The sequence below is a fragment of the Cognatundibacterium curvum genome (genome assembly GCF_014284235.1).
Classification (GTDB): domain Bacteria; phylum Pseudomonadota; class Gammaproteobacteria; order Burkholderiales; family Burkholderiaceae_D; genus Undibacterium; species Undibacterium curvum.
Genome location: NZ_JACOGD010000003.1, coordinates 403,701 through 461,371, shown reverse-complemented (window position 1 = coordinate 461,371; position 57,671 = coordinate 403,701). Strand labels below are relative to the sequence as shown.

Sequence of the window (57,671 nt, the reverse complement as noted above, 5' to 3'; positions counted from 1 at the left end):
ACGACGATGGCTTTGGAACCCGCTACTTTAGCCGCATATTCCAGGCTGCCAAGGATGTCTTCATTGACGATATTGCCCGCTACACGTGCAGTGAACATGTCGCCGATACCCTGATCAAATACCAATGCCGGATCAGAACGGGAATCGATGCAGGACACTACGCTCACGAAGGGATACTGGCCGTCTTTACCGCTGATTTTTGCCTGAGCCATCAAGTCGCGCTTCAACATACTGCCAGACACAAATCGTGCATTTCCATCCTTCAGACGCTGAATTGCGAGATCTGGCGTAACTTCACTTTGCGTGATTTTAGTCATAGGCACGGCTAGCTGCGCAGTGGTCACTGGCTGGGTAGCACAGGCAGACATCAACAAAGCTGCAGCTAATGCGCTCAGAAATTTCCCGTGTTTCTGTAAAGAGGAATGAATATGCACGTCGTACTCCTTAAAATAAGATGAATTGACACTGATGGTAAAACCGCAATCATTTTATTGCAAAAACATAAACAAAGTAGTGATATTTACAATTTATTTATATATCAGACTTCTCACACCTTCAGCCGTCCCCAGCAAGCAAACATCTGCACCCTGATGCGCAAACAAGCCAACGGTAACCACACCAACGATATTATTAATCGTATTTTCCAAGGCCAGCGGATCGGTAATCTGCAAGCCATGCACATCCAGGATGTAGTTACCATTATCGGTTACCAGGGGCTGACCATCCTTGAGGCGCAGCTTGGCATTCCCCCCCAGTGCATTCAACTGGCGACTAACCACTGCATGAGACATAGGAATGACTTCAACCGGTAAAGGAAAACGCCCCAGCGTGTCGACCAGTTTAGAGCCATCTGCAATACATACAAATTTTTCTGCAACGGAAGCCACAATTTTTTCGCGGGTCAAAGCAGCACCGCCACCTTTGATCATCGCACCTGAGGCATTAATCTCATCGGCACCATCGATATACACCGGCATATGCGTGACTTCATTCAAGTCCAGCACGGTAATGCCATGCGCACGCAGACGTTCTGCGGTTGCTTCTGATGAGGCGACCGCAGCTTTGATTTTGTCTTTCATCTTTGCCAGTTCATCGATGAAGAAATTCGCGGTGGAACCGGTTCCTACACCAACAATTTCACCTTCAACCACATAGGCAATGGCGGCCTGGGCGACCGCCAGTTTCAATTCGTCCTGAGTCATGTTGCAGCTCCGTAGATGTGCAGACCCGTGATCTGCAGATTAAAAAATTGGCGGCATTGTAGCCGATCAGCGTCGACTTGCCGACCGGTTTTTCAGAAATTCCAGAGTGGCGGCTCGTCCATCAGTGCGATTTGCTCACGTAATTCCAAAATACGATCTTGCCAATAACGCTGAGTATTAAACCAGGGGAAGGCCGCCTGGAAAGCCGCATCATCCCAACGCTGACCCAGCCAGGCCGAATAGTGGATCAAACGCAGTGTACGTAAAGCTTCGATCAGGTAAAGCTGGCGCGGATCAAAATCAAAAAAGTCTTCGTAACCAACCAGGATATCTGTCATCTGGCGCTGCATCTCAGCGCGTTCACCTGACAGTAGCATCCATAGATCCTGAATTGCAGGCCCCATGCGACTGTCATCGAAATCGACAAAGTGCGGTCCGGCCTGCGGTCCCTGATCCAGCCACAATACATTCCCCATATGGCAATCACCATGCAGCCTCAACACAGGCACAGACCCGGCACGCGCATAACACTGCTGCACAGCGTCCAACGCCTGTTGAGCAACTGACATATACACAGTCTGTAATTCAGGCGGGATCATGCCACTGCGGGCCAGCCAGTCCAGAGGCTGTGCACCAAAGGTATCCGGATTAATTTCAGGCCGATGCTGATAACTGCTGAGCGCACCGACCGCATGTATGCGCCCCAAAAAACGTCCCATCCATTCCAGCGTCGCCGCATCCTGCAACTCGGGTGCGCGCCCGCCCTGACGTGGGAATAAGGCAAAGCGATAGCCCTGATAATGATGCAGACTCTGGCCTGCACCCGAGCTCAAGGCAGTAACGACAGGGATCTCTTGCGCGGCCAGCTCCATGGTAAATGCGTGTTCTTCCAGGATCGCCGCATCAGTCCAGCGGCCAGGCCGGTAGAACTTGGCAATCACAGGCGGACCATCTTCCAGCGCGACCTGATACACCCGGTTTTCATAGCTATTCAAAGCCAGGATACGGCCATCGCAAAACCAGCCACAGCTTTCTACCGCGCCCAGCACCAGGTCAGGAGTCAGGTCCGCAAAAGCGGGTAAAGTATTTACTTGATTCGTTTGAGCATTCATAGCCGCGATTGTACGTCTGAATGCACACTGTTTCTGCGCTGAATGCATAGTTCAACGCGGAAAAAAGCGGAATTCTGCCCCACGAGGCGAGCGCAAAGCGCTACACTTCCGGTATTTTCACATTCAGCTCAGGTATGACCATGCATCTCGACGAACCACTCAGCGACAAAGAATTCAATGAACTCGACAAATTCCTCATGTCAGACCGGGTCGGTGACGATGGCATGACCATGGATGCCCTGCATGGCTATATGACCGCCATCGCGCTGGGCCCGGAAATGATACCGATGACAGAATGGCTGCCGCTGGTCTGGGGCCTGCCGGATCAGGGTCAGCCTAAATTTAAGAACGACAAGGAAATGCAGCGTATCACCAATCTGATTGCGCGCTTCATGAATGAAATCCAGATCACCTTTGAAGTCGCACCGCAGGAATATGAACCGCTGTTCTGCGTATTGGAACAGAATGGCAAAGAACTCATCGATGGTGAAACCTGGGCCTGGGGCTTCTGGGAAGGCATGCAGTTACGCGCTGAAGCCTGGGAAGCCGCCTGGGAATCGGAAGAAATCGGCCCGCTGTTGCAGCCTATCTATTTGTTAGGCGCAGAGGAAATCGAAGAAGAAGAGATGAAGTTTGTCGATACACCGGAAAAATGCCATACCCTGGCACTGGCGGTCGAACAATCCATCCCGGCCATACGCCGCTTCTGGGCACCATTGCGCAAATCAGGCGTCACCACCGTCAAGCGCGACAGCCCCAAAGTTGGCCGTAATGATCCTTGCCCTTGTGGCAGCGGTAAAAAATTCAAATCCTGCTGCGGCGCTGAGCCGACTGTGCATTAATTCTGTCTTTACCTGACATGGTTTGCGCTGGAGTAAATGCTCTAGCGCATTTCCCCACCAGTTGTAAGTCCCGTGCTATTTTCGCGTTTGCTAATTTTTTAAATCAATGATTAGTCTGATGCATCAATAACACGGAGAACCACATGAGCTTACAAGATCAATTCGCCCAGGCCCTGGCTGATTCCAAAAACCTGCCGGAACGCCCGGACAATATGACGCTGCTGAAAATTTACGCACTGTACAAACAAGGCAGCACTGGCGACGCGACTGGCGACCGTCCTGGCATGACAGACTTTGTTGGCCGCGCCAAGTTTGACGCCTGGGCAGGTCTCAAAGGCACGACCCAGGAAGCAGCGATGCAGCAATACATAGACCTGATCTCTTCCCTCAAAGCTTAAAGCTGCACAGGAAAACTGGTCAGCAGATTGGGCGGACGCTGTCCGCTCAAGCCTGCGATCAGATTATCTGCCGCACAGTTTGCCATCGCAAGCCGGGTTTTTTCTGAAGCACTGGCGATATGCGGTGTCAGCACCACATTGGTCAAACCCAGAAAATCCGGATGCAAAGCCGGTTCATTTTCAAACACATCCAGCCCTGCCGCCGCGATCGTTTTGTTACGCAAAGCATGTATCAAGGCCTGATCGTCGACGATGCCGCCGCGTGCAATATTGGTCAGCGTCGCAGTCGGTTTCATCAAGGCCAGCTCAGCGCCAGCAATGGTATGGTGGGTCGCAGCGGAATAAGGCAAGACTAATATCACGTGATCGGATTCGCGCAACAACTGCTCTTTGCTGACAAACTGTGCCTGATTAGCCGCCTGCTCCAGCTCAGGTGCCAGCCGTGAACGGTTATGGTAAAGCACCTGCATATTGAAGCCAGTCGAACGACGCGCTATCGCCTGACCGATGCGCCCCATGCCTATGATGCCCAATGTACTGCCGTGCAAATCAGGACCGATAAAGCTGTCATAGCGCCACTTAGTCCACTTCCCTGCGCGCAGCCAGTGCTCAGCTTCAGTGATGCGCCGCGCGGTTGCCATCATCAATGCCCAGCCAAAATCGGCCGTGGTCTCATTCAACACATCCGGCGTATTGCTGGCCAAAACCTGAAAGCGCTCACAGGCAGCGGTATCGATATTGTCGTAACCCACTGCCATATTGGCAACCATACGCAAACCAGGAACAGCAGCCAACACTTGCTCATTGATACGGGCGCTACCGGTAATCAGCGCGCCCTGCTTACCCTGCAGACGGCCTGTCAGTTGCTGCTGCGAGTAAATTTCATCCTCCTGATTACTTTCTACTTCAAAATGCTCAGCCAGCCGGGCTAAGACTTCAGGAAAAATTGCACGCGCTACTAAAATGTGGGGTTTCGTCATCATTTGCTCTTTCTGCCCTTGGTTTTCACGGCTGCCGGAACGATTGCCGTCATTATTTGCTGTGAATATTAATGGAAACAGCCACTGTCTTGCAGTAAAACCTTGGCATTGAAATAATTTTCATCGATTGCTGCACAGGCTATTGCGTGAGACAAATCAAAGCAAAATGGGTTTATCTCACCTAAAATGTAGCGATTTCATGCTTTACAGCAGCTTGCCGTTACGCAAACTGCCACTCAGGCTGCGCGCAAACAGCTTATTTGCTTATGCACAAACTATATAACGCTGATTTGTGGGAACTGTTAAATTGCCTTAAAATACAAGGCTTTGCAGCCCCAGAGCGCATTTAGTCTGCACTGGCTGTGCCAAACCCCGAATTTTTAAGATTGGACTGTTATGACCCACGTTGTGACCGAATCCTGCATCCGCTGCCGCTATACCGATTGCGTGGATGTCTGCCCTGTGGACTGCTTCCGCGTTGGCCCGAATTTCCTGGCCATTGATCCGGACGAATGCATAGACTGCGCCGTGTGCGTGGCAGAGTGCCCGGCCAATGCGATTTTTGCCGAAGAAGACGTGCCGTCTGACCAGCAAAACTTCATCAAAATTAATGCTGACCTGGCACGCAAATGGCCATCGATCACAAAAACCGTTGCTCCATTGGCCGATGCCGATGAATGGAAAGACGTCAAAGATAAATTGCAATTCCTGGAACGCTGATCCGGCACTCCAGGCCCGCTCACTCACTAAGGGTGAGCGCTAACATTTTTTGGTATCTCTGAAACTGACTCCGCGTATGGAAAATATACAAACTACTCAGGCAAATGGCGTGATTGATGCCGATGCCGTCATCATCGGCGCAGGCCCGGTTGGCCTGTTCCAGGTTTTCGAATTAGGCCTGCTGGAAATCAAAGCTCACGTTATCGACTCTTTGCCTGCAGTTGGCGGTCAGTGTATCGAGCTGTATCCGGACAAGCCGATTTACGATATTCCTGCCGTTCCGGTATGTACCGGCCAGGAACTGACGGACAATCTGCTCAAACAAATTGAACCGTTTGAACCGACTTTCCATCTGGGTCAGGAAGTGACACTGGTTGAACGCCGTGAAGATGGTCGCTTCGACGTTGAAACATCAACTGGCACGCGCTTCATCACTAAAACGATTTTCATCGCAGCCGGTGTTGGCTCCTTCCAGCCACGTACATTAAAAGTCGATGGCATTGAAGCCTACGAAGGCAAACAAGTATTCTATCGCGTCAAAGATCCTAGCCAGTTCCATGGCAAAAATCTGGTGATCTGCGGTGGTGGTGACTCTGCGCTGGACTGGGCATTAAACCTGGTTGGCAAAGCGGAATCCGTGGTGCTGCTGCACCGTCGCGATGACTTCCGTGCTGCGCCAGCTTCCGTCGCCAAGATGAAAGAACTGTGCGATAACTACGAAATGCAATTGCTGATCGGTCAGGTGACTGGCATAGAAAGCAAAGATGACACGCTGAGTGAAATCAAAGTAACCGGTGCCGATGGCGTAACCCGCCGTCTGCCACTGGACAACTTGCTGGTATTCTTCGGTCTGTCACCAAAACTGGGACCGATCGCAGAATGGGGCCTGGACATAGAGCGCAAGCAGTTAAAAGTCATGAACACTGAAAAGTTCGAGACCAATGTACCTGGCATTTTCGCGGTTGGTGACATAAATACCTACCCGGGCAAAAAGAAACTGATCCTGTCTGGCTTCCATGAAGCTGCGCTGGCCGCATTCGGTGCTGCACCGTATATTTTCCCTGAAAAGAAAATCCACATGCAATACACCACGACTTCACCTAAGCTGCACAAAATTCTGGGCGTGGAAACACCAGTATTTGACTAAGCCGCAGGCCTCAAGTAGTGAAAAAAAACGCAGCTGTTTTCAGCTGCGTTTTTTATTGTCATTCGAGTCTGCGATGACAATTACAAGGCCATCTGCATCTGTACCGGTGCTGCCTGCAGCGGGAAACGCTGAGTGATCTGATAAATTTCATCAGACACTTCACAAAATGCATGCACGATGCGCGGATCGAAGTGTGAACCCGATGATGCGCGCAGAATCTCCAATGCTTCCTGATGCTGACGGGCTGGCTCATACTCGTAATCTGAAATCAGTGCATCGTACACATCAGCCACACTCATCAGTCTGGCCGCCAACGGAATAGCTTCGCCGCTGATCTGTTCGGGGTAACCACTGCCATCCCATTTTTCCTGATGTGAATACGCAATTTCCCGGGCATAACGCAGAAAATCATGCGTCTCTCCAAAGCAGGTTTCCACAATCTCGATAGCTTCCCGTCCGAACACAGTATGCTGCCGCATCAGCGCCAGCTCAGCCTCACCCCATTTACCACGTTTTTCAAGTATCCAGTCGGGCAGTTGTATGCGCCCTATATCATGTAAGGGTGCCGCTTGCGCCATCAGACTTATCGCGTCATCATTGAGCTGCCGCGTAAAATCCGGATGCAGGCGTAAGCGCTGCGCCAGCACTCGCAGGTATTCCTGGGTGCGCCGTAAATGATTGAGTTTAGCGGCATCACCCGATTCACTTAAAGAAGCCAGGCCTATGATAATCGCCTGCTGAAGTTGATTGAGCTTTTCTGTTTTTTCAGTCACCAGCAACTGTAACTGCTGATTTTGCATACGCAATTGCTGCTGCGCCTTGAGCAAGCGTAACTGAGTCGCTACACGCGCTATCATCACCGGTGGACTGACGGGCTTACTGATGTAATCTACCGCGCCCAGACGCAAACCCAGCTCCTCATCATGCACCTGATTTTTCGCCGTCAGAAAAATCACTGGAATCTCAACGGTACGCGCATCCCGCTTAAGCAAACGGCAGGTCTCATAGCCATCCATGTCAGGCATCATGACATCGAGCAGGATCAGATCCGGCTGCGGTTGCGCCTGCGCTATCTGCAATGCCTTCACACCGCTGGTCGCGATTTTAACGCGGTACAACTCCCTTAACAGATTCGATAGCAGAGACAGGTTGTCCGGCGTATCGTCCACCACCAATACTGTAGGCCGGCTGGCATTTTCGTGGGAATCAGGCATCGCTAGGCTCATTCATAGGTTTGAGTGTTCGCGCCAGCCAGGTATACCCCACCCGGCATCTTATTGCTCAACATGTGGATTGCGGGTGTAACCGTGATTCAGTGCTGCCTCCCGCAAGATACTCAGTGCAGCATCAAATTCAAACTGACGCAAGGCGCGCATCAATTGTTGATGCACTTCCTGCCCGAATGCAAGCTGCAACTGATCACTGGCCCCCTTCAGTAACTCTACGGCCTCGCCATCGTATTCAACCAATAAAGCTTCGCTACGTTGCAACAGGCTCTGCAGCGCCAGTTTATCTAACTTCGCGTCTGCCACTGGCGAAGCAGTGGCCTCCAGATCCGACTGCAGCGCTGCCTCTATCGCTGCGATAGTCTGACTCAGCTCCTGCTGACAGGCAGCAAACCGCAATATGATTTCACGCGCTGACACAGCGCCACGGATACTATGCTCCAGTTGTTCAGCGCTCTTGCGCATGGCTTTCGCCGAGATCAGAGCCGCCACGCCTTTCAGGGTATGAATCAGACGTTCAGCACTCGCGGTCTCGCCTGCGATGTAGGCATCCCTGGCATCAGCCACTGCATTTCTCTGACTTTCGCAAAAACGCCCCAGTAAGTCGCGGTACAACTCCTGGCTGCCGAGCGCACGTCCGAGACCCTCTTCCACATCGATATGATCAATTTGCAGCCGCTCTGCCTGGGATGGTTCAGAGACAGCTGACATTGCAAGCGTATGCGTTTCTGGCTGGCACCATTGTCGTATCGTGTTATACAAGGACTGGGGATCGACCGGCTTAGTCACATGTGCATCCATGCCTGAGCGCAGGCAATGGGCGCGTTCTTCCGCCATCGCATGTGCCGTCATGGCAACGATGGGCAACTCGGCATAGGCCGGATTGAGGCGTATCAGTCTGGTCGCTTCGTGCCCATCCATTTCCGGCATCTGCACATCCATGAATACCATCCCAAAATGTTCGGGTGGGTGGCTCAACACCAGATCAACCGCTTCACGACCGTTAGCGACCAGGCTGACATCTATTGCAGCAGCCTCCATCAGCTCACGTGCGATCTGTTGATTGACTTCATTATCTTCTACCAGCAGTACGCGTAAACCAGGAAATTGCGGTACAGCCTGCTGACTGCGGCTGGCATTCCGCTCGTGCTCGATGAGCATCAGATTATCGAGGCATTGCCTCAGAATAGAGCCATTGACCGGCTTACGCATAAAGGCATCGGGCAAGGCGATATCCGTGCGGAAGCTGGCCTCTTCACGTGCATGTACCCCCAGCAAGATAAATTTCGGCATGCTGCGCAGATTTTTGACGTTCTTGAGTAAACTGATTAAACCCAGCCCATCCAGCTCGGGCATGCGCAAATCCACAAACACCAGATCAAATGGCGTGGCCTGATCCGCCAGCTCTATCGCCTGCATCGCAGCCGTCGCACTGTATACACTGACGCAATTCGGTGTCAGCTCCATCAGTTCTTCACTGAGTACCTGTGCAGCTTTGCGATTATCATCTACGATCAGTACGTTGAGGCCGGGATTTGTCATCACCGCAGGCGCCAGCGCCAGCCTTTTTTCTGGCAAATCAAACCAGGTATGGAAACGCACTGTCGTGCCCACACCCATATCGCTATTAAGAGAAATCTCACCCCCCATCAGTTCGATCAAACGTTTAGAAATCGACAAACCCAGACCGGTTCCACCAAAACGGCGCGTAGTCGACTCATCAGCCTGACTGAAAGGTTGAAATAAACGTTGTGTCTGCTCCTCAGACATACCGATGCCGGTATCACTGACCGCGAACTCCAGCTTCACGCGCCAGGCCTTACTCTCTGCGACACGGCAAGACATAAAGACTTCACCTGCATCGGTGAATTTGATGGCGTTATTGATCAGATTAATTAAAACCTGGCCCAGCCGCAGCGAGTCGCCTCTTAACAGGCGGGGTATTTCCTTCGGCACGTGCAGAATAAATTCCAGATTTTTTTCATAGGCGCGGTCAGCCGTCATCAGGGTGATATTTTCCAGCACTTCATTCAGATTGAAATCGATATGTTCAATACTGAGCTTACCGGCTTCCACTTTAGAAAAGTCCAGAATATCATTCACAATGCCGAGCAAAGACATGCCTGCATGATGGATTTTCTCCACATAATCTCTTTGCTTATCATCGAGATCCGTCCGCAAGGCAAGATGCGCCATCCCGATGATGGCATTCATCGGCGTGCGGATTTCATGACTCATATTGGCGAGGAACATAGATTTAGCGGCGGTAGCCTCTTCGGCGTGTATCCTTGCGCGCTCTGCCTCCTTGAGTTCAGCCTGCATCTGCAGCGTTCGTAAACGCAGCTGTTCTGCCATACTTTCCTGTAACTGGGTCTCCAGCCGCTTACGTTCCGTGATATCCATCACCACCCAGACGGTCCCCATCGTGAGCCGGTTCTGATCCACTGCACGTCCAGAAAAGTGTACCCAAAATAAGCTGCCATCGGCGCGCCGCATCTGCAGCTCACTTTCATACGCCTCACCGCGCAAAACGGCCTCACTGACGGCAGCGCCTGAGGCGTGATAAGCATCACGTGAGGTGTAGAACGGTTCCAGCGACGCGCCAAGCACAGCGTGCCTGTCCACACCAAAAATCTGGCACAAAGGTTTGTTCGCCCACTGTACTCTGCCCTCATTATTCAGAAAAACCATACCCACTATGGAGTTTTCCAGTATGGTTTCGCGTTCCGCGAGTATGCGCTGCAACTCATCGTCCAGCGCCTTACGCTCTGCATAAGCCTCCTCAGCCAGCCGGCGCGCCAGTTCGGCCTCTTTTAGTTCATGCCCGATATGTAAGGTCTGTACATGAACACGGGTTGCCAGGCCCTGGGCTTTGACAAACAATGCCATATAGCGCTGCTGCTCCTGATAGCCCTCTTCCCACTGTCCCGTTTCACCGAAAATCTCTATCAACTCGCGCATCGCACGCAGCGGCATGTAGACATAGCCCTTGTCTCCGACACTGTCTATGGCGCGCCTTAAGTCTGAAATCGCTTCAGGGAAGCGCCGGTGACAACGGTGCAAATAACCATTCACCCACCAGCTGTAAGGCTTGAGCGGTTTATCTTCGTAAGTATCAAGCAAAGACATTGCAATGCTGTTGAGACGGTCTGCCTCACTCAGCTGTCCGCGCGCCGCCAGCGTATAGGCCGCCACAGAAAGACAAAACGCGCGACTGGAGTTATCAGTATGGTGCGCACTACCTTCGCTGATGTAATTCGCCACACTTAAATAGGCGTCATCATATTTCTCCAATGCCAGATAACATAGCGCCAGCATGGTAGAGATGAACGGAGCCAGCCATTTCTCATCGGAATCCACCGCAATTTCACGGGCTTCCTCCAGCAAAACCTCGGCATCCTCGGCATTACCGCTGATGTAAAAAATCTCACCCAGATTGGCCAGCACCTGCGACACGCGATTTGGAATTTGCAGGCGTTTGGCTTGCTCTAATGCGTTATAAAAATGCCTGATCGCCTCTTCGGTGTATCCCAGCTCCTGCGACAGCGTACCGAGGATATTCATTACCAACACAGTCAACCTGTGATCACCTGCAGGCAAAATCGGCAGGATGCGCGAATGGCACAGGGAATACGCTTGCTCAGCCCGTCCATGGCGGCGCCATACGGCAACGGTGCCCAGCAAAGAGAAGGCCAGACCTTCGCTATCGCCGATCAGCTCAAACATGGTTGCAGTGCGCTCAAATTCAGGCTCAGCCAAGTGCAGCTTACCGTCAAAAAAATCGGCAAACGCATACAGGATTTCAGCCAGTCCGCCCAACACCGGACGACGCTTTTCACGCGCTTCCGTGCGTAAGCTCTTGGCAATCAAGCGGCCCATTTCAGGCGAATCACGCATTAAATCAAACGCGATAAAACACTGTTCTCGCCATTGAATTTCCGTCTGATCGAAGTCACTAGTCATTCTGCTATGCCCTATATCCTTATCAATGACACATTTTGTCTGCATCCTATTGTAGCCCGCAAACTATTATTTTTAAGCCAATTTTTTAACATAAATTTGCACCGGCTTCATATTGATTCCCATGCGCCGGAGCAAAACGGGCTAAACTGGTTTATGATGCGATGCAATACAATAGATGGAAAGCTCTACCAGAAATCTGTTTTTTGTTGCCAGAAACTCCTAAATCTCAGTTACAGCCCAGGGAACTGCCTGTCTTTTTATCAGAAAGAAGTCACTATGCTCTACCAATTTCATGAATTGAACCGCGCATTTCTGAACCCCTTAACCCAGTGGGCTGAAGCCTCCTCTAAGCTATTTACCAATCCGGTCTCACCACTGGCACATACGCCTTACTCTCAGCGTATCGCTGCTGGCTACGAACTTTTGTTTCGCCTTGGAAAAGATTACGAGAAACCAGAGTTTGGCATTACTTCGACCACCATAGGCAAACAAGTTGTAGAAATCACACAAACTACTGCGGTAATACGGCCATTTTGCAAACTGCTGCACTTTAAAAAGGCCTTAAACGATAAGGAGCTGAGTAAGCTCAGGCAGCCCACCGTGTTGCTGGTCGCCCCTTTGTCGGGACACCACGCCACGCTGCTGCGCGATACAGTACGCGGATTGCTGCCGGATCACGATGTTTACATTACAGACTGGACCGATGCGCGCATGGTGCCACTGTCTGAGGGCAGCTTCCATCTGCACGATTACATTTACTATGTTCAGGATTTCATCCGTTTGCTGGGACCGGATGTGCATGTAATCTCAGTCTGCCAACCAACGGTACCGGTGCTGGCTGCGATTTCGCTGATGGCCAGCGCCAATGATCCTAAACTGCCAAAGACCATGACCATGATGGGTGGCCCGATTGATCCGCGCAAATCACCAACGGAGGTCAATAATCTGGCGACTGAAAAGAAGTTCTCCTGGTTTGAGAATACAGTGATTTACAACGTACCGGCTAACTATCCTGGCTATGGACGCAAGGTCTATCCAGGCTTTTTACAACACGCGGGTTTTGTCGCGATGAACCCTGACCGCCACGCGCAAAGCCACTGGGATTACTATCAACACCTGATCAAAGGTGATGATGATTCAGCCGAACAGCATCGTAAATTCTATGATGAATACAATGCCGTACTCGATATGCCAGCTGACTACTACCTGGAAACGATCAAGACGGTATTCCAGGAATTCCGTCTGCCTAAAGGCACCTGGGAAGTCGAAGGCAAGCTAGTCAGGCCACAGGACATTAAGACTGTCGCGCTGTTCACGGTCGAAGGCGAACTGGACGACATTTCCGGCCCTGGTCAGACCCAGGCAGCGCATGATTTGTGCAGCAGCATTCCCGCCAGTATGAAACAGGATTACGTCGCACCCGGTTGTGGTCACTACGGCATATTCTCAGGCCGCCGCTGGCGTGAAATGATATGCCCGAAAATCGGTGAATTCATCCGCAAGCACGGCTAATCACCATTGAAAACAAAAACGCCGCCGCGAGGTGGCGTTTTTGTTTGTGAGTCGCGCAAAATCAGGGGATAATCCCAGTTTTGGCGCTTGCTTCCTGAGTGGCAAGCCGACCCTGATTTTTCCTTTCGAGTTCTTCCTGTGCCATCTTCTGCATCCGTCTCACTTGCTATTCAACTTGAAGCACTGTTACCGCAAACCCAATGTACTAAATGTGGCTATCCGTCTTGCCATGATTATGCAGTCGCGATGGCGGCTGGCCATGCCACTCATAATCAATGCCCACCTGGGGGCGAACAGGGTATTGCCTTGCTGGCTGATGCACTTGGACTGCCCGTCATCCCTTTGAATCAAGAGCACGGCGCAGAGCGTGAACGGCCGGTCGCTGTGATTGAAGAAGCCTATTGCATAGGCTGCACCTTATGCATACAAGCCTGTCCGGTCGATGCCATCGTCGGTGCAGCTAAACAAATGCATACTGTGATACCGGAATTGTGTACCGGCTGCGATTTATGTGTTGCACCCTGCCCGGTAGATTGCATTTCCATGATCTCTGTCACGCCAGGAAAAACCGGCTGGTCAGCCTGGAGCGAACAACAAGCCAGCCAGGCCAAAACAGCCTATGACAGCCGCAATGTGCGACTGCAGCGTGAAAAATACGAGAACGAACAAAGACTGGCAGCCAAAGCGGCCGCCAAACTACAAGCGCTGGAGGCGGAAGCTGCCGTCACCGCTGAAGAGCAAGCCAGCAAAGACAGAAAGAAGGCGATCATTGCTGCAGCAATCGAACGTGCACGCTTGAAAAAACTGGAAGCCGAAAAAGGACAAGGTGCATGAACGCAGAAAAACGCCAGCTGATTTTCCAGCGTCTGCAACAGGAAAATCCACATCCAACCACAGAACTCGAATACAACACACCATTTGAATTGCTGATCGCGGTTTTGTTATCCGCGCAGGCTACGGACGTATCGGTCAACAAAGCGACCCGCAAACTGTATCCAGTTGCGAATACACCTGAGACCTTGCTGCGCTTAGGGGTAGATGGCTTGATGCCTTACATCCAGACCATAGGCTTATACAAAACCAAGGCAAAAAACGTGATCGCGACCTGCGAGATTCTGCTACGCGAGCATCAAGGCCAGGTGCCACAGCAGCGTGAAGCACTGGAAGCCTTGCCTGGCGTAGGCCGGAAAACCGCCAACGTGGTTCTGAATACGGCTTTCGGCCAGCCTACCATCGCGGTGGATACCCATATTTTCCGGGTGTCTAACCGGACTGGCATTGCGCCCGGCAAAAACGTAGATATCGTCGAACAGAAGCTAATGAAATTTGTTCCCAAAGAATTCAGGCTGGATGCACATCACTGGCTGATACTGCATGGGCGCTATACCTGCATCGCCCGCAAACCTAAATGTTGGAATTGCATGATCGCCGATTTATGCGATTTCAAAGAAAAAACGCCCCTACCCGATAAGGTGTAAGGACGTTTTTTTAACAATGTAAGCAGGCAGTACAACAAGAACTGCCCGCTCAGCAATCAGACGATACGGCAAGCCTGTTCAAAACTCAGACGTGGTCCGCGTGGATGTAATTTACTGGCATCACCATAGCCAAGATTGCAGATGAAATTCACTTTAACTTCGCTACCAGCAAAGAAAGTCGCATTGACTTTATCGGCATCGAATCCCGACATCGGGCCGCAATCCAGACCCAGGGTACGCGCTGCCAGCATCAGATATGCGCCTTGCAAGGAGGAGTTACGGAAGGCCGTCGCATCGATCAGTGCTTGATTCCCGGCAAACCAGGAACGTGCATCCGCATGTGGAAACAATTGTGGCAACTGATCATAAAATGCCATATCCATACCGATAATTGCGGTTACCGGCGCAGTTTTGGTTTTCTCGAGATTTCCCTCAGCCATGCAAGCGAGCAAGGCGGATTTTTGTTCTTCGGACTTCACAAATACGATGCGCGCAGGGGAAGTATTAGCAGAAGTTGGCGCCCATTTCATCAGATCATACAATTCGTGCAACAAAGCATCCGCTACTGGTTTATCCTGCCAGCCGTTATGGGTGCGGGCGTTGGTAAATAAGGTTTGTTGGGCTTCGGTACTTAACATGATGATTCCTTTTCTGGAAAACGAGGGAAAAACTTGGCGCATGATAAACGAAGACGCAGAGTCCGTGTGCACGCCGCTATTAAATTGCCCTGCACAAGCGAATTCAGAGACTACACTTGCCCATCGCCGCGAAGACTGGACAGCCAGACCTGTGTTTTTACCCTACAATAGGCGGCTTTTTCCAACGCTCATAATCAGGAAGCCGTATGTTTAACCCCAGCCAGGATGATGTCCGTCGTTTTTTCTGCGAAACATTCAGAAAAATGCATGCAAAAGAAATTCTGACACCACTGGAATCGATTGCTGCCGACTGGATACAGCAACATCCTGAGTACGATCAGGCGCTGAGCGATGTTGAGGCTGCTTTGCAAGCGAATTACAGCGTGGATCAGGGCCAAACCAATCCCTTCCTGCATTTATCTATGCACTTATCGATCAGCGAGCAAATTTCTGTCGATCAGCCACGTGGTATTCAGGCTGCGGCACGCCAGCTGGCACAGCGCTACAATTCAGAACACGAGGCACACCATCAAATCATGGAATGCCTGGGCGAGATGATCTGGAATTCCCAACGCTCAGGTCTGCCGCCAGATGGTCAAGCCTACATAGAAGCAGTACAGAAGCGTTGCCGCTGAGCTCAAATCAGCTTCAGCATAAAAAAATGCCACGGTGCGAGACACACCGTGGCATTTTTTATTTTTTGCTGTTTATTTCTTGAGTACCAAACTACCCGGCAGGCTGGATAAATAGGCGGAAATATTGGCAATATCCGCTGCGCTCAAGGCCTTGGCCTGCCCACCCATGATTGCATTCGTGCGTCCGTTCGGACCATCGCCACGCTGGTAGGCTTTTAAGGCATGTTCCAGATAATCTTTGTGTTGACCAGCGATTTTAGGATAGGCCGGATCTATCGGGGAGTTAAAGTCTTTCCCATGACATGAGGCACAGTTATATTTTTCTGCCGCCGCTTTACCTGCATCGATATTCCCTGCCGCCAGCGCTGTTGCGCTCAACATCGCCAGGGACAGAATTACACCAGTGATTGCTTTCATGCTGACTCCTGTTCTTATTTTTGTTGTGAATAATAAGCGGCCAGATCGGCGATATCCTGATCAGTCAGGCTACCCGCGATACCACGCATAGAAGGATTTTTACGCTCGCCTTTCTGATAGGCTTTCAGCGCTGCTTCCAGGTATTTGGCAGACTGACCACCAATTTTAGGTACCTGAAACACTTCCGGATAACTGGCTTTATAACCGGGTATCGCATGGCAACCTATGCACATGGCAATCTTTTTATCGGCAGCGTCTTTAGCATTTCCAACTACTTCCGCTGCTGCCGCAGCTTGGGCGAGACTCGCAACAGCGAGGAGTGCGAACAGTTTTTTCATAGGAACAATAGATTAGTACGGTTGGAACAAAGAAAATGACCCGTAAGCCTGCAAAACTCAGTGTATGCGAACAAATTTTGAAGGCACTACGGGCTGTCTCAAACCACAGCAACGGATTTGCATCAGTCTTACTACATGTTGATGTTGCACATCATTCTATATGATGCACATCAAACTCCAGATGAAAAACATGCGGAATGCGGTCTATTTCCCACACTTTTTATGTTGCAACTGCACAAGAAACGTCTTGCGTGGCTACCTGGATATGTATAACTCTTTCGAACAGCCAAAAATAGAACAGGCGTTCACAGGTTACAGGAATCTCGCTTATACTCAGACCCTGGGCCCAACCTTACCGACACAACTATGACGCAAGATACAACTAGCTTACGCTTTGATGGTGCCGACAATTATGTCGCCACAGATGATTTGAAACTGGCCGTGAATGCCGCCTTACGCCTGCAACGCCCATTACTGATCAAGGGGGAACCTGGTACAGGAAAAACCATGCTGGCTGAAGAAGTCGCCGCTGCACTGGGCATGCCGCTATTGCAATGGCATATCAAATCAACCACAAAAGCGCAGCAAGGCCTGTATGAATATGATGCAGTTTCACGCCTGCGCGATTCACAACTCGGTGATGAGCGTGTCAAAGACATCCATAACTACATCGTTAAAGGCGTGTTGTGGCAGGCATTTACCGCCGAACAGCCAGTGGTGTTGCTGATTGATGAAATCGACAAAGCCGACATTGAATTTCCCAATGACTTACTGCGCGAACTGGATCGCATGGAGTTCTATGTGTATGAGACACGTGAAATGGTCAGGGCGCGCCATCGTCCGCTGGTGATCATCACGTCCAATAATGAAAAAGAATTGCCGGATGCCTTCCTGCGCCGCTGCTTCTTCCACTACATCAAATTCCCTGACAAAGAAACCATGCAGCAAATCGTCGATGTGCACTTTCCAAATCTGAAAGGGGATTTGCTGAGTCAGGCACTGCAAACTTTCTATGAAGTCCGCGAGATTGCCGGTCTGAAGAAGAAGCCTTCCACCTCTGAGCTGATCGACTGGCTCAAGCTCTTACTGGCTGAAGATATCCCAGCCGAAGCCTTGCGCAGCAAGGATAACAAGGCCGCAGTCCCTCCCCTGCACGGTGCTTTACTCAAAAATGAACAAGATGTACATCTGTTTGAGCGCATCATGATGATGGCAAGGAATAACCGCTGATTTTGTCAGGATAATGGCAAAAAAACAGGCTCGTTGCGAGCCTGAACACCTTAATTAAACCTGAATCGACCCTGAATCAGAAGCACGGCACCGGCACCGTTTGAGGTGCCGTGTACAAATCAGCTTACTGTGCCTGTTTGAGCTGATCCAGAATTGCCGGATTTTCCAGTGTAGAGACGTCCTGGGTGATTGCCTCGCCTTTTGCGAGTACACGCAACAGACGGCGCATAATTTTGCCTGAACGTGTCTTAGGCAGATTATCACCAAAGCGGATTTCTTTTGGCTTCGCAATCGGCCCAATCTCCTTGGCAACCCAGTTACGCAACTCTGTCGCTATCTGCTTGGCTTCATCACCGGTAGGACGTGCGCGTTTAAGTACCACAAATGCACAGATCGCTTCACCCGTCGTATCGTCCGGCTTACCAACTACAGCAGCTTCGGCTACCAGCGGATTCGCAACCAGTGCCGATTCTATCTCCATGGTACCCATGCGATGACCAGATACATTCAGCACGTCATCAATACGACCGGTAATGGTGAAGTAACCGGTCTCTTTGTTACGGATCGCGCCGTCACCTGCCAGATAGACCTTGCCACCAAACTCTTCCGGGAAATAGCTTTTCTTAAAGCGCTCAGGATCACCCCAGATGGTACGTATCATAGACGGCCATGGGCGTTTGACGACCAGAATACCGCCCTGTCCGTTCGGCAACTCATTACCGGTTTCATCCACGATGGCGGCCATAATGCCGGGTAAAGGCAGCGTGCAGGAACCGGGTACCAGCGGCGTTGCGCCCGGCAACGGTGTCATCATGTGACCACCGGTTTCGGTTTGCCAGAAAGTGTCGACGATAGGACATACATTGCGTCCTATGTTTTTGTAATACCACATCCAGGCTTCAGGATTGATAGGTTCCCCGACCGAACCCAGCAAACGCAGGCTGGACAAGTCATAGCGATCCGGATGCACGGCGGCATCGGCGTCAGCTGCTTTAATCAGCGAGCGGATTGCGGTAGGCGCGGTATAGAAAATACTGGCCTTGTGTTTCTCTATCATGGACCAGAAGCGTCCGGCATTCGGGAAAGTCGGTATGCCTTCAAACACGATTTCAGTCGCACCCATCGCCAGCGGGCCATAAGTGATATAGGTGTGTCCAGTGACCCAGCCAATATCAGCAGTACACCAGAACACATCGTCAGGCTTGATATCGAAAGTCCACTTCATGGTCAGCTTTGCCCACAGCAGGTAGCCGCCGGAAGAATGCTGCACGCCCTTAGGTTTGCCGGTTGAACCCGAGGTGTACAGGATGAACAGCGGATGTTCGGCGCTGACCCATTCCGGCTCGCAGACTACATCCTGTGTCGCCACCAGCTCATGCATCCACAGGTCCCGCCCTGCCTTTACCTGAATAGCGCCGCCGGTGCGGCGGTAAATCACGACATTTCTGACCTTTTCACATTCACCCAGCGCCAGCGCCTCATCGACGATCGCTTTCAGTGGCAAATGCTTACCACCCCTGACCTGCTCGTCGGCAGTAATTACGGCCACCGCGCCCACGTCTACGATACGTTCTTGCAGCGATTTCGCAGAAAAGCCACCAAATACCACGGAATGGGTAGCGCCAATACGTGCACAAGCCTGCATCGCGACCACACCTTCGACTGACATAGGCATGTAGATCACAACCCGGTCGCCCTTGCTGATACCCAGGGATTTCAAACCATTGGCGAACTGGCAGACTTTTTGATGCAATTCACGGTAAGTGACCTTAGTGACTTCACCGCCATCGGCTTCGAATATCAAGGCGACTTTCTCTGCATTGCCATTGTCCAGATTCACATCCAGACAGTTGTAAGACACATTCATTAAACCATCCGGGAACCACTGATACAAAGGCGCATTCGACTCGTCCAGCGTGGTTTCGAAAGGCCGCTGCCAGTGCAAATTCTCACGTGCCAGTCTGCCCCAGAAACCTTCGTAATCCTGCTCGGCTTCGCGACATAATGCATGGTAAGCATCCATGCCGGAAATCGCAGCTTTCGCAGCGAATTCAGCGGGCGGTGGGAAAATACGGGATTCGGCTTTGATTTCGTTTTCTGCTGCGCTGTTTGTCATCTTTGTCTCCAACTGGATTAATCGCATCAATTGCATCTGAAAATTCGCAGGTCTTTGCCCGGAAACAGGTGCTGTCTGAAAAGCGACTCTTTCAGCCGCCTGGCGCGCCTGGCCTCCGTTTTGCCCGGTGATGTGCCAACCTTAAACGCAGAGACTTACTAAAGCCTTACGCATCATCGGACAATTACAATACCAAAATAATACCATTCAAATTCCTTTAACAAACCACTGGTATTGCCCTATGACACGGCAGACTTGCTCAGATGTAAAATAGCGCTTTCGCACCCTTTAGTTTTCTCAACTCAGAATTGATCTATGTCAAATCCAAAACAGTTCACCAAATTATCGCCCTTAGCAGGTCTCATTTTTTTCAGCCGCTGGCTGCAACTGCCGCTGTATCTGGGTCTGATACTCGCGCAATGCGTCTATGTATTTCATTTCTGGGTAGAGCTGATTGACCTGATCGGCGCTGCCATGGGGAATCAAAGCGCCTTGCAACACATCCTGGATGCCGTGTCTGCCGGTGCGAACCGGCCGACCAAGCTCAATGAAGCAACAATTATGCTGGTGGTATTAGGCCTGATTGACGTTGTGATGATTTCCAACCTGCTGATTATGGTCATCATCGGCGGTTACGAGACCTTTGTATCCCGTCTGGGTCTGGACGGACACCCGGATCAGCCTGAGTGGCTGTCCCATGTCAATGCCTCGGTATTAAAAGTCAAACTGGCAATGGCAATTATCGGCATTTCATCAATACACTTGCTCAAAACCTTCATCAATGCAGCCAATTACACGGAGACCGTGTTGCTGGCTCAAACCGGCATCCACCTGGCCTTCCTGTTGTCTGCACTGGCTATCGCCCATTGCGACCAGATCGTGACGCGCACCCAGTTGGCATCGAAAGACCATCATTAAGCAAAACTGTTAGATAATTCGTCTGCTACCTGTCGCCCTGAGCCTTCATACAGCCTGGCTGTAAGTCTGGGTTCAGGGCCAGGGTGTAGACTGATGCCGACTTATCCAAGGTCTGCACTCAGCTTTACCCTCACTATTTTTTTAATCAGCCAAGAGCCATCCCATGACAGTCATCAAACAAGACGATCTGATTGAATCCGTCGCAGCCGCGCTGCAATACATCAGCTACTACCATCCAGCCGATTACATCGCCCATCTGGCGCGCGCCTATGAAGCAGAACAAAGTCCGGCAGCGAAAGATGCGATTGCCCAGATCCTGACTAACTCTCGCATGTGCGCCGAAGGCAAGCGCCCTATCTGCCAGGATACCGGCATCGTCAACGTATTCCTGAAAATCGGTATGGGCGTGCGTTTTGAAGGTTTCTCCGGCTCGATTATTGACGCCGTCAACGAAGGCGTACGTCAGGGTTATAACCTGGCAGAAAACAAGCTGCGTGCCTCTATCGTGGCTGACCCTCAATTCGAGCGCAAAAATACCAAGGACAATACGCCGGCCGTGGTGCACATGGAACTGGTACCCGGCAATACCGTGGACGTTAAAGTCGCGGCTAAAGGTGGTGGTTCAGAAAACAAAACGAAATTCGTGATGCTGAATCCTTCCGACTCTCTGGTGGATTGGGTCATGAAAACAGTGCCTACCATGGGTGCAGGCTGGTGTCCGCCAGGCATGCTGGGTATAGGTATCGGTGGTACTGCAGAAAAAGCGATGCTGATGGCGAAAGAATCCCTGATGGATGACATCGACATGTATGAACTCAGACAGCGTGGCCCGCAAAACAAACTGGAAGAACTACGTATCGAGCTGTGCGACAAGATCAATGCACTCGGCATCGGCGCTCAGGGTCTGGGCGGTCTGACTACCGTACTGGACGTCAAGATCAATATGTACCCGACCCACGCAGCGTCTAAACCGGTTGCGATGATCCCTAACTGCGCTGCGACCCGCCATGCGCACTTTGTGCTCGATGGTTCTGGTCCTAGCTATATAGAACCACCGAAACTGTCTGACTGGCCAGAAGTGCATTGGACACCGGATACCGAAAAATCCAAACGCGTCGATCTCAACACCCTGACTAAAGAAGAAGTCGCGTCCTGGAAACCAGGCCAGACCTTGCTGTTGAACGGCAAAATGCTGACTGGCCGCGATGCTGCCCACAAGCGTATTCAAGACATGCTGGCGAAAGGCGAATCCTTACCGGTCGATTTCACCAACCGCGTGATTTACTATGTGGGTCCGGTTGATCCTGTGCGTGATGAAGCAGTCGGCCCGGCTGGCCCGACCACCGCAACCCGCATGGATAAATTCACCGACATGATGCTGGAAAAAACCGGTCTGATCTCCATGATCGGTAAGGCAGAACGTGGTCCGGTTGCGATTGAATCCATCAAAAAGCATCAGTCTGCATATCTGATGGCCGTTGGCGGCGCTGCTTATCTGGTATCCAAAGCGATCAAATCCGCAACCGTCGTTGGTTTTGCTGACCTCGGCATGGAAGCGATTTATGAATTTGACGTGGTGGATATGCCAGTTACGGTTGCCGTTGATTCACAAGGCACCTCGGTACACAACACCGGCCCGAAAGAATGGCAGGCAAAGATCGGTATTATCCCGGTTCAGTAAGCTAATCTTTGTGCAGCGCGCACAGCGGTCAATTCTGCAGCGATGCAGGATTGGCTGCCTGCTGCGCCACCTTTGCATTCCGCTCCAGTCTGCATCACAGTCTGGAGCATTTTTTATTCTGGATTCATTGCATATGATTTTTGATTCAGGCAGCCCGATAGGAATTTTTGATTCCGGCATCGGTGGTCTTTCGGTACTGCGCCACATCCACGCCTTGCTTCCGGAAGAAAATCTGCTCTATATCTCGGACGCAGCCTACGTGCCCTATGGAGAAAAAAGCGAACAAGAGATTACCGCACGCTGCATGCTGATTGCGCAGTATCTGTTCGCACGAGGTGTTAAAGCACTGGTAGTCGCCTGCAATACCGCAACCGCAGCGTCCATACAAAAATTGAGAGCAGCGTATCCTGAACACATCATTATCGGTTTAGAGCCGGGATTAAAACCTGCTGCTGCATGTAGCAACAACCATGTGGTCGGCGTGCTGGCGACGCAACGCACTTTACAAAGCGAAAAATATCAGCGTCTGCGTGATCAGTTAATTCAGGAAAATCAAACCCGCTTTGTAGCACAAGCCTGCATCGGTCTGGTCAATCTGATCGAACAAACCGACATGGACGCTGACGAACTGCAGCAGTTATTGTGCAGCTACTTGCAAGTCATAGCCGATGCCGGTGCAGATACACTGGTATTGGGCTGCACCCATTATCCGTTTGTACGCGAAAACATAGAAAACGTTTATGCCAGTCTGCGTCCGGGTCTCGCCGCAGCCACCATCATTGATACTGGTATCGCTGTCGCCCAGCACCTGCAACGTCTGTTAATCCAAAAACAGTTACAAAGCCAGCGCACAGCTGAGGACCCGGCACAAAGCGGCAGCATTGCAGCCTATACCACTGGCGACGTCACTCATTTGCGCAGCATGCTGGACAAGCTCCTGCAGCTCAACAACTGCCCTGCATCAGCACTGCCCTTGCCTGGCTGATGCAGCAATACAAATCCGGGTTTGCATAATTAGCATCTGCGATTACAATCGCGGCAAACCTAAACGCAGCAAGCACTTCATACACCGCTAAAGTGAGATTAAATTGAATTTGCAGATGAATGAAAAACTGGAGCTGAGCCGTTTCCTGAAACTGGTCAGTGCTGCGATCGTCTTATTCTTCCTGGACTTCGGCAAGGAAGTGCTGATTCCGATGACGCTGTCTGTGATACTGTCATTTCTGCTGGCACCGCTGGTGAGGCGGCTGCGCCTGATCGGCCTGCCTTCCAGCGTATCAGTACTGATGACCGTTTTTATATTTGCTGCATCGATCTGTTTCGCCGGTTTAGTACTGGGTAGTCAGGTAGTCAAACTCGGTACCAGTCTGCCTCAGTATGAATCGACCATACGCGACAAATTACGCACGCTGAATGCCATCACTCTGGAAAAACTGCACAGTGTCACTGGCAAAACCGACTTTGTTACCGACCCTTTTTCGCGCGAACTGGCTACTGCAAATAATGACAACGGCCTCACACCACAGGGAAATAAGCCGGTGGCGGTCGAAGTGCATCAGCCACCTGCGACACCCGGCCAGCTGATCGCCAATATTCTGGACTCCGTCACCGGGCCGGTAGAAACCATAGGCCTGGTGTTTGTGATGCTGGTCTTTATTTTGCTGGAACGCGAGTCACTCAGGGACAGATTTATCAGTCTGATTGGCAGTAATAATCTGCGTGCCACCACGGTCGCCGTAGATGATGCGGCACGCCGCCTGTCACGTTTTTTCATCTCTCAATTTGCCGTGAACGGTGCCTGCGGCTTAAGCATCACCATCGCACTGGCAGTAGTGGGATTGCCGCAAGCCGTGTTGTGGGGCGTATTAACTGGCTTGCTGCGTTTTATTCCTTACATAGGCGCCTGGATAGCGGCCGGACTGGCTACCTTGCTGGCATTTGCTATTTCACCCGGATGGGAATTGACTATTGCCACCCTGGTCGTGTTTATCGTGATCGAATTATTGTTCGGGCATGTGATTGAGCCGCAGTTATATGGACATACCACTGGCCTGTCACCTTTATCGGTGGTGGTGGCAGCGGTATTCTGGAGCTGCATCTGGGGGCCGGTCGGTCTGGTTTTATCGACACCGCTGACACTATGTCTGGTGGTGGCGGGACGTTATATATCGGGGCTCAATTTCCTGGGCGTTTTACTCGGCGATGAGTCTGCACTGACTTTGCCAGAGAAATTCTATCAACGTGCACTGGCCGGGGATTCTGATGAACTGATCGATGCTGCCCAGCGTTACTTGCAACGCCATTCCGTAGCTAAGTACTGCGACAGTGTGCTAATCCCTGCACTCAGACTGGCCCAAGCCGATTTCTCAGTGAGCGCAATTACCGATGAAGAAAAACATAAAGTTGGGAATGCGATCGCCTCCGTCCTGGTATCACTGGAATCCAAAGCACCATTCTGGCGCCGCCGTCGCAGCTCAGTGTTGGATGGAGAGACGCTGGCCCGCCATCTGATCCATGAGCGTGAACTGACCCATGGTAACTATCAGGGCCCGATTGATGTGCCGGCTGGCTCTGTCATCCTGGTGACAGGTGTGCGCGAACAAACTGATGAATTAGCCGCCGAAATACTGGTTAGGGTACTGCGCGCTGCACATATCGATGCGCGGCACATCTTTACAACTGACATCAATCAGCCGCCGCCAGATGTACCAAGCAGCATGGTAGCTGCTGTCTGCCTGGTCACCGCCAATTCAGATGAAAACCATCCGGCGATGCATGAACTGGTCACGCAGATACAGCAAAAAATACCACAAGCCTGTCAGTTAGCTTTGTTTATACCCGGTGATACCAGCCAGGCGATACAGGAAACCCCATGTGAGTCGGAACTGATACAGGCTTTTTACTCGTATCAGGAAATTACCGCATCCATCACCCGCCATAAGGCACAGAACCCATCCTGAGCACTGTGCCATCATGAACCAGATGTAAAAAAAGCGATGTCTGAGCATCGCTTTTTTGTTTGCAGCCGTATGGATTAGTTCAGTACCGCGGCGATTGCATTTGCTGTCGCTTCCACGTTGGATGTATTCAGACCCGCCACACACATACGTCCGGAACGCACCAGATACACGCCGAATTCTTCTTTCAGACGATCACACTGCTCTGCCGACAAGCCGGTATAGCTGAACATGCCGCGCTGGGTCAGGAAATAGCTGAAATCACGGCCGGGTACTTTCGCACTCAGCACATCGTGCAATTTACGACGCATCAGCTGGATACGATCGCGCATGGCCACCACTTCCGCTTCCCACATAGGACGCAATTCAGGGTCAGTCAATACACGTGCCACCAGCTGGCCGCCATGCATAGGCGGATTCGAATAATTACGGCGTATGGTAGCCTTCATTTGACCCAGTACATTCACAGCCTGCGCTGCGTCCGGGCAAACCACGCTGAGCGCACCGCAACGTTCGCCATACAGACTCATGCTCTTAGAGAAGGAGTTCGCCACGAAGAAGCTCAGACCTTCATCGGCCAGCAAACGGATCGCATACGCATCTTCTTCGATGCCATCGCCATAACCCTGATACGCCAGATCCAGGAAAGGAATCAGCTCGCGCTGTTTGAGCACAGGCACCAGCGCCTGCCATTGTGCCTTGGTCAGATCTACGCCAGTCGGATTGTGGCAGCATGCGTGCAACAGCACGATGCTCTTAGGCGCGGCTTGCTGCAAGGCTTCCAGCATCGCGTCGAAGCGCAGACCGCCAGTTGCTGCATCATAGTAAGGATAGGTTTTAACAGTCAGGCCTGAACCTTCAAATACTGCACGGTGATTATCCCAGGTCGGATCGCTGACCAGAATAGAGGATTGTGGGAAGTAACGATGAATAAAATCACCGCCTACTTTCAAGCCACCACTGGAACCTACAGTCTGCAAAGTCACAACGCGGCCTTCGCGCAATGCGGCATGCTCTGCACCGAATAACAGATGCTGAACCGCAGTGCGGAAGTTAGCTGCACCTTCCATAGGCAGATAAGGACGCGCACCGGCTTCAGCCACCACTTTATGCTCCGCAGCACGTACTGAAGGCAGCATAGGGATTTTGCCGTTATCGTCGAAGTAAATACCGATAGACAGATTAATCTTGTTTGGACGCGGATCTTTACCAAATGCCTCGTTCAGAGACAGGATAGGATCGCCAGGATAGGCTTCGACATGCTGAAACATGGTTTGACTCCGGTAGTGATGGACTGTGACCCCATCGCAGCGGCAGCGTAAGGACGCCTTACCGACGTGATGATGCGTAAGCCCTGTGAAAAGAAAACTGCCTGGCACCCTGCGCAGACCCACTCTCTTCGCAAAGGCGCAATAGTCCGGCATTTTGACACATTCTGAGCAGCAATCAGGATACAGATAGTGTTTTTAGTAGGGTGAACAGAGGAGCAAAGCAGTGCGCGGCCTAAAAATTGGCAAATAAAGCAATAAACCAGCTCAGAAACGCATACATGCTGCAATTGAAGCCCAGATACAACAAAGCGCCACCCCTGCCTGAGCCAGGATGGCGCTACACTGCTTACGAATGCCGCTGAACTCCCGCCTGCGCGGGACTGACAGCACCGGCTGAGTTACTCCCCGGCGTGATTATGAGAATAATCGGTAGCGTCTACCGGCACATCGGCACCAGTTTTTCCTTCAAAGAAGAAGGGCTTTCTGGCCTTAGGATGTTTGCCGGTCTGATTCATGGTCGCCGTTTCAAACAAACGGCCATTCATCATCACATGCGTGATGCGGTCAGACTGGCGGATATCCTGCAATACATCGCCATCGACGATCATCAGATCTGCCAGCTTGCCTGCCTCCAGCGAACCCACATCTTTATCCAGCCCCAGATAGCGCGCGCCATTCAGAGTCGCACTGCGGATCGCTTCGATTGGTGTCATACCGCCCTTCACCATAGTCCACATTTCCCAATGTGCAGCCAAGCCTTCACGCTGACCATGCGCCCCCAGATTCACAGGCACACCGGCACGCTGCAGCTCATTCGCAGCCTTGGCGACACGCAGCACATTGAAGTCTTCTTCGGGCGCTGTTTCGCGCCGTATGCTACGTGGTTGCAACACCGAGCGTGGCACATATTTAGACAGGATAGGATGCTTCCAGACATCGGTGCGCGCATACCAGTAATGCTCGCCATCAAGCCCGCCATATGCCACACCTAGCGTAGGCGTATAACCGACCTTGGTCTGTGACCATAATTGCTTGACGTCGTCATACACATTTTCTACCGGCAGCGCATGTTCTATACCGGTATGCCCATCCACCACCATGCTCATATTGTGCTGGAACAGCGAACCGCCTTCCGGCACCACCATCATGCCGGTCTGCCTTGCGGCTTCCAATATCTGCTGTCTTTGTTCGCGACGTGGCTGGTTATAGCTTTTGACCGAAATAGCACCGGCAGCTTTCATGCGTTTCAGATGAGTGAGCGCATCATCGAAATTATTCACCACTGCGCTGAAATTCCCCTTAGCGCCATACAGGATGGTGCCGGTGGAAAAAATACGCGGCGCCACCACGGCTCCGGCTTTTTGCATTTCACTGTGCGTGAAAATTTCATTGGTATCGTTAGACGGATCGTGAATAGTCGTGACACCAAAAGCCAGCGAAGCATAATCTATCCAGCTTTGCTGAGGGATAATGCCACCCTCACCCATACCACCATGCCAGTGCACATCGACGATACAAGGCAAAATGGTTTTGCCGCTTGCATCAATCATGGTCGCACCTTCGGGTACAGCGACATCAGCGACACGTCCTATCTGCTCGATACGGTTATCACGGATCACAATGCGGCCATTGTCGATCACTTCATCGCCCTTCATGGTCGCAATGCGTGCGCCGGAAATCACGGTCACGCCACTTGGTTTATCGGCCTTTTGTTTAAAGCCGATATGCAGGCCATCTTCGCTAAATTTAGGCAATTCCGCAGGCGCACCTGGCACAAAGCTGAAAGCATCTTTTAAGTCACGGGTAAATAACTGATTACCTAATGCAAAATGGATTTTTTGACTGTCACCCGACCAGTGCAGGTACTGACCCGCATTCACATCCAGCTGACGTACCGGCAGTGCATCCATTTTCTGCCCTATGCTGACCGGCTTGCCCGCCAATGGTAAAGGCGTAACATAGGCATGGAAACGCTCACCAAATGCGAGCCACTGACCATCAGGCGAAATCGCAAATTCACCTGCGAATTCACTTTTCGCGACCGCCTGCTCAGGACTTCCATCAAGCGGAACTTTGACCAATGAGGTGCTCCAGTCAACTTCACCGGTGTACTTGGTACGACTCACATACACCGCGCTGCTGTCTTTGCCAAACTGCGGCGCACTGCCTTCTTCTGTCAGTAATTTAGGCGCTGACTGACCATCGGCAGCCACGGTATAAACACCGGTATCCAGGCCATTCCAGGGCGTAGTCAGATAGCCGCCACGTGCTTTGACATAAGTGACGGTTTTGCCATCCGGGGACAAGCGCGGATGCGTGTATTTGCCGGGGGTTTTGGTCACGATGGTTTCTTTGCCTGTACCCAGATCCAATACGCGCACTGAACCTGTCTGTTCATCATTCCAGGTCGTGTAAACGACACGCTTACCATCTTTCGAAAAGCTAGGGAAATATTCAAAATGCTGACTCTGACTGGTCAGGCGCTTAGGCTGACCATCAGGTAACTGGCGCACATACAAATGACCCAGCGCTGAATAAATCACTTTATCGCCAACCGGAGAAACCTGGACCCAGCGCAGCTGATGCACATCGAACTGTTCAGGCGCGACCTCATGTGCAAAGCGCAGGGCTGGCGTGATTTCACGCGTATCTTTGACGTGGAAAGCGATTTCTGTCGCTTTACCGGCAAACGGATCGAGGCGCCACAGCTTACCTTTCGCCCACACCACGATCTCTTTACTGCCCGGCATCCAGGCAAAGGAAGGATAGACGCCGTGGATGGCCCAGGCTTCCTGCATATCACGCTCCAGCTCCGGCCAGGCCGCACGTTCTTCACCAGTCTGCAAATCCTTCAGGAACAAGGCAGATTGATTGCGGATACGACGCACAAAGGCCAGATACTTACCGTCCGGCGAAGGAACCGGCCGGACCGCACCACCGGCGCCACTGACCAGTGCCTTAACTTTACCGTCCTGTAAATCTTTGCGGAAGATCTGGTAAATCTGACCGTTGGAATCTTTGTTATATTCAAACGAAGTGCCACCAGTCGTATCCTGGGAATAATACACATAGCGACCATCGGGCGAGAATGCAGGTTCGCCCAGGTCCTTCTGCCAGTTCGGTTTTTCATTGAGCTGTATGCCAGCACCACCTTGGGTGTGATACATCCAGATTTCACCCGAACCCAGTGAGCGCGTACCGCTGTAATGCTTGCGTGCCGCCAGATACTGACCTGACGGATGCCAGACGGGATTATTCAACAAGCGAAAATCTTCTTTGGTCACCTGACGCGGATTGCTACCATCCGCGTTCATTATCCACACATTATCGCCGCCACCCGCATCCGACATAAAGGCGATTTGTTTACCATCGGGCGAAAAACGCGCCTGCATTTCCCAGGCAACTGAGTGCGTCAGAGGCTTAGCCTCACCGCCACTGATGGGCAAGGTGTAGATATCACCCAGCAGATCGAATACGATTTGCTTACCATCCGGACTCACATCCACACTCATCCAGGTACCGCTACGGGTATCAATATTGACGACTTGTTTTTCACCAGGTGGCTGATTCACATCCCACTTTTTTGCAGGCTCTTTTTTTACCTCGTTTGCCGCATACATATCGCCACTGTTAGCTGCAAAGCACAGCGCCACTGCGAGTGGGATTAAACGTTTTTTTGACACAGAAACTCTCCTTTTTTGACTTATTTTTTTGCACTGCAACACCGAAATCCCGGTGCACTTGGTATTCAGCCCGCCGGACTAGGATGTATCACAATGTAGAAAGTTCCGAATTGAATAGCTTCCTTTGAAATTACTTCATTTCCCAGCATGTCAGATAACAGCATCGCTACCCCAATACTGAGGGAAACGAGCTATATCAGCTATTTATCTCCACAATCCCAGATATATAGCTGGGCAATCCAAAAAATTAGAGGTAGTTGAAATTGAAATTACGCTTGGAACGCTGACGCAACATCATCAGAAAACGAGGCTGGCTTAGGTGGAAAATACATATCCATGAAAAGTTTTTTTCAGGAGAAATATTAAATTGAACAAAAAAACGACATTTATTTATTAAATTGCTACCAGTTTTTACGATTTTACTTGGAGAAATAATACAAATTGTTACTATTAATGTCGGGGCACAAATTTTTTCTCAGCGGGGGGGATCTCGTGGAGAAAAAGTGAACATCAATTGCTGCATTGCGAAGAAGAAGCGTTTGCATTGTAGGGGTAACCCCACGCGAACCTGTCATTGATTGGGTTTTCTATAACCGGAGAGTTAAAGAATGAAATTAAATAAAATCACAGCTGCATTAGCAACGATCGGTATGTTCAGTACCGCTGCTTTTGCGCAAGAAGCACAGACCACTGAAAAGATTCAAAAAGTGGAAGTGACTGGTACCAGCATCAAACGTACTAATACTGAAACAGCATCTCCAGTGCAAGTGATCAGAGCAGAAGACATCAAACGTTCTGGCGCGACTAACATGTCCGAACTGATGCAAACCATTCCATCCATCACATCCGGTGGTCAGAATGACTTCACATCCGGCAATGGTTTTGCTGCTGGTACAGCAACTGCATCCCTGCGTGGTCTGGGTTCTGCATCGACACTGACGCTGATCAATGGCCGCCGTATGGCAGCAACAGCAACAGCTGATCCTAACTCCGGTCAATCCACCCTGTACAACATCAACAATATTCCAATGTCCGCGATTGAGCGCGTTGAAGTATTGAAAGACGGCGCATCCGCTGTTTACGGCTCTGATGCGATCGCCGGCGTTGTGAACATCATCCTCAAAAAAGAGTACAAAGGCCTGGAAGCAACTGCAACCACATCCGGCGCGACTCAGGGTGGCTTCAAAAACAATAACATCTCCCTGTTCGGTGGCTACGGTGATGTAGACACAGACGGTTTCAACATTATGGTTGGCCTGGATGTCAGCAAACGCGAAGGCACTAAAGTTGAAAAATCCGGTGGCATCAGTGCTTTACCAGTAGCACGCGGCAAATGGGGCGGTGATATTTTCGGTGCGGACAGCGCGATTACTTTTACACCTAACTACTATCCTGAAACAGGTGTAGGCAGCGGCGTTTACAACACGAATGCACCTGTGTATCCAAGTAAATGTCCTGCAAATCAAGTCAGCTCGACTATTTTGTCTAGCAAAGCACCAGCTTGCGCAATGGACTTGAACCAATATGCTTACTTCACTACGCCTTCGAAGTCTGCCAACCTGTTCTCCCGTGCTTCTTTCAATGTCACTAAAGACATTACTGGCTTTGTTGAGGCTGGTGTATCGCGTCTGGAAAATGAATTTCCAAGCAGTGGTGGCTTCGCCACCCTGTCCAGCGGTCTGAGCACCTGGTTTGACCCTGCAGGTAATCGCCGTTCTTTCCGCTTTGCACTGCCAGCCAATCATCCGGACAATCCTTTGTTTGCCGCGAACAGTGCAAACCAACTGCGTGTAGCGACTGGCGCACGTCTGGCTGATATCGCTGCAGGTACTGATGTCACGCAAACCACCTATCGTCTGGTCGGTGGTCTGAGCGGCACACACTTTGGCTGGGACTGGCAGTCTGGTGTAATGCTGAATAAATCCAAACGTGAATCCCGCGACTACGGTGCAATCAATGCCGTGACCGCAGGTGCTGCACTGGAAAAATATCGTTTTGGCGGCACTAACAGTGCTGAATTGCTCAAGCAAATTAGTCCTGATGCAAACTCCCGCGGCGAAACAACCGTCAACAGCGTTGACCTCAAAGGTTCCACAGAATTCGGTCAACTGGCTGGTGGCGCTATCGGTATCGCTGCAGGTGGCGAATATCGCCGTGAAAGTATCGAGATGGTTTCTGATGCCAATCTGGCAGCAGGTAACTACGTTGGTCGTGGCGCATCGTCGGCAACTGGCTCACGCAATGTCGCCTCTCTGTTCACAGAAGCTAACCTTCCAGTGCTGAAGTCTGTCAATATCGAGGCAGCGGTACGTTATGACCGTTACAGCGACTATGGCTCTTCAACGACGCCAAAAATTGGCTTCAAATACACACCGATTCCTGAATTAAGCTTCCGTGGTACGGTTTCTGAAGGCTTCCGCGCTCCAGGCCTGACGCAGATCTCGACGTCGAATGTATCCAGCTTCCAGACCATCAACACTAACCGTGACTGGGTACGGTGCCCGACCGGTGCGGCAATTCCTGGCGCGACTAACTACGAAACCAATGAATGTACGACTGGTACTCGTAGTATCGCGTCGTTCATCGTTGCCAATACTCAGTTGAAACCAGAAACATCCCGCAGCAAAACCCTGGGTCTGGTATTTGCACCGACAGCAAACTTCAGCGGTACGCTGGACGTGTATCAAATCAGCCGCAAGAATGAAATCGATCGTCTGAGCTCTAACGACATCCTGCGTAAACTGTATGCTGAAGGTAACACTTTTTACAATGACGTAGTATTCCGCAGTCCTGACCCGACAACATTGTTGAAAGACGCAAAAGGCAATCCTATTCCAGGCACAGGCACTGTAGTTGGTGTAAAACGTAAATACCTGAACCTTGGTGAATCCATTGTTAAAGGTGTGGATCTGGAATTGGCTTACAAAGCAAATCTGGGTGAATGGGGTCGTTTGAATACAACTTTGTTTGCTGGCTATATTGACAGCTTCAAATATCAAAGCGAAGCAGGCAATCCATTTGTTGATACATCGGATACAGGCGACACACCGCGCTTGAAAACCCGTCTGAATCTGACTTGGTCTCTGAATGACTACTCCGTATTTGGTTCGATGAACTATGTGAGTGGCTATGGTCTGCCTGCATTCAACACCACAACAGGTGTAAAAACCATCTGCAGCCCAGGCTTCACTAAAGCAGAGTTAGCAGAAACATCTGATTGCCGCGTAGCTTCATTCACGTCCTTCGATATGGGTGCAACTTACACAGGCTTCAAAGATCTGACACTGCGCGCAACAGTACGTAATGTATTTGATCGCAATGCTCCATTCGATCCCAACTACAACTACTACAACACTGTTCTGCACAACCCACAAGGTCGTGCTCTGACAGTCAGCGCAAACTACAAATTCAAATAATCAAGTCATCGTTTATTGAAATTGAAGTGTAAAAACCCGGCTGAAAAGCCGGGTTTTTTTATCTGCTTCCTTCAGGAACTCCAGGCACAGTAAGCAGTCTGATACCCAGCTCAAACTTCACCCGCCTAAAGCTAATATCATGCCTACTCCAACTCTTTTCAAGCACCTGCTACTGCCGGGCTGCAGCCTTGCTCTGTCACTGCTGTGCGGCGCTGTCTGCGCAGCACCCGCCGGCTTTCAGGCCTACCCCATCACAGATAAAACCCAGCACATACAAGTCGATGGCAAGCTGGATGAGGCAATCTGGGCCAAGGCGCCGGTGTTTGATACCTTTTATCAAACTCAGCCTGTCGATCAGCAAAAAGCGCATTTGAAAACCGAAGTAAGGCTGGCCTATGATGAAAAATATCTGTACGTCGGCATCAAGGCTTACGATGACAAGGCGGCACTGATACGCGCACCTTTTGCACGACGCGATAAGATCAGTATCGATCAGGACTTTGTCGCACTCTACATCGATGCCAGCGGCAGTCATAAGGCGTCGCAAGTGTTTTACGTCAATGCGCGTGGTGCGATCATGGATGGCATGTACTCGGATATGACGGGTGACGATACTGCACCCGACTATGATTATCAGGTCGCGACCGCTATACAGGATGATGGCTGGAGTGCCGAATACCGGATACCGTTTTCCGAAATCGCCTATGATAAAAATGCGGAAAAACCCTGGAGCCTGCTGGTATTGAGGAATATGACCAGGGATCAGCGTTACCGTATGTATAGCGGTGGCGTCACACGTGCTGCCAGTTGCAATCTATGCTTCTCAGATGATATTCAGGGCTTGAAAAATCTGCCTTCCGGTATGAACTGGAGCATCACGCCACAGATAGTCAGCCGCCGCAGTCGCGATGAACAAAGCGGCTCAGCGGCAAAATCAGCGAGCAGTAATCAGCTGAGTCTGGACATGAAATTCAGGCCGGATTCCGCCACGACTTTCGATGCCACCATACGCCCGGATTTTTCACAAATCGAGCTGGATGCACCTCAGTTATCCGGTAATACCCGCTTCAGTATTTTCGTCTCTGAAAAACGGCCGTTCTTTTTGGAAGGCGCTGATATGCTGAAAACGCCGATGAATGTCATCAGCACGCGCAGCATTTCCAATCCTGATGCAGGCTTGCGTTATACGCGGCGCGATGGCGAGCGTGATATCAGCATCCTCACAGCCAGAGATGTCGCCGGTGGCCTGGTGCTGCTGCCGAACAATTATTACACCGGACTCGCGACCCGCACCGAGGATTCCATCGCCACCGATGCGCGCGCCAACTTCCACTTTGGCAGTTTATCTGCGGGTGCGGTATTCACTGATCGCACTTTGAGCCAGTCGAAAGCGTATAACCGCGTGTTCGGCCCTGACTTTATCTGGCAGCGTAATGAAAATGAAATGCTGCGCGGCCAGCTCTTAATCAGCCAGACCACCGCCCAGGCCAATGCCGATGGCAATCTGGTCGCAGGCAACAGCACACGTGGTCATGCTGCGCATCTCGAATGGTCGCGTGGCAACGACAGTTGGGCAATGTCCGCCACTTACAAGGATTTAAGTAAAGACTTCCGTGCCGATAATGGCTTTTTTTCACAGACCGGATTTCGCAGCTTTAACTCTGAGCTGGTCAAAAAATTGGGCCGTAACGGCCTCTTCCATGAAGTGAATCCTTATCTGCAGCTGGAATACAAACGCGACAGCCTCGGCAATATCATGGGCCGCAGCCTGATACCCGGCATACGTGTTGCCAGCCATTACGACAGCAGTGCCTATCTGGCCGTCAGCCCGGCCAGCCAGAGCCGTGTCAGCGAAACGGGTGAAGTATTTTCAAGCAATAAGTTACTGGCCGGTTTTGGCGTGAGTCCCGGTCGCCAGGTGGCCAGGGTTTCCGCTGACCTGACACTGGGCGATGTGATCGATATCGACAGCAACCGCCTCGGTCGCGGCGGTACGCTGAACAGCAGCGCCAAACTGCGTCTGCATGACCGCTTCGAGCTGGAACCTAATTTTGCGATCAACTGGATCGATCAGTCTGCCACGCCCGGCGTCACTCAGTCTGGCCGCGCCTACACCGAGACCGCATTTCAACTCAACAGCGTGCTGCACTTCAGCAGCCAGGACAATCTGCGTCTGATTTATCAACGCGGCCATGCCTGGCGCAATCCGGCCTTGTACCAAAAAGCGGTCGCTGCCGATAGTGAGCGCCATATCAGTTCGCTGGTGTACACCCATACCGAGAGCCTGGGACGGGTAGCCTATCTGGGCTGGACCCGCTCCGGCAATGAGACACCCGGCTTTACTGCCAGACGCCAGCAAAACGAAGTCTTTGTGAAGCTGTCATGGCGTATCTGAAGCTGAGCTAATGTTAAAACCTGAGCGACTCAGGCTATACCCCAGTCGCGCAGTATCGCAGCCGACTCATCGTTCTGATGCGCGGATTGCGCAGGTACATCCGGCTGGGTACGGCTGAAACGCGGTGCCGGTGCTGGCTGCACCACACCATCGAGTTCGACAAAACTGGAACGCGCTTTTGCATGTGGATGCAAAGGCGCGTTTTGCATATCCAGCACCGGTGCGCAACAGGCATCACTGCCCTCCAGTAATTCACACCATTGCGCCTGAGTTTTTGTCGCAAATACCTGCGCCAGCTGTTGTTTGGCAGCGGCCCAGCCAGCGCGATCAAACTGCGCCGGTAACTGGCTTGCTTCTATTCCGGCCAGTTGCAGCAATTGCTGATAAAACGCAGGCTCTATCGCACCGACCGCCATATAACGCTGGTCGGCACAAGCATAGGTATCGTAGAAATGCGCAGCACCATCGAGCAGATTAGTACCCCGCTGTAAGGACCAGGCTCCGGCGGCCTGAAAGCCATATAGCATCGCGCCCAACAATGCACTGCCTTCCGTCATTGCCGCATCCACCACTTGCCCCTGTCCCGATTGACGCGCTTCCAGCAAAGCGCAGACCACACCAAACGCGAGCAGCATGCCACCGCCACCAAAATCAGCCACCAGATTCAAGGGTGGCGCAGGCGGACTATCCGGTCTACCCATCGCTTGCAACATGCCACTCAGCGCGAGGTAATTGATATCGTGTCCGGCACTGTGCGCTAAGGGTCCGGTCTGTCCCCAGCCTGTCATACGTCCATACACCAGACGCGGATTACGCTGCAGGCAAACCTCGGGTCCCAGCCCCAGTTTTTCCATTACACCGGGCCGGTAGCCTTCGATCAAGGCATCCGCTTTGTCACTCAGCGCCAACAAGGTCGCCTGATCCTGCGGCGATTTCAAATCCAGCGTGATCACACGCCGGCTGCGCCCCAGCACATCATAACGACTGCCCAACAAAGGAAATACCTGCGCCGCCGCCGTGGCAGAGTCGGCGCGGCGCTGCACCCGAACCACCTCAGCTCCCATATCCGCCAGCATCATGCCAGCAAACGGACCAGGCCCCAGGCCCAGCATTTCTATCACACGCAATCCTGCCAGCGGCCCAGTCATCCGCACACTCCTGTATTGAAAGAGAATCAGCAGTATCGCTGTTTTTTTGTGCTATTCATCCTTAGTGCATGCGGAAACAACAGGATTTTTTAGTCAGCTGCATGCACTCAGCTACATTCAGGCCCTGACTCAGGTAAGCTGACAGACTGATCAGGTTTTTTTATTTTCATTGCACATGCCAGAGATACAGCCACCTGCCAGCCACAGCAAAAAACGTGGCCGCCCGACTCAAAGCGGATCAGACAGCAGCCGCCGTCTGATTTTGCGGCATGCTGCCGCGCTGTTCCGGCAACAGGGCTATGACCATACTACAGTACGCGATATTGCAGCAGCCAGCGGCATGCAGGCCGGCAGCTGGTTTTATCACTATAAATCCAAGCACGACATGCTGCGCGCGGTGATGGAGCAGGGATTGCTGGACGCTTTGGAAAAGATAGAAGCGATACAGCAGCAGCCGCTGAATGCGCGCGAACTGTTCACGCAACTGGTGAGCGCGCATCTGGAAACTCTGGTCGCGCCGGAACATGATTTCATCCCAGTTCTGCTGTATGAATGGCGCGCCCTGAATCCGGAAGCGCGACAAGAGATCGTGCATCTGAAAGACCGTTATGAAGCGGTATGGGAAGCCTGCCTGCACAGGCTGCAAGCTGAGGGCAGCTGGCACATGCCGGGGGACTTCGATAAGCTCTGGATGTTTGGCGCGCTGAACTGGACTGCCCAGTGGTACCGTCCACGCGAAGGCCAGACGCTGGCGACACTCAGTGCCGACGCTGTCCGCTTTTTGCTGCGCTGCTGAGATTCAGTACAGGCACTGACTCAGCAACGCAAAAAACTTACATCAACAGCGCTCAGGATGCGATGTAACTGGTTTTCATGGTGGTGAAAAATTCGACCGCTGCACTGCCCTGCTCGCGCGCACCGTAGCTGGAACCCTTGGTACCACCGAAAGGTACGTGATAGTCAACCCCGGCAGTCGGCACATTCACCATCACCATACCGGCCCGCGCATGACGACGGAAATGCGTCGCATACTTGAGTGAGGTGGTACAGATTCCGGCGGTCAGCCCGAATTCCGTATCATTCGCGAGCTGCAAAGCATGCTCATAATTCTTAGCCGGGATCACCGAAGCGACTGGTCCGAAGATTTCTTCGCGCGTATGCTGCATGGCCGGATCGCAATCCACGAATAAGGCAGGATTGAGGAAATAGCCATCGATATCACGTTGCAGGCGCTCACCACCGAAAGCCAGTTTCGCACCTTCGTCTTTAGCGATCTGTATGTAACGTAAATCCTGATCCAGCTGCGACTGATCCACCACCGGGCCGATGTCGATGCCTGCGTGCAAGGCATGGCCTACTTTCAGCTGGCGTAGTTTTTCCGTGACCGCCGCCACAAAGCGAGCATAGATCGCCTCTTCTACGATGAGACGCGAAGAAGCCGTGCAGCGCTGACCGGTAGAGTAGAATGAGCCCTGAACCGCCGCATTGACGGCCACCTCCAGATCACTGTCCGCCAGCACCACCAAAGGATTTTTACCGCCCATTTCCAGCTGAACTTTGGCGCGTCGCGCTGCACATGCAGCGAGTACCCGGCTGCCAGTTCCGACTGACCCGGTGAAGCTGATCGCATCCACGCGGCGGTCATTCACCATCGCTTCGCCAACCACACGGCCAGGTCCGGCCACCAGATTAAATACACCAGGCGGCAAACCTGCGCGGCTGATAATTTCCGCCAGCGCCCAGGATGAAGCAGGGACTAATTCCGCCGGCTTGAGTAATACGGTATTACCAAAAGCCAGTGCCGGTGCGACTTTCCAGGCCGGGATCGCGATAGGAAAATTCCACGGCGCGATGATGCCAACCACACCCACCGGTTCACGACTCACATCAACTTCTATACCAGGACGTACTGACGCCAGTTTGTCGCCACGGATACGCAATGCTTCCTGTGCAAAGAATTTGAAAATCGCGGCAGCACGCCCTACTTCCCCTATCGCTTCCGGCAGAGTTTTACCCTCTTCGCGCGCCAGCAAAGTACCGAGCTCGGTTTTACGCGCCTGGATTTCAGAACCGATCAGGTCGAGTGCATCGGCTCTTTGCTGTACACCCGAATGACGCCAGCTCAGCGATGCCTGATGGGCTGCCGCAATCGCTGTCTCTGCCTGTTCTGCACCCGCCGTTGCGTAGTCGCCAACCACATCAGCGCGGTCAGACGGGCTGCGTACGGTGGTGTGCTGAGTGCCGTCTGTCCATTCACCGTTAATCCATAATTTTTTCATTATTCTGTCTCCTTCAGGCTGCCCGCTGCCAGGGCAGCTAGCGTTGATGTTTTGGCGGGAAACACAGGCTGACGCAACTGTGGTGCTTCCCAACCGTATAAAAACTCACAGGCCGTGCCGCATATCCTGCCCTGACATGGCCCCATACCGGCGCGCGTCACCAGCTTGGCAGTGCGCCAGTCAGCATGTTGCTGTATGCGGGCGGCACTCACGTCTTCGCACCGGCACACGAGGGTATCCGGTTTGCATAGCGCGCGCAATCCGGCTCTGAGTGAAAAAGTCGTTTGCAACAAATGCGCAAATGCCAGTGTCTGTTGCTGCACGCGTCGTGCGGCAGCCGGAATCACCTGTGTGGTGGCGGCCAGCCCTGCGATTTGGCCCTGGATCAGCGCCTGTTCCACACCGCCGATACCCGTCACTTCACCCGCAGCCCAGATGTTGCTTACAGACGTCATTTGTTGCGCATCAACCTGCACTTTACCTGCTGTCAGCGCACACTTCAGCGCGTGCGCCAATTCCAGATTAGGCGTTAAACCATAACCACAGGCCAGTACATCACAGCTAAGTTCAATTTCCTGCTGGCCCTGGCGCAGCCGCACTTGCTGTAAACGCTGCTGACCGGATGCTTCCAGCACCGTGCTGTGTGCGCGATAGCGTATACTTCGCAAAGACCAGAACAAGCCCAGCGCCTGCCAGGCTTTGGCGCGCTGCTGGCGCAATAAATGCCAGAAAAATCTGCGCAAAGCGGACCAGGGCTGATCTTCTGCAATCAACAACACCTGTGCGCCAGCTTGCTGCGCAGTCTGCGCTACGGCCAGTAACAGCGGGCCGCTACCGGCGATCACCACGCGTTTTCCCTGCAAGCTGGCACCGGCCTTGACTAAGGCTTGTAAGCCACCCGCCCCCATCACACCCGGCAAAGTCCAGCCCGGAAAGGGCAATAAAATCTCGCGCGCACCGCTGCATAAAATCAGCTTTTCCCAGCGTATTGTCAGTATCTGATCGTCCTGCTCTGCCACCAGAGTTTGCGCCTGCAGCGCGACGATGCGCGTCGCAGGCAGGTATTGCACCTGCTCACTGGTGCGAATTTGCTGCCACATCGCATGGGCGCGTGCATCTTTCCAGTTCGTTTCACCACCGCGCCAGATCTGGCCGCCGGGTGCCGTATTTTCATCCAGGATAACGATACGCACGCCAGCCTGCAGCGCAGCACTGGCCGCTGCCAGACCGGCTGGCCCGGCGCCGATAATCAAGATGGGCGCAGAAATCTCTTGCTGTTTCATTTTGCCTCCATCGTTTGCTGGGATGCAGTCTGTATCACCATGCCAGTGCTACACAAAGTCTGACAAGCGAGACGCTGCGGCTGTCCATTAATCGTGACGCGGCATTCCTGGCAGACACCCATGCCACACAGCGCAAAACGCGGCTCACCGCTGACAGAACAGCGCGTCAGCCACTCATCCTGCTGCATGAGTAAGGCTGCAACCGTGATACCAGTCTGCGCCTCGGTGGCTCTGCCATTCAGCCAGAGCCTGATGCTTTCCTTTTGATCTTGCATAGCTCAGGTCTCCGGCTGGATGAAACGGGATGGACAATAGTGTGCGGCATGCACCGCGGGTATGCGGCCAGCCATCTGATCCGAGATGATCTGCGCGGTGGCCCAGGCAGTAGTGACGCCTAAACCTTCGTGTCCGGCTGCTATCCAGATGGAGGGATGATGAGGATGCACACCGATCAGGGGATGACCATCGTCTGTCGCTGGCCGCATACCCGCCCATGCACGCAGGATGCGCATCTCGCTCAGCCCAGGCAATAAACGCATCGCTGCATTCAATACCGCCGTGAGTGCCTCAGGATCAAGCGAGGTATCAGGCTGATGATCCTGGCGGCAGGAGCCGATCAGCCACTGACCGGTAGGCCGCGGCTGTACATTCGCAGCGACAGTCAGACCATCCGGCCGCATGCTGCTTTGCCCATAATCCATACTGACTACCTGATGCTGTAAGCTGCCCGGATAACGTTCAGTAATGGCCAAATGGCCTTTGCGTGGAAACACCCGCAGCTCAGGCAACAGCTCGCTGAGCTGTCCGCCTGTCGTCACGACGATACGCGCGGCATAGATGCGCTCGCCATTAGCGAGAACCACATGATCCGGCGCCAGCGACTGCACACGGCGGCCAGACAAATAGCGGCCACCGGCACCCACCAGTTGCTGACTCAGAAAATGGGCCACTGCAGGTGGGTAAATCACACTGTCTTGCTGCACCCGCACCGCACCGGCCAGACCTTTGCGCAATGCGGGTTCCAGCCGCGCCAGCTGATCACCGCTGATGGCATCGGCCTGCCAGTCATGTGCATTCAGCCGTGCTGCACGCTGATGCGCCTCAGCCAGTTGCGCCTCATTTTCAGCGACCCATAAAGTGCCACAGGGATGGTGTTCAGCTGTGCCCGGAAAGGCTTGCAGAAACTCACGCCACAGGCGCAGTGAATACAGACAGAGCTCCAGCTCCTGCTCACTTTCATCAAGTGCCACCAGATGTCCCATACCGGCTGCCGTCACGCCGCAGCCAGCGCTGGCTGCGTCGATCAGGGTGACGCGGTAGCCCTCTTGTTGCAAGGTCCACGCACAGGCCGTGCCTATGATGCCGGCCCCGACTACCAGCACATCACTATGCAAACTCATTGCGTTGAAATGAGGGCTCAGGCCAGTTGTGGCAAGACCGGACGGGTCGCCAGTGCAGCACGCACCACGGCCTCGGCACGGCTACGCACTTCACCCTGCAAAGGCTGGCGTGGCAGACGCACACGCTCATTGGACTCAATGACCATGGCCTCAACCAGCTTGATGTTTTGTACCAGATAGCTGGACACATCCAGATCCAGTAAAGGGCGGAACCAGCGATAGATAGTGAGGGCTTCGGCATAGCGGCCAGCCTGAATCAGCTTATAGATCGCAACCGTCTCATGTGGGAAGGCTACCACCAGACCAGCTACCCAGCCTTTGGCACCGGCTGTCAGTGCTTCAAAAGCCAGATTATCGACACCGGTGAACAAGTCATAGCGATCACCGAGGCGGTTAATGATTTCTGTACTGCGACGGATATCATCCGAGGATTCTTTAACTGCCACAAAGCGCGCATCATCGGCCAGCTCTTCCAGCATATCGGTCGTGACATCCACCCTATAAGCAATACGGTTAGAGTAAATCATGACCGGCAAATCAGCCGCGGCCGCGATGGCACGCAGATTGGCGATGGTTTCCTGATGATTGGTATGGTAAATCGTGCTTGGCACCACCATCAAACCATCGGCACCTGCACGCGCTCCTTTTTCAGCCAGGGCACAGGCTTCTTTGGTTGAGGCTTCAGCCACGGTCAGCAAGGCAGGCTTAGATCCGCATACTTCTTTGCTCAGTTTCAGCACATCGATACGTTCGGCGTGGGACAGAAACGGTCCCTCACCCAATGAACCACAGGCGATCAGCCCATCGCAACCGGCATCCATCAGATATTGGAAGCAACGCTGCATTTCCTTGAAATCGAGCGTATCTTCAGGAGTGAATTTTGTCGTTACTGCAGGAATAACACCTTGCCACATGATAGAGCCTGACTTTCTCCGGCCGCTGCCGGTCTGGATGATAGATCTGTCCCACTCAGTAAGTACCTGCCGCTCAAGGCAAGTCATGATGAACTGAGCACTGCTTACCTCCGCAGCATAACGCAAAGTCTGCGCTGACTGACATGAAGTTCAGTACACAGTGTAAGGCGCAACGGATCTCACGTCTTGACCGATGCACAGCATCTGGAAGTAGAAATCTGCACAGCCAGTCTGGCTAGACTGCGGCAGCAGCAAAAAAAATGCGGAATCACCAGAATGATTCCGCATAGCAGATGTAAGCAGCGGCGCTCAGCCCAAATCAGCCACCCATCCCCAGCAGGTAGATGCCATAAGCAACGATGCCCCATCCGGCAAAACGTAATTTACCTGCGCTGGCCAGTCGTTTTCTGGCCAGGAACAAGGCGGCGCCCAAAGCTTGCAGCAGACAACTGGCCAGTGTGAATCCTGCCGCATACGCGAGAAGGCTCATACCTGGCGCTAACTCTGCACCGTGTGCATAGCCATGCGCGGCGCCAAACACGCTGATCGCCAGCACGCCCGCCATGACCGGCACCCGGACTGCCATCGCCATCACCAGGCCGCCGCAGAGTACCGATGCTGCGATCAGATACTCAGTCAGATGCGCCACCCCAAATGCAGCACCGAGCGAGGCACCCAGGCACATCGCCAGCGTAAATTGCAGACTGACTGCATAAGGACGCAAATTAGTTTGCTGCACAGACCAGTAACCCACTGCCAGCATCGCCAGCCAGTGATCTGCACCAGTGAAAGGATGGATCAGTCCGGCCAGCCAGCCTGAGCCACTATGCAGGCCATCGTGCGCTAATGCGAGGCCAGGCATGGCAAGCAGACTCAGGCACAGCATCAGTAAGCGTGTTATATTTTTCGAATACATAGAACAACTCCCCTTATACAAATTTAAAAATTCCGCACCGGCCTTCAGTATTTCTGACTCTAAAAAAAAGGCTGCTGAAATTTTCTTCACCCCTTATTGCAGCGTTTTTTCCACATCCAGCATGCCCTGCTCGCGGATGAAACGCACCACGTCTTCCAGTCCTTCACCGCTGCGCAAATTCGTCATCACGAATGGGCGGCTGCCGCGCATACGGCGTGCATCCTGCGCCATCACATCCAGATTGGCGCCGACATAAGGTGCCAGATCGGTCTTATTAATGATTAATAAGTCGGAACGGGTAATGCCGGGCCCGCCTTTGCGCGGAATTTTTTCTCCGCCTGCCACGTCGATTACATAAATGGTCAGGTCGGACAGTTCAGGACTGAAGGTAGCGGCCAGATTATCGCCACCCGACTCCACCAGGATCAGATCGAGAAATGGAAAATCGGCACTCATGCGTGCTATCGCTTCCAGATTGATGGACGCATCCTCGCGGATCGCGGTATGCGGGCAACCTCCGGTTTCCACACCCATCAGACGTTCGGCTGGCAAGGCATCGGCACGCATCAGGATTTCCATATCCTCTTTGGTATAGATATCGTTGGTGATCACTGCCATTTCATAGTCAGCACGCATGCGCTTACACAGCATTTCGCACAATGCTGTTTTGCCTGATCCTACCGGACCGCCGATGCCGACTCTTAAAGGATTAGGATTATTCTGTTTGTTCATAGCGAGTCCTGTTTTTTCAATTTTCGTTTATTCATTTTTTCAGCACCGCACTAAAGACGCATACTCAGGAGCGGTATAAGCGACTGTATTGCACCTCATGCTGCATCGATAACAGCGACAAGCCCGGTGCCCAGTTACTGAGACTGGCATCGTCCAGTTGCTGCGCCAGTTGCGCGGCCTGCTCCAGTACTGGCCCCAACGCCAGCAATAAGCGCTGACCAGCCACCTGTCCCAGCGGCACCGATTTGACGCAGACCAGCACCTGATTTTCTGCCCATGCATACAGGCTGCCGATTAAAGCCTGGGCCGGTGGTACTTGCAAACTAATGGCAGCACAGGCATAGGCGGTAGGAAAAGGAATCTCCGGCAAGCTCTGCAAAATCCGCGCCGCATCTGCATCGGCCACCTGTAAATCAAGCAGCAGTCTGGACAGTGAATAACCCATCTGTATCGTCTCGGCACGGAATTCCGCCGTATCCCGCGCTGCGATGAACAAGGTATTCCAGCTGCTGACCGCTTCCGCATCGGCACAGGCAAAGGCTTGCAACAGGCGCCAGGTCAGCGCGGCCTCGAACGGTGCCACCACCTCGAGTGCATAGGCGGCTATCCAGTCTTTGGCCTGAGCTGCATTCGTGACGTGACCCTGTTCTATTGCCGCTTCCAGTCCTTGCGAATAACTATAGGCACCGACCGGTAAAGATGGGCTGGCCAATTGCAGCAAATGTAGTAAGGCATGCGCCTGCATCGCCTTAACTCCGGCCTTCAGCGCAGCAGATGCGCATGGTTTTCACTGTACATCTCCGGGCCGGTGTATGCGTTGACGCAGCGGTATCGGTGCCAGCGGATGGTGTGCGTGATGGCCGTCGTGATCAGCATGATGATGGCCGCCACCATAGGCACCTGACTCGGGTTCGAAGGCAGCCATTTCCTCACTCACACTGGCACCCAGACCTTGCAACATCTCTTTGAGTACAAGGTCCTGCCGTATGCGTAAAAAACCTGCCCCGACCTGTGCCTGGGTATGGCGGTTCCCTAAATGAAAAGCACAACGCAATAAGCTTTGCGCTGAGTCGCATTCCACTTTGTAAGTCGGTTCAGCCGCTGCCAGAATTTGCACCGTGCGGCCATCGCTGGCCATCAGCAGATCGCCATGACGCATCACGCTGCCGCGCACAGTCAGCACCGCGACTTCTTCACCCGACAACAGCCTGGCGCGCAAGCGTGATTTCTCACGCAATTCATAGGGCAATTCGAGCTGGCCGTAAATCTGTTCAGCCTGTTCGGTTTTGGTATGTAAAGTCAGCATGTTGTGTATCCCTTGAATGAGGCCATAACGCCGCTGCGGCAGTTTTGCGTCAGTCCAATTCGGTTAAAACAAAAAATAACGCTGTGCCAGTGGCAGGCTGCTGGCCGGTTCGCACACCAGCAATTCGCCATTGGCGCGCACCTGGTAGGTTTCCGGGTCGATTTCCATATGTGGCGTCAGGCTGTTATGCAGCATGTCCTGCTTGCGCAGACTGCGCATATTGCGCACAGCGATTAATGTTTTATTGAGTTGCAATTCTTGTGCCAGACCCGCATCCAGCCCGGCCTGCGATACGAAAGTGAAAGATTTTTTCAGTCCACCGCCGAAGGCACCGAACATCATGCGGTAATGCACAGGCTGAGGCGTCGGTATCGATGCATTTGGATCGCCCATCTGTGCCGCAGCGATCATGCCACCCTTGAGTATCATGGACGGCTTAACGCCGAAAAATGCCGGTTTCCATAGCACCAGATCGGCGATCTTGCCGACTTCTACCGAACCCACCACATGGCTGATACCGTGCGTGATGGCAGGGTTGATGGTGTATTTGGCGATGTAGCGTTTGGCGCGGAAATTATCGTTGTGGCTGCTGTCTTCAGCCAGCGCACCGCGTTGCTGCTTCATTTTGTGCGCGGTCTGCCAGGTACGCATAATCACTTCGCCCACCCTGCCCATCGCCTGCGAGTCTGAAGACATCATAGAAATCGCGCCGATATCATGCAGAATGTCTTCGGCAGCGATGGTTTCACGCCGTATGCGCGATTCGGCAAAGGCGATGTCTTCTGAAATCGCCGGGTCCAGATGGTGGCACACCATCAGCATATCCAGATGCTCATCCAGGGTATTCACGGTATAGGGGCGGGTCGGATTAGTCGAAGATGGCAGCACATTGGCCTGGCCGACTGCAGCGATAATATCCGGCGCATGACCGCCACCTGCTCCTTCGGTATGAAAAGTATGGATGGTCCTGTCCTTGAATGCCGCCAGCGTATGCTCGAGAAAACCGCCTTCATTCAGCGTATCGCTGTGGATCGCAACCTGCACATCCATACGGTCTGCCACGCTTAGGCAATTGTCGATTGCCTGCGGCGTACTGCCCCAGTCTTCATGCAATTTCAGCCCTATCGCACCCGCATAAATCTGCTCTTCCAGCGGCAATGGCAAACTCACATTACCTTTGCCCAGAAAACCCAGATTCATAGGAAAAGCATCGGCTGCCATCAGCATGGAATGCAAATGCCAGGGACCAGGCGTACAGGTGGTGGCGGCCGTGCCGACTGCCGGACCAGTGCCGCCACCTATCATAGTGGTGACCCCGCTCATGAGTGCTTCTTCAATTTGCTGCGGGCAGATAAAATGAATGTGAGTATCGACCCCACCGGCCGTGATGATCAGACCTTCACCGGCGATGATCTCCGTCGCGCCGCCGATGATCATATCGACGCCGGGCTGGATATCAGGATTACCGGCCTTACCGATAGCCGCGATCAAACCGTTTTTCAGGCCGATATCTGCCTTCACGATGCCCCAATGGTCCAGTATCACGGCATTGGTGATTACAGTGTCCATGACTTCACTATGCGCACGCTGGGACTGCCCCATGCCGTCGCGTATCACTTTGCCACCGCCAAATTTCACCTCTTCACCGTAGATCGCAAAATCTTTCTCGATCTCGATCACCAGACTGGTATCTGCGAGCCGGATGCGGTCACCCGTGGTCGGTCCAAACATTTCGGCATAGGCCTGACGGCTGATTTTCATATGCTCTCCTTCAAGGCACCCATGACTTTGCCATTGAACCCATAGACCCGCCGGTCACCGGCCAGCGCCACCAGCTCGACCGTGCGTTGCTGACCAGGCTCAAACCTGACTGCGGTACCGGCCGCTATATTCAGGCGCATGCCATAGCCTGCGGCGCGCTCAAATAACAAGGCCGGATTGGTTTCGTAAAAATGAAAATGGGAACCGACCTGTATCGGACGGTCGCCGCTGTTCGCCACTACCAGCGTACGGGTCGCGCGGCCGGCATTGAGCGTCAGCTCACCGTCTGCGATCAATAACTCTCCGGGTATCATAGCTCGCTCCTAGGGAATGGGATGATGCACAGTGACCAGCTTACTGCCGTCCGGGAAGGTGGCCTCAACCTGGATATCGGGGATCATTTCCGGCACCCCATCCATCACCTCATCACGACTCAGTATCTGTGTGCCTTCCGACATCAGCTCGGCAACGCTCTTGCCATCGCGCGCACCTTCCATGATGGCCGCAGTAATCAATGCCACGGCTTCGGGATAGTTCAGCTTCAGGCCACGCGCTTTACGCCGTTCGGCCAATAAGGCTGCGGTAAAGATCAGCAGCTTGTCTTTTTCTCTGGGGGTCAGATCCATCGCATTTCGCTTTCAGGCAAGGATTAGTCATGTCATCCTTAAGCATTGCAAGAATCACTCCAGCTTATACACAGAACCATCCCTGGACTTTCTCACCATAACAGTGCAGCCTGCTCCGCATTGGCGCATTAGCGCATGAGCGCAACGATAAGCAGCGCAGCAACTTGTCGGGGTGCCTCAGCCCGACCCCGACTTAGGATTACAATATGCGTCACCTCTCAGACACCGACGCCAACTCAACCGACCTGAACTGACCTATCATGAATTTTTCCTGGCTCAATGACTTATTAGCCCAGCACCAGCAACTGCTGGTGTTTATCAACGTCTTGCTACAGCAATTAGGCTTACCGGTTCCGGCTGTGCCGACCATGATGTTTCAGGCCAGCCAGGTCACGCACTGGCTGAGCTTACCCATGTTATTGCTGGCGGCAGTCTGTGCCTCACTGCTGGCGGATCTGATCTGGTATCAGGCAGGCAAACAGTTTGGCTACCGCATCTTGAAGTTTTTATGCCGCATGTCGATCAATCCCGGTTCCTGCGTGAATCAGACCGAACAACGCTTCGCGCGCTGGGGCATCTGGTCGGTGGTGTTTGGTAAATTCATTCCCGGCTTTTCCACTATGGCTCCACCGGTAGCGGGCGCGTTGGGTATGTCGCGCAGCCAGTTTCTGCTGGCCTCGGCCATCGGCGCTGCCTTATGGGCCGGACTGGCGCTGGCGGCTGGCTATGCCTTGCAAGCCCAAATCGCGGTTCTGCTGGCCCTGCTGGCCACACATGGCATACGCATTGTGCTGGTATTTGCTGCAATATTGGCCAGTTGGATAGGCTGGAAATTCTGGCAGAAGAAACGCTTCGAACGGATGGCAGCCATACCGCATATTCAGGCCAGTGATTTGCGAGCCCTGCTACAACAGGGACAGCAGGCGCAGATCATTGATTTACGCAGCCCGACACTGGTGGCTGAAACTGGCGTAGTTCCGGGTGCGCTGCAGGCGGAGCTCAGTCATCTGGCCGACCTGAGCGAACAGTTATCGCGTGATACTCTGACTGTGACCTTTTGCGCCTGCCCCGGCGACGCCAGTGCTATCCATGCCGCACATCGCTTGCAGGAACTGGGCTTTACTCAGGTGCGGCCTTTACGTGGTGGTTTTGATGCGTGGCAGCAGGAGACGCAGGCAAAGTAAAGCGGCGGACCGGCAGACTCAGGTTTGCCAGATACGCGGTATCTGTGCCGCTTTGCCGCACATGATGGGCCGCAGATGCTGCCAGACCAGTTGCACCCAGGCGCGCGCGACTTCGCTGGAGTCGCCCAGGTAACGCGCTACCAGCACATTTTTGACCACACTGGCGCCCACTGCTGCGCCCGGCTCCTGATCATCACACAGTTGTTGCATCGCCTCGCGCAAAGCCTGCATCTGCGCTGCATCCGGTAAACGTCCGGCCGCCAGCAAGGTGGCTGAAACGGTATGCCCGCGCAAACCCAGCAAACTGTGCATGGCGGCCGAGCCTGCCTGCAACTGGCCCTGCTCTGACCATAGTAATTGCTGATCGCGCCAGATGCGGGTGCGCTGGGACAGTGAACCCTGGGTGAAACGCTCGCCACTGGCCTGACGGCCAAAACACAGAATTTCAGACCCCAGATATTGCGCATCGCCTTGCAATCTGACCTCCTGCAGCATGTCCACCTGCGCCGCGTCAAACACGATGGTTTCCTGCGGCAGCCACTCCAGCACGCTGCCCGCAGCCAGCTCCAGATGCACCGCCTGATGCGAAGCCTGCCCCATGCTTTTATACCATTTGGCAGCGCCCGGTGTGGTCATCAGCGCATGGCTGCCAGCAGCGCAACTGACTTGTATCTGTAAGCGGTCGCCACCCACGATGCCACCGGGTGGATGAATGATGATGGCATGGCAGATATCCGCCCCTTCCGGATACAAGGCTTTTTGTACCCGTAAAGGGCCATGATGCGAGCGCTGCAGCAGCCTGCTCGCATCAAATGCACGTGCAAAGCCCAGCTTTAACTGGGCTTCCCATACGTTTTGTTCTGACTGTGCTGTCTGGCTTGTTGGTGCCACATCAGCCTGATTCTGTGTCATGCCTGCCGGTCCGCTTAGTATTTATCCACATCAGAAGAAGCAGGAAGCATGCCGGAGGAGAGGATTAACGCATTTGCGGATAGCCGGTGATTTGCTGTATTTCTTTATACAAGGGCTGCAGACGCGCATACATTTTCTGGTACACGCGGTGATACAACTCATTGTAAATCTGATGGTGATGCGCAATGGGTTCGAAAGTATCACCTATGCGCGTCATGGCCGCGATGGCACTGGAAAAATCCGGGTAAAAGCCCAGCCCTACCGCAGCATCAATGGCCGCCCCCAGGCCGGAAGTCTCATACACATGCGGGCGTGAGGTCGGCAAGCCAAAAATATCGGCGGTCAATTGCATCGCCGCGTCACTTTGCGACCCGCCACCCGAAATGCGCAGACTGGTGATGGCGACACCACTGCGCTTTTCTATGCGTTCCTTACCGTCACGCAGCGCATAGGCCAGGCCTTCGAGTATCGCGCGGTACATGTGGGCGCGCGTATGTACATCGCCAAAGCCTATCATCGCGCCTTTCGCTTCCGGCCCCGGTACTTTAATGCCCGGCGTCCAGTAGGGTTGCAACATCAGGCCCATAGAACCCGGCGGCACTGCATTCACCAGTTCATCGAATAAGGCTTCCGGCAATACGCCCTGCTGTTCGGCCTGGATTTTTTCATGATGACCAAACTGTTCTTTAAACCAGTTCACCATCCAGTAGCCGCGAAATATCTGCACTTCATTGCTGTACGCGCCGGGGATCGCAGCCGGATACGGTGGGATGAAGGGCACCACTTCCACATATTTGCGGCTGGTGGTGTTGATGGTGGCGGTGGTGCCATAACTCAGGCAACCGATATGCGGCTGCTGACAGCCAGCGCCTATCACTTCGCAAGCTTTGTCAGCGGCAGCTGCAATCAGCGGCGTACCTGCCGGAATGCCAGTCACTGCGGCGGCCTCAGCGGTTATCGCGCCCAGCACGCTGCCGGGTGGCAGCAATTCAGGCAGGGTTTCCGGACGCACTGCGAGTGCCTGCCATTTCCAGTCCAGCTTACCAGCCCATTTCAAGCCCTTGTAATCAAACGGAATATAGCCGACCTGAGAACCGGTGGAATCGACGAAACGATGACATAGCCGGTAATTCAGATAGCCGGACAACATCAGGAATTTATCGGTTTTTTCCCAGATCTCGGGCTGATTGACTTTGATCCAGTTGGCTTCTGCCTCACCACGCAGAAATTGTATGGTGTCGTGCACACCGGCGACCCGGAACGCGGCCAGCCACAGCGGATGCACAGGCGGCACCACATCGGTACGACGCTGATCCAGCCAGGTAATCGCCGGGCGCAAAGGCTGCCCCTGCTTATCCAGATTGACCACCGTGCCGCGCTGGGTAGTGACCGCCACACCAGCTACCCGCGTGGGCTGTATGCCATGCGCTGCCCATAAGCGCTGACAAGCCTGACACACGGCTTGCCAGTAATCTTCGGCATGATGTTCAGCCCAGCCCGGATGCACAGAAAAATAAGCTTCTAAATGCACCTGAGATTTCGCCACGATATTGCCGCGCAAATCAAACAAAATGGCACGCACGCTTTGCGTACCATTATCGATAGAAAGTAGGTATTGCTCAGACATAGGTCCCCTGCCCTGTTGGTCTCTGTCACGCAGTGGTGCAGAAATCGCGTTTTATTTTTTGTATTTTAAATTTTGCTGTTTCAACGCTTTACGGATACCGGCGTTGCTGATGTCGCTGTTGTCATTGAAGCTGAGCTTGCTGCACGCAGATGCTGCACACTGTAACAACGTTCCCATAATGCCAGATAATCCGTCCATTCCTGCAACCAGCGTGCATCATTCCAGCCCAGCTCTTGTTGGCAGATACGTCTGAACAAGTCTGCATGAGCCGCCCCACCAGCCTTCAGCAGCAAGCCTAAGCGGGTACGGCGTAACAGTAAATCATCCAGATGCCAGACCGCCTCAAAGCGTGCGGCCCAGCGCAACTCCACCACCAAGGTCTGGGTACCGGGCAGCGTCTGTAATTCTGCCTCCTGTGCCAGCGAAATCAGCGCCAGCGCATCCTTGCCCCAGCGACCACACAGACGACGCCATTGCTGCGCATTTAAGCCAGACGGCACCTCAGCCATGGCGGTGGCTGATAAAGGATCAGGAAACAGGGTATCAGCTGCCTCGACTTCTTTCCAATGCGGGAAATATGGTTTGAGCTGTTTTAACGCATCCAGCGCAATCAACCGAAAGGTAGTCAGTTTGCCGCCAGTCACAGACAGCAAACCATGTTCCAGCCAGACCGCATGATCGCGCGCTTCTTTGGATGGATCAGCCTGTCCGCTGTCGATCACAGTCCTGACTCCGGCATAGCAAGACACAATATCATCGCAGCTTAATGCGAGTGATGGAAACTGAAAAGCCAGCGCTTCCATCAGATAATCCAGCTCAGCCTGACTGATACGGGCTTCCTGCTGGATATCCAACTGATGATCCACATCAGTCGTTCCGACCAGCGTCACCCCTTCCCATGGATACAGGAATACCGGCCTTCCATCGCGTGGATGCATCAGACTGACGGCTTGTGCCACCGGCAAACGCCAGGCCGGAAAAATCAAATGACTGCCGCGCAAAGGCCGCAGCTTTTTAGCACTATCGGCCTGCACTACATCTGGCCGCCGCAAGCGCGCAGCCCAGGCGCCAGTCGCATTGATCACAGTGCGGCAATCGATTTGCAAACGCTGACCGCTGACCTGATCCACCACTTGCACCGCGCTTGCCTGCCCGTCACTGTAGAGCACGTTTTCAACCGCCACATAATTCAATGCGACCGCACCGGCCGCCTGCGCTTCCTGCAAAACCCTGAGCACCAGCCGTGCATCATCGGTTTTGGCATCGGCATAACACAGCCCGCCTTGCAAATCCTGCTGGGCGATATGCGGCGTGAGTAAGTTGAATTCATCCTTGCTGAAATAGTGACGCGCACGCTGGCCCGCCATGCGGTCATAGATCGCGAGGCCCAGTGCAAACATCCAGCGTCCCGGTTTGCGTCCGCGATAATCGGCAAACGCAAAACTCTGGGCTTCCACCAGTCCATCCGCTTGCTGCATCAGGCGTTCACGCTCGCGCACGGAATCGCGGGTCAGATGAAACTTCGCTTCTTTCAGATAACGCAAACCACCGTGTACCAGTTTGGAAGAACGGCTGGAGGTACCCCAGGCAAAATCGCGCTGTTCCAGCAATAGCGCAGATAAGCCACGTTTGGCCGCTTCCAGCAAAATACCGGCACCGGTAATGCCACCGCCTATGACCACCACATCCCATTGTTGGCCACGATGCTGCAGGGCTTGCGCGATGTCAGCGTTTGCGCGGTTTTTCCAGGCCGGATGTCTCATGATGCATCCTGTGCAGTATCAAATAATTTACCCGGATTCATACGCTGATCAGGATCAAAATGGCGCGCCATTGCACGCAGCGCACTGAGTCCAAGTTCCCCTTTTTCTGCCTGCAAGTAAGGCGCGTGATCCCGCCCCACGCCATGCTGATGACTGATGGTGCCGCCCAGTCTGACGATAGTCTCCGACACCTTGGCTTTCAGACTGGTCCAGCGAGCCAGATCGGTTTCATAGTCGCCGCTCAGGCGGAATACGAAGGTGGTATAAACACTGGCACCCTGCGCGTATAAATGCGACAAATGGGTGTAGGTATGGACCTGCTCACCAAACTCTGCAAAACTCTGTTGCGCGGCCAGCTCCACACCCTGCATCATTGTGCGGACTTTAGGCCAGTCGCAGGCGGTTTCCACGGTATCGATCGCATAGCCGTGCTGCCACAAGGTATTACGCAGATACACATTACGGAAGCGGCCCTGCTTCCATTTTTCACCCATGGTTTTACCGATGTGTACACCACGATGCAAACCAGCGATTGCCAGTGCCGCGCATATTGCAGCGCTGACTTGCGCGCGGCCGCCACTGGCACCGATCAGCAACAGGCATTTCTGTTCCTTGCAATTGCGCAGACTCAGGTAGCGTTCCAGCCAGCGTATCAGGCTGGCATGCCCGGCCAGCGTGAGACTGGTCAGGGTTTCGGTCGCATTCGATAAGCGCAGCATGGACAAAGGCAATTTGCTTTGCGCGATCTGCTGTACTGCAGCCTGCGCCTGTTCCCAGTCGGGAAAGAACACTGCATGAAAGGCTTCCTGTTGCGGCAAAGGGCTGATCCTGACGGTCGCTTCTGTCAATATGCCCAGCCGTCCTTCGGAACCGAGTACCCATTCGCGCAGGTCGGGTCCGGCAGCCGATGCCGGAAAAGTTGGTAACTGCAGACTGCCCGCCGGTGTCTCCAGTCGCCCACCCGCAAACAGCTGTTCTATACGTCCATAACGCAGCGATTGCTGGCCTGATGAACGGGTCACCACCCAGCCGCCCAGCGTCGAATACTCAAAGGATTGTGGAAAATGGCCGAGTGTGTAGCCATGCGCTCTTAACTGTGCTTCCAGATCCGGGCCAAACACCCCGGCGCCGAAACTCGCTAACTGCGACTGTCTGTCCAGACTGATGAGCTGACACATGCGCTGCATCACAACTGTGAGTACAGGCTGCGCGTTATCCACCACATTGATGTGTCCGGCGACACTGGTACCGCCACCATAAGGAATCAGCGCCACGCTATGCTGCTTTGCCCATGCCAGCAAAGTGCTGACATCAGCACTGCTCTCAGGAAAAGCTACGCCATCCGGAAAATGTGCGATGCGTCCGTAACGCAATGCCAGCCAGTCCGGCAGACTTTGTCCACGGCTATACCGTACGCGGGTCGCAGCACTCGTATCGATCAGGGGATGTGCTGGCAGCCTGCCGGGCGGCACCTGCGCACAGACTTGCTCCCAGCTGGCATCACTGAAAGGAATAGCGTTGCCTATACGCTGCTGTAAAAACTGCAGTGCCTGTGGCTGCACCGGCAGACTATAAGTATCATCGCCCCAACCATTCCAACGTCTCATGCTTGTCCTTTCGTCTTTTCTGCGACACAGGCGACGCCAGCTTACAGTCTGCCGTGTGGTCGCTTATTTGCCAGTCTTCTGATTTTGATCAGCTGCCGTACAGACCAGGACAGACTGAATGTTATACTCAACAGCTTAGTCCCAAATCCACGTCAGGTATTGCTGATTCATGTCACAGGAATTGTTCTAACATGCCAGAGCATCGTGTTCACTCCACCTTAGCAGCCCGCAGCGCGCCAGGCGCCAGCGTTGCACTGGCCTATGCGCAGCCCTTGCTGGAACTGTTGGAGGAACGTGGCCAGAACCTGGCACAAATCAATCAGGATGAGCGCGGCCATCCGCTGTTCAATCCATCCGGCGAAACCATGTCAGCTACGTCCTATCTGCGCTTGCTGGATGAAGGGGCAAAGCGCTGCGCAGACCCGCAATTTGGCCTGCATGTCGGTGAAAAGGTGAAGCTAGGCACCTACAATGTGTATGGCATGCTGCTCATGAGTTGCCGTGATTTTGGTGAGGCTTTTCAGCAAACCATGCGTTATGAGGCATTGGCGCATGATCTGGGACGATCCGAACTGATCGTTGATGGCGATGTGGCCGAGTACCGCTGGCACAGCCATTTTCCTGACGCCAGCCCGCATCTGGCCGAAAGTGTGTTCGCCGGTATCCGTGTATTCGGCGACTGGTTTGCAGGCAGCAAACTGCCGCATGCACCGGTTTATTTTCAGCATGCAGCACCGGAAGATATCAGCGAACACCGGCGCGTATTCGGGCCCGGGGTGCACTTTGGTGCCAGCTGTCATCACAGCCGTTTTCCAGCCGCATTGCTGAACTGGCCGGTACCACATGCCGACACCGGCTTATCAGCAATACTACGTCAGCATGCAGATCAATTGCTGATGCAAAAGCACAGACAACACCGTGAGCATGAAATCGTACATAGCTTGCGACAAACCATCAGCGAGCAACTCGCAAACGAACAATGGCGACTGAACGATATCGCCGCCACGCTGCAACTGAGCCCACGTACCCTGCAACGCAAACTGGCCGAAGCCGGTGTCAGTTTTCAGCAAATTCTGGACGAAACCCGGCATGAACTGGCGCTGTCATATCTGCAGAATGCGGACTTCAGCCTGTCAGACATTGCCTTCCTGCTTGGTTACCGCGAACAAAGCGCATTTCAGCATGCGTTCAAAGAATGGACCGGCGTCACACCAGGCGCGTGGCGGCTGCAACATCGCGGCACGCTGAACAATTGCCATCAGGCGTAACCTCACTTGCTCTTGAGTTCGCTGTCAGGCGCAATCAGCGGCAAAGTCAGTGTGAAGCAAGTCCCCAGACCTGGTGCGCTGTGCAAATCAATTTTACCGCCCAGGACTTCAGTCGCCAGGTTATACACGATATTCATCCCTAAACCAGAGCCGCCCTGACCAAACTTAGTGGTGAAAAACGGATCGAATACCTTGCTCAGATTGTCAGCGGAAATACCGTTGCCATCATCCCGGAATTCAATCACTGCCGAATCACCTACGCTGCGCGCGATCAAATGCATGTTGCCACTGTCCCTGCCTTCAAACGCATGGGTCATGGCATTGCTGACGAAATTGCCTATGATCTGACCTAGCGCTCCCGGAAAGCTGTTCATGGTGATACCGGATTCCAGCGTGGTACGCATCTGAAACGGAGACTTGGTATACATCGCGGAATTCGTCAGCAGGATTTCTTCCAGTACCTGCCGGAGATCAAACTGGCGCCGCATATCGCTGGACTGATCAACCGCCACATGTTTGAAACTGCGTATCAGCTCTGAGGCGCGTGTCAGTGAGCGCATCAATACGTCGGTACCGAACAGCATGCCATCAGCAAAGGCATTCAGGCTGCTGCGTTTAATCTGTCCCTGTTCAACTTCGCGTTTAATCCGCTTTGCATCATCCTGCAAAG

At 53.1% G+C, this 57,671-nt stretch carries 48 protein-coding genes (2 of these 48 cut by a window edge); 18 read left to right on the top strand and 30 right to left on the bottom strand.

The window, feature by feature from the left end; all coding sequences use genetic code 11:
- The 3 genes from H8K43_RS08145 to H8K43_RS08135 all read right to left on the bottom strand — a co-directional run.
- Positions 1 to 434 carry the 5' portion of a carbonic anhydrase family protein gene (locus H8K43_RS08145; RefSeq protein ID WP_329604492.1) on the bottom strand. The gene continues 301 nt to the left of window position 1, outside the view, so 434 of the gene's 735 nt are visible here — the first part of the coding sequence; its start codon is at positions 432 to 434; its stop codon lies beyond the left edge, outside the window.
- A gap of 93 nt (positions 435 to 527) precedes the next feature.
- Positions 528 to 1,202 (bottom strand): ribose-5-phosphate isomerase RpiA, encoded by a 675-nt coding sequence (gene rpiA, locus H8K43_RS08140; RefSeq protein ID WP_186903354.1) that lies wholly within the window; start codon positions 1,200 to 1,202, stop codon positions 528 to 530.
- A 92-nt stretch (positions 1,203 to 1,294) separates the two neighbouring features.
- The gene (locus H8K43_RS08135; RefSeq protein ID WP_186903353.1) at positions 1,295 to 2,314 is read right to left on the bottom strand and encodes a serine/threonine protein kinase; all 1,020 of its coding nucleotides are present in this window, start codon (positions 2,312 to 2,314) and stop codon (positions 1,295 to 1,297) included.
- Between the two features lie 140 nt (positions 2,315 to 2,454).
- Between H8K43_RS08135 and H8K43_RS08130 the strand changes: the two genes are divergently transcribed.
- Positions 2,455 to 3,156 (top strand): UPF0149 family protein, encoded by a 702-nt coding sequence (locus tag H8K43_RS08130; protein WP_186881794.1) that lies wholly within the window; start codon positions 2,455 to 2,457, stop codon positions 3,154 to 3,156.
- A gap of 143 nt (positions 3,157 to 3,299) precedes the next feature.
- On the top strand, positions 3,300 to 3,554 hold the full coding sequence (locus H8K43_RS08125) for an acyl-CoA-binding protein (protein ID WP_186903352.1): 255 nt from the start codon (positions 3,300 to 3,302) through the stop codon (positions 3,552 to 3,554).
- Here the strand turns inward: H8K43_RS08125 and H8K43_RS08120 are convergent.
- Complete coding sequence (locus tag H8K43_RS08120; RefSeq protein ID WP_186903391.1) at positions 3,551 to 4,534, bottom strand: 2-hydroxyacid dehydrogenase; 984 nt, start codon at positions 4,532 to 4,534, stop codon at positions 3,551 to 3,553. The two genes, H8K43_RS08125 and H8K43_RS08120, sit on opposite strands and share 4 nt — an antisense overlap.
- Before the next feature lie 396 nt (positions 4,535 to 4,930).
- On the opposite strand from H8K43_RS08120, the gene fdxA reads away from it, so the two are divergent.
- Together fdxA and H8K43_RS08110 are read left to right on the top strand one after the other, a co-directional pair.
- Positions 4,931 to 5,254, top strand: coding sequence for a ferredoxin FdxA (gene fdxA, locus H8K43_RS08115; protein ID WP_186903351.1), 324 nt, complete (start codon positions 4,931 to 4,933; stop codon positions 5,252 to 5,254).
- 76 nt (positions 5,255 to 5,330) lie between these two features.
- Positions 5,331 to 6,401 (top strand): NAD(P)/FAD-dependent oxidoreductase, encoded by a 1,071-nt coding sequence (locus H8K43_RS08110; protein WP_162020295.1) that lies wholly within the window; start codon positions 5,331 to 5,333, stop codon positions 6,399 to 6,401.
- Positions 6,402 to 6,481: 80 nt separating this feature from the next.
- Here the strand turns inward: H8K43_RS08110 and H8K43_RS08105 are convergent, their stop codons facing one another.
- Together H8K43_RS08105 and H8K43_RS08100 are read right to left on the bottom strand one after the other, a co-directional pair.
- Positions 6,482 to 7,615 carry an HD-GYP domain-containing protein gene (locus H8K43_RS08105; RefSeq protein WP_186903350.1) on the bottom strand — a complete coding sequence of 378 codons (1,134 nt, stop codon included), beginning with the start codon at positions 7,613 to 7,615 and terminating at the stop codon, positions 6,482 to 6,484.
- Positions 7,616 to 7,675: 60 nt separating this feature from the next.
- The gene (locus tag H8K43_RS08100) at positions 7,676 to 11,590 is read right to left on the bottom strand and encodes a response regulator (protein ID WP_186903349.1); all 3,915 of its coding nucleotides are present in this window, start codon (positions 11,588 to 11,590) and stop codon (positions 7,676 to 7,678) included.
- A 276-nt stretch (positions 11,591 to 11,866) separates the two neighbouring features.
- Between H8K43_RS08100 and H8K43_RS08095 the strand changes: the two genes are divergently transcribed.
- The 3 genes from H8K43_RS08095 to nth all read left to right on the top strand — a co-directional run bounded on the left by H8K43_RS08095 (position 11,867) and on the right by nth (position 14,580).
- Complete coding sequence (locus H8K43_RS08095) at positions 11,867 to 13,102, top strand: polyhydroxyalkanoate depolymerase (protein WP_186903348.1); 1,236 nt, start codon at positions 11,867 to 11,869, stop codon at positions 13,100 to 13,102.
- Between the two features lie 138 nt (positions 13,103 to 13,240).
- Entirely contained in the window at positions 13,241 to 13,936 is a 696-nt protein-coding gene (gene rsxB / locus H8K43_RS08090) for an electron transport complex subunit RsxB (protein WP_186903347.1), read from the top strand.
- On the top strand, positions 13,933 to 14,580 hold the full coding sequence (nth, locus tag H8K43_RS08085) for an endonuclease III (protein ID WP_186903346.1): 648 nt from the start codon (positions 13,933 to 13,935) through the stop codon (positions 14,578 to 14,580). The genes rsxB and nth overlap by 4 nt, the downstream gene beginning before the upstream one ends.
- Before the next feature lie 56 nt (positions 14,581 to 14,636).
- Here nth and H8K43_RS08080 read toward each other — a convergent pair whose 3' ends face one another.
- Positions 14,637 to 15,221 (bottom strand): malonic semialdehyde reductase, encoded by a 585-nt coding sequence (locus H8K43_RS08080; protein ID WP_408058500.1) that lies wholly within the window; start codon positions 15,219 to 15,221, stop codon positions 14,637 to 14,639.
- A 203-nt stretch (positions 15,222 to 15,424) separates the two neighbouring features.
- On the opposite strand from H8K43_RS08080, the gene H8K43_RS08075 reads away from it, so the two are divergent.
- Entirely contained in the window at positions 15,425 to 15,853 is a 429-nt protein-coding gene (locus tag H8K43_RS08075; protein ID WP_186903344.1) for a DUF1841 family protein, read from the top strand.
- A gap of 72 nt (positions 15,854 to 15,925) precedes the next feature.
- On the opposite strand, the gene H8K43_RS08070 is transcribed toward H8K43_RS08075, so the two are convergent.
- Positions 15,926 to 16,270: a c-type cytochrome gene (locus H8K43_RS08070; RefSeq protein WP_186903343.1), complete on the bottom strand. Its 345-nt coding sequence runs from the start codon at positions 16,268 to 16,270 to the stop codon at positions 15,926 to 15,928.
- A gap of 14 nt (positions 16,271 to 16,284) precedes the next feature.
- Entirely contained in the window at positions 16,285 to 16,608 is a 324-nt protein-coding gene (locus tag H8K43_RS08065; RefSeq protein WP_162020286.1) for a c-type cytochrome, read from the bottom strand.
- A gap of 366 nt (positions 16,609 to 16,974) precedes the next feature.
- Here H8K43_RS08065 and H8K43_RS08060 point away from each other — a divergent pair, with 366 nt between their 5' ends.
- Positions 16,975 to 17,838: an AAA family ATPase gene (locus H8K43_RS08060; protein WP_186903342.1), complete on the top strand. Its 864-nt coding sequence runs from the start codon at positions 16,975 to 16,977 to the stop codon at positions 17,836 to 17,838.
- A gap of 124 nt (positions 17,839 to 17,962) precedes the next feature.
- Here the strand turns inward: H8K43_RS08060 and acs are convergent, their stop codons facing one another.
- Positions 17,963 to 19,954, bottom strand: a complete 1,992-nt coding sequence (acs, locus tag H8K43_RS08055) for an acetate--CoA ligase (RefSeq protein ID WP_186903341.1) — start codon at positions 19,952 to 19,954, stop codon at positions 17,963 to 17,965.
- A 315-nt stretch (positions 19,955 to 20,269) separates the two neighbouring features.
- On the opposite strand from acs, the gene H8K43_RS08050 reads away from it, so the two are divergent.
- The 4 genes from H8K43_RS08050 (at position 20,270) to H8K43_RS08035 (ending at position 25,513) form a co-directional block, all read left to right on the top strand.
- On the top strand, positions 20,270 to 20,872 hold the full coding sequence (locus H8K43_RS08050) for a TIGR00645 family protein (RefSeq protein ID WP_186903340.1): 603 nt from the start codon (positions 20,270 to 20,272) through the stop codon (positions 20,870 to 20,872).
- Between the two features lie 163 nt (positions 20,873 to 21,035).
- Positions 21,036 to 22,553, top strand: coding sequence for a fumarate hydratase (locus tag H8K43_RS08045; RefSeq protein ID WP_186903339.1), 1,518 nt, complete (start codon positions 21,036 to 21,038; stop codon positions 22,551 to 22,553).
- A 133-nt stretch (positions 22,554 to 22,686) separates the two neighbouring features.
- Entirely contained in the window at positions 22,687 to 23,538 is an 852-nt protein-coding gene (gene murI / locus H8K43_RS08040; RefSeq protein ID WP_186903338.1) for a glutamate racemase, read from the top strand.
- Positions 23,539 to 23,653: 115 nt separating this feature from the next.
- Entirely contained in the window at positions 23,654 to 25,513 is a 1,860-nt protein-coding gene (locus tag H8K43_RS08035) for an AI-2E family transporter (RefSeq protein ID WP_186903337.1), read from the top strand.
- A 74-nt stretch (positions 25,514 to 25,587) separates the two neighbouring features.
- Here the strand turns inward: H8K43_RS08035 and H8K43_RS08030 are convergent, their stop codons facing one another.
- Positions 25,588 to 26,781: an amino acid aminotransferase gene (locus H8K43_RS08030; protein WP_186903336.1), complete on the bottom strand. Its 1,194-nt coding sequence runs from the start codon at positions 26,779 to 26,781 to the stop codon at positions 25,588 to 25,590.
- Between the two features lie 398 nt (positions 26,782 to 27,179).
- Positions 27,180 to 30,464, bottom strand: a complete 3,285-nt coding sequence (locus H8K43_RS19165) for an amidohydrolase family protein (RefSeq protein WP_222610988.1) — start codon at positions 30,462 to 30,464, stop codon at positions 27,180 to 27,182.
- 608 nt (positions 30,465 to 31,072) lie between these two features.
- Between H8K43_RS19165 and H8K43_RS08020 the strand changes: the two genes are divergently transcribed.
- Positions 31,073 to 33,880, top strand: a complete 2,808-nt coding sequence (locus H8K43_RS08020; RefSeq protein ID WP_186903335.1) for a TonB-dependent receptor plug domain-containing protein — start codon at positions 31,073 to 31,075, stop codon at positions 33,878 to 33,880.
- Between the two features lie 139 nt (positions 33,881 to 34,019).
- Positions 34,020 to 36,275, top strand: a complete 2,256-nt coding sequence (locus H8K43_RS08015; RefSeq protein WP_186903334.1) for a carbohydrate binding family 9 domain-containing protein — start codon at positions 34,020 to 34,022, stop codon at positions 36,273 to 36,275.
- Between the two features lie 29 nt (positions 36,276 to 36,304).
- On the opposite strand, the gene H8K43_RS08010 is transcribed toward H8K43_RS08015, so the two are convergent.
- A complete protein-coding gene (locus tag H8K43_RS08010) occupies positions 36,305 to 37,423 on the bottom strand; it encodes a CaiB/BaiF CoA transferase family protein (protein ID WP_186903333.1) in 1,119 nt (372 codons plus the stop codon).
- Positions 37,424 to 37,598: 175 nt separating this feature from the next.
- Here H8K43_RS08010 and H8K43_RS08005 point away from each other — a divergent pair, with 175 nt between their 5' ends.
- A complete protein-coding gene (locus tag H8K43_RS08005) occupies positions 37,599 to 38,219 on the top strand; it encodes a TetR/AcrR family transcriptional regulator (protein ID WP_186903332.1) in 621 nt (206 codons plus the stop codon).
- Between the two features lie 52 nt (positions 38,220 to 38,271).
- On the opposite strand, the gene H8K43_RS08000 is transcribed toward H8K43_RS08005, so the two are convergent.
- The 12 genes from H8K43_RS08000 to H8K43_RS07945 all read right to left on the bottom strand — a co-directional run bounded on the left by H8K43_RS08000 (position 38,272) and on the right by H8K43_RS07945 (position 48,640).
- Positions 38,272 to 39,702, bottom strand: coding sequence for an aldehyde dehydrogenase family protein (locus tag H8K43_RS08000; RefSeq protein WP_186903331.1), 1,431 nt, complete (start codon positions 39,700 to 39,702; stop codon positions 38,272 to 38,274).
- Complete coding sequence (locus H8K43_RS07995; protein WP_186903330.1) at positions 39,702 to 40,985, bottom strand: NAD(P)/FAD-dependent oxidoreductase; 1,284 nt, start codon at positions 40,983 to 40,985, stop codon at positions 39,702 to 39,704. Before H8K43_RS07995 ends, H8K43_RS08000 begins: the two co-directional genes overlap by 1 nt.
- Complete coding sequence (locus H8K43_RS07990) at positions 40,982 to 41,260, bottom strand: (2Fe-2S)-binding protein (RefSeq protein ID WP_186903329.1); 279 nt, start codon at positions 41,258 to 41,260, stop codon at positions 40,982 to 40,984. Before H8K43_RS07990 ends, H8K43_RS07995 begins: the two co-directional genes overlap by 4 nt.
- 3 nt (positions 41,261 to 41,263) lie before the next feature.
- The gene (locus H8K43_RS07985) at positions 41,264 to 42,385 is read right to left on the bottom strand and encodes an NAD(P)/FAD-dependent oxidoreductase (RefSeq protein ID WP_186903328.1); all 1,122 of its coding nucleotides are present in this window, start codon (positions 42,383 to 42,385) and stop codon (positions 41,264 to 41,266) included.
- 17 nt (positions 42,386 to 42,402) lie between these two features.
- Positions 42,403 to 43,299, bottom strand: coding sequence for a dihydrodipicolinate synthase family protein (locus H8K43_RS07980; RefSeq protein WP_186903327.1), 897 nt, complete (start codon positions 43,297 to 43,299; stop codon positions 42,403 to 42,405).
- A 319-nt stretch (positions 43,300 to 43,618) separates the two neighbouring features.
- On the bottom strand, positions 43,619 to 44,215 hold the full coding sequence (locus H8K43_RS07975; protein WP_186903326.1) for a HupE/UreJ family protein: 597 nt from the start codon (positions 44,213 to 44,215) through the stop codon (positions 43,619 to 43,621).
- Positions 44,216 to 44,308: 93 nt separating this feature from the next.
- Positions 44,309 to 44,947, bottom strand: a complete 639-nt coding sequence (gene ureG, locus H8K43_RS07970) for an urease accessory protein UreG (protein ID WP_186903325.1) — start codon at positions 44,945 to 44,947, stop codon at positions 44,309 to 44,311.
- 64 nt (positions 44,948 to 45,011) lie between these two features.
- Positions 45,012 to 45,692 (bottom strand): urease accessory protein UreF, encoded by a 681-nt coding sequence (locus H8K43_RS07965; protein ID WP_186903324.1) that lies wholly within the window; start codon positions 45,690 to 45,692, stop codon positions 45,012 to 45,014.
- Between the two features lie 42 nt (positions 45,693 to 45,734).
- On the bottom strand, positions 45,735 to 46,253 hold the full coding sequence (gene ureE, locus H8K43_RS07960) for an urease accessory protein UreE (protein ID WP_186903323.1): 519 nt from the start codon (positions 46,251 to 46,253) through the stop codon (positions 45,735 to 45,737).
- Between the two features lie 63 nt (positions 46,254 to 46,316).
- On the bottom strand, positions 46,317 to 48,014 hold the full coding sequence (ureC, locus tag H8K43_RS07955; RefSeq protein ID WP_186903322.1) for an urease subunit alpha: 1,698 nt from the start codon (positions 48,012 to 48,014) through the stop codon (positions 46,317 to 46,319).
- Positions 48,011 to 48,328 (bottom strand): urease subunit beta, encoded by a 318-nt coding sequence (locus H8K43_RS07950; RefSeq protein ID WP_162020265.1) that lies wholly within the window; start codon positions 48,326 to 48,328, stop codon positions 48,011 to 48,013. The genes ureC and H8K43_RS07950 overlap by 4 nt, the downstream gene beginning before the upstream one ends.
- A gap of 9 nt (positions 48,329 to 48,337) precedes the next feature.
- Complete coding sequence (locus tag H8K43_RS07945; protein WP_186903321.1) at positions 48,338 to 48,640, bottom strand: urease subunit gamma; 303 nt, start codon at positions 48,638 to 48,640, stop codon at positions 48,338 to 48,340.
- A gap of 260 nt (positions 48,641 to 48,900) precedes the next feature.
- Between H8K43_RS07945 and H8K43_RS07940 the strand changes: the two genes are divergently transcribed.
- Positions 48,901 to 49,824 (top strand): VTT domain-containing protein, encoded by a 924-nt coding sequence (locus H8K43_RS07940; RefSeq protein ID WP_186903320.1) that lies wholly within the window; start codon positions 48,901 to 48,903, stop codon positions 49,822 to 49,824.
- A gap of 18 nt (positions 49,825 to 49,842) precedes the next feature.
- Here the strand turns inward: H8K43_RS07940 and H8K43_RS07935 are convergent, their stop codons facing one another.
- From H8K43_RS07935 to H8K43_RS07920, 4 genes are all read right to left on the bottom strand, one after another.
- A complete protein-coding gene (locus tag H8K43_RS07935; protein WP_186903319.1) occupies positions 49,843 to 50,736 on the bottom strand; it encodes an urease accessory protein UreD in 894 nt (297 codons plus the stop codon).
- A 64-nt stretch (positions 50,737 to 50,800) separates the two neighbouring features.
- Positions 50,801 to 52,363, bottom strand: a complete 1,563-nt coding sequence (locus H8K43_RS07930) for an FGGY-family carbohydrate kinase (protein ID WP_186903318.1) — start codon at positions 52,361 to 52,363, stop codon at positions 50,801 to 50,803.
- A gap of 80 nt (positions 52,364 to 52,443) precedes the next feature.
- Entirely contained in the window at positions 52,444 to 54,126 is a 1,683-nt protein-coding gene (locus H8K43_RS07925) for a glycerol-3-phosphate dehydrogenase/oxidase (RefSeq protein ID WP_186903317.1), read from the bottom strand.
- Positions 54,123 to 55,733, bottom strand: coding sequence for an FAD-binding oxidoreductase (locus tag H8K43_RS07920; RefSeq protein WP_186903316.1), 1,611 nt, complete (start codon positions 55,731 to 55,733; stop codon positions 54,123 to 54,125). The genes H8K43_RS07925 and H8K43_RS07920 overlap by 4 nt, the downstream gene beginning before the upstream one ends.
- 191 nt (positions 55,734 to 55,924) lie before the next feature.
- On the opposite strand from H8K43_RS07920, the gene H8K43_RS07915 reads away from it, so the two are divergent.
- Complete coding sequence (locus H8K43_RS07915; protein WP_186903315.1) at positions 55,925 to 57,001, top strand: AraC family transcriptional regulator; 1,077 nt, start codon at positions 55,925 to 55,927, stop codon at positions 56,999 to 57,001.
- Between the two features lie 2 nt (positions 57,002 to 57,003).
- Here H8K43_RS07915 and H8K43_RS07910 read toward each other — a convergent pair whose 3' ends face one another.
- Positions 57,004 to 57,671, bottom strand: partial view of an ATP-binding protein gene (locus tag H8K43_RS07910; RefSeq protein WP_186903314.1) — the 3' portion only. The gene runs 1,558 nt beyond the window's last position; only the last 668 of its 2,226 coding nucleotides appear in the window; the start codon falls outside the window, past its right edge — the gene reads right to left on this strand; it ends in the stop codon at positions 57,004 to 57,006.

Bases quoted from the DNA above. Each gene is read 5' to 3' on its own strand.
- acs (WP_186903341.1), bottom strand. From the start codon at position 19,954: ATGACAAACAGCGCAGCAGAAAACGAAATCAAAGCCGAATCCCGTATT.
- ureC (WP_186903322.1), bottom strand. From the start codon at position 48,014: ATGAAAATCAGCCGTCAGGCCTATGCCGAAATGTTTGGACCGACCACG.
- H8K43_RS07980 (WP_186903327.1), bottom strand. From the start codon at position 43,299: ATGTGGCAAGGTGTTATTCCTGCAGTAACGACAAAATTCACTCCTGAA.
- H8K43_RS08095 (WP_186903348.1), top strand. From the start codon at position 11,867: ATGCTCTACCAATTTCATGAATTGAACCGCGCATTTCTGAACCCCTTA.
- H8K43_RS07930 (WP_186903318.1), bottom strand. From the start codon at position 52,363: ATGTCTGAGCAATACCTACTTTCTATCGATAATGGTACGCAAAGCGTG.
- murI (WP_186903338.1), top strand. From the start codon at position 22,687: ATGATTTTTGATTCAGGCAGCCCGATAGGAATTTTTGATTCCGGCATC.
- H8K43_RS08000 (WP_186903331.1), bottom strand. From the start codon at position 39,702: ATGAAAAAATTATGGATTAACGGTGAATGGACAGACGGCACTCAGCAC.
- H8K43_RS08050 (WP_186903340.1), top strand. From the start codon at position 20,270: ATGTCAAATCCAAAACAGTTCACCAAATTATCGCCCTTAGCAGGTCTC.
- H8K43_RS08045 (WP_186903339.1), top strand. From the start codon at position 21,036: ATGACAGTCATCAAACAAGACGATCTGATTGAATCCGTCGCAGCCGCG.
- H8K43_RS08100 (WP_186903349.1), bottom strand. From the start codon at position 11,590: ATGACTAGTGACTTCGATCAGACGGAAATTCAATGGCGAGAACAGTGT.
- H8K43_RS07915 (WP_186903315.1), top strand. From the start codon at position 55,925: ATGCCAGAGCATCGTGTTCACTCCACCTTAGCAGCCCGCAGCGCGCCA.
- H8K43_RS07935 (WP_186903319.1), bottom strand. From the start codon at position 50,736: ATGACACAGAATCAGGCTGATGTGGCACCAACAAGCCAGACAGCACAG.
- nth (WP_186903346.1), top strand. From the start codon at position 13,933: ATGAACGCAGAAAAACGCCAGCTGATTTTCCAGCGTCTGCAACAGGAA.
- H8K43_RS07985 (WP_186903328.1), bottom strand. From the start codon at position 42,385: ATGAGTTTGCATAGTGATGTGCTGGTAGTCGGGGCCGGCATCATAGGC.
- H8K43_RS08065 (WP_162020286.1), bottom strand. From the start codon at position 16,608: ATGAAAAAACTGTTCGCACTCCTCGCTGTTGCGAGTCTCGCCCAAGCT.
- H8K43_RS08010 (WP_186903333.1), bottom strand. From the start codon at position 37,423: ATGACTGGGCCGCTGGCAGGATTGCGTGTGATAGAAATGCTGGGCCTG.
- H8K43_RS08060 (WP_186903342.1), top strand. From the start codon at position 16,975: ATGACGCAAGATACAACTAGCTTACGCTTTGATGGTGCCGACAATTAT.
- H8K43_RS07920 (WP_186903316.1), bottom strand. From the start codon at position 55,733: ATGAGACGTTGGAATGGTTGGGGCGATGATACTTATAGTCTGCCGGTG.
- H8K43_RS07995 (WP_186903330.1), bottom strand. From the start codon at position 40,985: ATGAAACAGCAAGAGATTTCTGCGCCCATCTTGATTATCGGCGCCGGG.
- H8K43_RS08135 (WP_186903353.1), bottom strand. From the start codon at position 2,314: ATGAATGCTCAAACGAATCAAGTAAATACTTTACCCGCTTTTGCGGAC.
- H8K43_RS08020 (WP_186903335.1), top strand. From the start codon at position 31,073: ATGAAATTAAATAAAATCACAGCTGCATTAGCAACGATCGGTATGTTC.
- H8K43_RS08035 (WP_186903337.1), top strand. From the start codon at position 23,654: ATGAATGAAAAACTGGAGCTGAGCCGTTTCCTGAAACTGGTCAGTGCT.
- H8K43_RS08110 (WP_162020295.1), top strand. From the start codon at position 5,331: ATGGAAAATATACAAACTACTCAGGCAAATGGCGTGATTGATGCCGAT.
- rpiA (WP_186903354.1), bottom strand. From the start codon at position 1,202: ATGACTCAGGACGAATTGAAACTGGCGGTCGCCCAGGCCGCCATTGCC.
- H8K43_RS08125 (WP_186903352.1), top strand. From the start codon at position 3,300: ATGAGCTTACAAGATCAATTCGCCCAGGCCCTGGCTGATTCCAAAAAC.
- H8K43_RS07965 (WP_186903324.1), bottom strand. From the start codon at position 45,692: ATGCAGGCGCATGCCTTACTACATTTGCTGCAATTGGCCAGCCCATCT.
- H8K43_RS08070 (WP_186903343.1), bottom strand. From the start codon at position 16,270: ATGAAAGCAATCACTGGTGTAATTCTGTCCCTGGCGATGTTGAGCGCA.
- H8K43_RS08075 (WP_186903344.1), top strand. From the start codon at position 15,425: ATGTTTAACCCCAGCCAGGATGATGTCCGTCGTTTTTTCTGCGAAACA.
- H8K43_RS08005 (WP_186903332.1), top strand. From the start codon at position 37,599: ATGCCAGAGATACAGCCACCTGCCAGCCACAGCAAAAAACGTGGCCGC.
- H8K43_RS07950 (WP_162020265.1), bottom strand. From the start codon at position 48,328: ATGATACCCGGAGAGTTATTGATCGCAGACGGTGAGCTGACGCTCAAT.
- H8K43_RS08130 (WP_186881794.1), top strand. From the start codon at position 2,455: ATGCATCTCGACGAACCACTCAGCGACAAAGAATTCAATGAACTCGAC.
- H8K43_RS07975 (WP_186903326.1), bottom strand. From the start codon at position 44,215: ATGTATTCGAAAAATATAACACGCTTACTGATGCTGTGCCTGAGTCTG.
- H8K43_RS08120 (WP_186903391.1), bottom strand. From the start codon at position 4,534: ATGACGAAACCCCACATTTTAGTAGCGCGTGCAATTTTTCCTGAAGTC.
- ureE (WP_186903323.1), bottom strand. From the start codon at position 46,253: ATGCTGACTTTACATACCAAAACCGAACAGGCTGAACAGATTTACGGC.
- fdxA (WP_186903351.1), top strand. From the start codon at position 4,931: ATGACCCACGTTGTGACCGAATCCTGCATCCGCTGCCGCTATACCGAT.
- H8K43_RS07940 (WP_186903320.1), top strand. From the start codon at position 48,901: ATGAATTTTTCCTGGCTCAATGACTTATTAGCCCAGCACCAGCAACTG.
- H8K43_RS08015 (WP_186903334.1), top strand. From the start codon at position 34,020: ATGCCTACTCCAACTCTTTTCAAGCACCTGCTACTGCCGGGCTGCAGC.
- ureG (WP_186903325.1), bottom strand. From the start codon at position 44,947: ATGAACAAACAGAATAATCCTAATCCTTTAAGAGTCGGCATCGGCGGT.
- H8K43_RS07945 (WP_186903321.1), bottom strand. From the start codon at position 48,640: ATGGATCTGACCCCCAGAGAAAAAGACAAGCTGCTGATCTTTACCGCA.
- H8K43_RS08030 (WP_186903336.1), bottom strand. From the start codon at position 26,781: ATGTTTCAGCATGTCGAAGCCTATCCTGGCGATCCTATCCTGTCTCTG.
- H8K43_RS08105 (WP_186903350.1), bottom strand. From the start codon at position 7,615: ATGCCTGATTCCCACGAAAATGCCAGCCGGCCTACAGTATTGGTGGTG.
- H8K43_RS07925 (WP_186903317.1), bottom strand. From the start codon at position 54,126: ATGAGACATCCGGCCTGGAAAAACCGCGCAAACGCTGACATCGCGCAA.
- H8K43_RS07990 (WP_186903329.1), bottom strand. From the start codon at position 41,260: ATGCAAGATCAAAAGGAAAGCATCAGGCTCTGGCTGAATGGCAGAGCC.